The following is a 57,349-nucleotide window of genomic DNA, read 5'->3' as shown; positions in this document are numbered from 1 at the left end:
ACCCAGGCGGCGGCCAGCGCCACCTTCGGCTCCAGCGCCTTCGGCAGCGTGGCGCCGGGCGCCAGCTCGTACGGCGCCTCCGCTTTGGGCGCGTCGTCGGCGAACACGGCCGCCCAGCCGTCGTCCTGCTTCACGGTTTCGAGCACGTGGTGGATCACCAGCCGGCGCAGGCCGCGCACGCCCTGCAGCTCGCGCATCAGGCTGCCGAGCGCCGTCTCTGAGGGCAGCGCCGCCTGGAAGCCCAGCTCGAACTCGCCCGTCACGCGGTCGGCCCGCAGCACATACGGCGAGGTGCGCAGGATCGCCAGGATCTCGGGCAGCGCCCCAAGCTCGGTCTGCACGAAGCCGAAGACCTCGGTTGTGAGGCCGAGCTGCGCCAGGTTGGGCAGCGCCCGGCAGCGCAGCAGCTCCGTGTCGCGCAGGCGGTTGAGCCGCGTGGCCGCGGTCATGCCGGAGACGCCGAGCTGCTTGCCCAGCGCGGCGTAGGACACCCGCGGGTCGAGCTGCAATTCCTCGATAATGCGCCGGTCGAGATCGTCCATTCGCAACCCTGGCGGCCTGCCGGCTGGTGAATCTGAGCGTGGCCGCGAAAAAAGTCTAGCATGGGCCGTCGATCGCCAGCCTGCCGCCTTGCTTCTTGACATCCCGCACAGCCACGGCGCAGCGTACGCGCCAGACGAGCGGCGAGGAGGACGCGATGAACGTGCGGCGCGTGGTGACCAGGCGGACGGCGGAGGGCAAATCCGTGTTCGTCAGCGACGAGCCGCTGCCGCCGGTCACCGTCGGCCTCGTGCCCGGCGGCGAGTTCCACATCATCTGGGGCGCCGACCAGACGGTGCAACTACCCAGCGACGGCAGCGCCCCACCGATGCAGGGCTGGTTTCCGCTCGCCGGCGGCTTCCGCTTCGCCTTCGTCACTCTTGGTCCGGCGACCATCACCATGCCGGCGGACCTGGACATGGCCGCGGCCTTCGCCGAGCTGAACCAGAAGCTGCCCGGTCTGGCCGAGGTGATAGAGCCGGAGCATCCCGGCATGCACACCACGGACACGATCGATATCGACCTCGTCATCTCCGGCGAGGTCTGGCTGGAGCTGGACGACGGCGCCGAGCGGCTGCTGCGGGCAGGCGACTGCGTGGTGCAGAACGGCACCCGCCACGCCTGGCGCAACAAGTCATCGGACCCGTGCGTGCTGGCCGTGGCATTGATCGGCGCGCGGGGAGGGTAACGCGGCCGGCGCACGGAGTTGGTCGAAATGCGGCAGCGCCGGAACCTCGGCTGTCGGATGCGCGCACCCGTCGGCGCGGCCCTGCCCTGCGAACTTGCAACGAATTTGCGCCTCCTTCCTCGGACGATTCGGCCGCCAGGCGCCGTTTATGGTGATTAGGACGAATCTGCACGCGGACTGAACCGGTTACGAGGCGTCCGGGGTGGCAAACACGCTTCTGGCCACACCGTTTGTCGGCCGCCGGCTGGAGCGCACGCTGCTGCGGGAGGCGCTGCAGGGCGTGCGGCGCGGCGAAGGACGCGTCGTGCTGATCGACGGCGACGCCGGCATGGGCAAGTCGCGCTTGCTGGAAGCCGCCGCGGCAGATGCGCTGGGCCAGGAGGTCGCCGTTCTCTGGGGACGCTGCTCGGAGGACGGCGGCGCACCGCCGTACTGGCCCTGGCGGCAGGTGCTGCGGGGCTGGCTCGATGCCGCGCGGACCGAGGCGCTGCCCGGACTGCGCGAGCTGCTGGCAGCGGTGGCCCCGGCCTGCCCGGAGGTCCTTGCAGCGTGTCCCGAGCCGCCGGCATTGCCGGTGCTTGAGCCGGCGCAGGAGCGCTTCCGCCTGTTCGACGGCGTGGCCCTGCTACTGAGGGCCGCGGCCACGGAGCATCCGCTCTGCATCCTGCTTGACGATCTGCACCGGGCCGACATGGCTTCACTGCAGCTGCTGCAGTTCCTGCTCGCCTCGATCGCGGAGAGCCGGATCATGCTCGCGGGCGCCTACCGCGGCTCGGAGCTTGCGCCGGGGCATCCACTCCTGCACGTCATCGCCGATCTCCCGCGCCACAGCGCCGGCACGGTCGTCCGTCTGGGTGGGTTGAGTGAGACGGACGTCGATACGTTCACCGCCAGGCTCATGCCGCAGCCGTTGTCAGACCGCGTACGCGCCGAGCTGTTCCAGCGGTCGGAAGGCAACCCGTTCTTCCTGAGCGAGCTCGCGCGCGTGCTGCTCGATCAGGGGCCTGTGGCAGGCGCCGGACCGCTTCCCGTGCCGGCCACGGTGCGGGACACCATCCGTTTCCGGCTCGGCCGCCTCTCCGCTGCCTCCAACGAGACGTTGCTGCATGCCGCCGTACTCGGTCGCGACTTCACGATCGCGGCGCTGGAGGCGGTTGGACCGCTCGCCGGCGACGCGCTGCTCACCGCACTGGAGGAGGCGGAACGCGCCGGCATCGTCGCGGGCGCCGCCGGCACGCCGGGGCGGATGCGCTTCGCGCACGTGCTGATCCGCGACACCATCTACTACGGCACCCCGGCGGCGCAGCGGGCGCGGCTGCACCACGCCGTCGGTGATGCCCTGGAGGGCCTCTGGCGGCTGGAAGTGGACGCGCACCTGGCGGAGCTGGCCGCGCACTTCCACCACGCGGGCATCAGCGCCGCCGCGCCGCGCGCCGTCGCCTACCTGCGGCGGGCCGGCGACCAGGCGATGCAGAACCTGGCGTACGAAGAGGCCGCCGCCTGCTACGAGCAGGCGCTGCAGACGCTGCCGGCCACGGGCACGCCGACCGGTCGCCAGCGCTGCGAGCGGCTGCTCGCGCTGGGCGAGGCGCTGCGCCAGTCCGGCGACTTCACGGCCGCCGATACCCGGTTCATGGAGGCGGCGGTGAGGGCCCGTGAGTTCCGCGGCGCCGTCGAGTTCGCGGCCGCGGCGCTGGGGCTGACGAGTGGCGCCAACATGAGCTTCCTCGACGACGCGCGGCTCGCCCTGTTGCAGGAGGCCGCCGCGGCGCTGCCGCCGGAGGCAGCCTCGCTGCGCGTGCGTGCCCGGGCGCGCCTGGCCCGCGTGCAGATCTTCCGGCCGGGTTGGGCGCAGGCCGAAACACTGAGCCGCGACGCGGTGCAGGAGGCACGGCAGCTTGGCGACGCGGCGGCGCTTGGCATCGCGCTCGACGGGCTGAAGCTCTCGCTCTACCCGGCGCCGGCCCTCGCCGAGCGCCTGGCGATCGCGAGCGAGATGCTGGCGATCGCCCGCAGGCAGAACAACGCGGCGCTGGAGATGCAGGCCCGCTCAAACTACGCCGAAGACCTCGTCGCGATCGGCGACATTCCGGCCGCGCTCGCCGCGGTCGACGAGTACACGCGGCGGGCGGAGGCGCTGCGCCAGCCACAGTACCGCTGGTACGCCCGCTGCGTGGAGACGGCGAGTGCCTTGTTCGCGGGCCGCTTCGCCGATGCCGGCCGCCTCATGCAGGAGGTGAGCGCCATCGGCACCGAGATCTCCGCTGACGCCGTGATCACCGCGGCCGCCCACCAGATCGTGCTGGTGCGGGCGCTGGGCCAGCAGGAAGCAGCGCTCGCCGCCCTCGGCGCGATGGTCGCGCGCTATCCGCATCTGCCCATTCACCTGCCGATCGCCGTGATGCACAGCGACCTCGGCCACGAGACCGAGGCGCGGCTTTCGTTCGAGCAGTTGGCCGCCGATCGCTTCAGCAGCATCGCCCGCACACCGGCCGCCTGCGGCTCGCTGGCAATGGCGGCCGAGGTGTGCGCGTTCGTCGGCGATCGGCAGCGCGCCGAGGTGCTGTACGAGTACCTGCTGCCGCATGGCGACAGCAACGCCCTCGTCGGTCTTTCACACGCCTGGCTTGGCTCCGTGCAGCGCTATCTTGCCCTGCTTGCCGCGACGCTCGCTCGCTGGGAGGCGGCCGAGCAGCACTTCGAGCAGGCCCTGGCGCTGAACCGGCGGATGGGCGGCCGGCCCGGGGAGGCCGCGACGCTCCACGACTTCGCGGCCATGCTGATCCGTCGCGGCCGGCGCGACGACCAGGCCCGTGCGCGGGAGCTCGCCGCGGCGGCGCAGCAAATCGCGGCAGAGCTGGGCATGGCGCGGCTGGCGGAGCAGGCCGCCGCCGTGCTCGCGGCGGCGGAAGGCGAGCAAGAACGTGCTCGCCGGCCTGCTCTGCCCGCCGGCCTCAGCGAGCGGGAGATCGAGGTGCTGCGCCTGGTCGCCGCGGGCAAGAGCAACCGCGAGATCGGTGAGACGCTGGTGCTGAGCATCAACACCGTGAACCGGCACGTCAGCCACATCTTCGAGAAGACCGGCGCCCAGAACCGCGCCGAGGCCACCGCCTTCGCCCTGCGTCACGCCCTCGCGTAAAGCGCCCGCCGACCCCCTGTGATCATTCCTTGCTATCGACACCGCCGCGACGGCCGCGGCAAGAATCCCCAGTTCCTTCGATGGCAGCCTGCTGCCGCAGCGGCAGACTGCAGACAGGAACGGTGGAGTTCAGCCGCGCGACGACCGCCGCGCGCAGGAGCCAGACATGATCAGCGCAGCCCAGGACTTCGAGGCAGCGTACCTGCACCGCATTCGCAACGATGTGATCTTGCCGGCGGCAGAACGCCGCCAGCGCCTTGCGGACGAGCTGGAACGGCTGGGCCCGCCCGAGCCAGGCGCCGGCCGGCCGCGGAGCTGGCCGGCGCGGCTGCTTGCCGCGCTGCGGACGCGGCGGGCGCGAGCCACGAAAACGCCCGCCTTGCCCGTGTAGCTGGCGGCTTCACGAAGAATCACGCCATCCGACGCGCGAGTTGAACGCACGGCGTCTCGGCCCCGCCCCTCTCCTTCTCCCGAGAGCACCCCGCGTTCCGCGTGATACGGAGCATCAGAGGCAGGAGAGGACCCTTCCGGCGTCGAGCAATCCGTCGGGAGCCAGCGAAACACGGCCTTGTGGGGCGAGTTCGGCCGGCGCGAAGCGGCCATGGCATGGCACCCGCGCGCGCCGTGACGTGAGCTGCCACCGATGGCGCGGCGATCAGACAGTCGGGGGGATGGCGGCTGCGCGGCGCAGCGCGGTATCGGCGAAGGCGCGCAGGCGGGCGCGCATCGCGTCTGCCGTGACATCGTGGCGGGCGAAATCGTGGTAGCCCGGCAGCCAGCGGGCGGGGTCCGGCAGCGGCGCCGTGATTGCCGCGAGATCCCACCAGTCCAGCCCGGACACGCGCCGACCCGCGGCGGCTTCATAGGCGGCGAGAAAGGCATCGGCCGCGGCCGGGCCTTCGAGCAGCGCCAGGTCCAGCCGGCAGGTAGCCACGTCGAGGGCCGGGTCGTCCACGCCGGCATGGTCCCAGTCCACCACGCCGCAGAGCCGGCCGCGGCGCCAGAGCGTGTTGCCGGCCCAGTAATCGCCGTGCACGAGCGCGGCCGGCGCCGCGGGCGGGGTGCCCTGCGCCAGCGCCGCGGCCAGGGCGGGGCCGTCGACGTACGGCGTGGCCAGCACATCCGGCTGCCGGCTGTGCTTCAGCGCCATCGCGCGGTGGTGGCCGGGGCCGGGCAGGCCGTCGAGGTTCAGGCCGGCGAGCGGCGCCCGGTGCAGCGCGGCCAGCGCCCCGGCCAGCTCGCGCAGCCAGGCGGCATAATCGCGCGGGTGCAGCTGCGTGCGGCCCGGCAATCGCGTCATCGCCAGCGCGGGCGTGCCGAACAGCTCGCCCGCGGGGTCGAACCAGACGGGGCGCGGCGCCGGGTAGCTCACCTGTCCCAGCAGGCGCAGGGCGTGCCAGCCCCGCTCCGGCATGCCCGCGTGGTCTGCTTCCAGCTCCGCCACGTAGCGACGCAGCACCAGCCGCAGCCGCTCGCCGGAGGGCAGCAGCAGATCGAGCGCGTGCATGGCGGCATCGAGGCCGCCGCCGAGCCGGCGCACACTGACCGCGCGGCTGTCCGGCGCCACGCGATCGGCGAAGCGCTGCAACGCCGCTCGCGGCAGCGGCCAGGGGCGACGATCCGGAACAGTCATTGGCGCAGCGTAGCATGTCGCCGCCGGCACGGCCGTGCGTTGCGCCCGGCGCGGCGAAGCCGCAGACTCATGAGTAGCTTCGGCAGATTTGACAGGGTCGCGCGCTCGCCCGCCGCGCTCGGCGGGGCGCGGCGCGGGAGGGCGCGTGGTCGCGATCAAGCGGCAGCCGCTGGCAATCGATCGCGACGGCGCCGGCGGCGCCCCGGCGGGACCGCGCCCGCCGCTGAAGTGGGCCGGCGGCAAGCGCTGGCTGGTGCCGCACCTGCGCCCACTGTGGCAGGCGCACCGGCAGCGGCGGCTGGTCGAGCCGCTCTGCGGCGGACTGGCCGTCACGCTCGGCCTCTTGCCCGAGCGAGCGCTGCTCAACGACATCAACCCGCACGCGGTCAACTTCTACCGCTGGCTGAAGCGCGGCCTGCTCGCCACGACGCCGATGGCGAACGATGAGGCGCTGTATTACACCCAGCGCGATCGCTTCAACGCGCTGATCGCCGGCGGCCAGGCGGAGAGCGCCGAGGCCGCCGAGATCTTCTATTACCTGAACCGCACCGGCTACAACGGCCTCTGCCGCTTCAACCGCCAGGGCGAGTTCAATGTGCCCTTCGGCCGCTACAAGCGCATCGCCTACACGCGCGACTTCGGCGCCTACCGCACCGCCTTCGCCGGCTGGGAATTCTCGCACGGCGATTTCGCCGCCGTGCCCATCGAACCGGGCGACCTGATCTACGCCGATCCGCCCTACGACGTCGAGTTCACGCGCTACTCAAAAGAGGGCTTCGGCTGGACAGACCAGGAGCGGCTGGCGCACTGGCTTGCCGAGCACACGGGGCCGGTGATCCTCTCCAACCAGGCGACGCGGCGCATTGAGCGGCTCTACCTGCGGCTCGGCTTCACGCTCGAGTTCCTTGAAGCGCCGCGCAAGATCAGCTGCACCGGCGACCGCACGCCCGCGCGCGAGGTGCTGGCGTTGAAAGGGGTCTGACGCCGTGCAGCCGCGCGACACGCGCACCGGGTCCGTGCTGGAGCAGATGATCGTGCCGGCGCTGCGCGGCGGCGGCTATCTCTGCAGCCAGCAGGTGCACGTCGGTCCGCGGCTGGGCGGCGGCAAGCACCTGGTCGACTTCGTGGCGACCGATCGCGCCGGCGTTTCGTACCTCGTCTCGGTGAAGTGGCAGCAGGTCGCGGGCACGGCCGAGCAGAAGGTGCCGTACGAGGCGATGTGCCTGGCCGAGGCGGTGCTGGCCAGCCGCGGCGAGTACGCGAAGGCGTACCTGGTGCTGGGTGGCGACGGCTGGAAGCTGCGCGAGTTTTACACCGGCGGCGGCCTGCACGAGCACCTGCGCCACGGCGACCTGGTCACCATTCTCTCCTTCGAGAGCTTCGTCGCCCGCGCCAACCGCGGCCAACTGTAAGGGCGTGGCGTCGCCGCAGCCGGGCATCCGCTTTCACCTTGACGAGCATCTCTCACCACGCATCGCCACGATTGGGCGGAGGCAACACGTCGATATCACGACATCGCAGCAGTTCGGCCGGTTGGGCATGAGCGACGAGCAGCAACTGCTGCTTGCGGCCGAGGATGGGCGCTGCTTCGTCACCCGCAACTATGACGATTTCGACGACCTGACCAGGCGCTTCGCCGCTGAAGGACGACCGCACGCGGGCGTTTTACTCGTGCCGCCGTCGCTGATGCTGTCGGACTTCGCCGGCATCGCCGCGGCGATCGGGCAATACGCGCGGGAACATTCCGACGGAATGCCGCCGTACATGATCGACTACTTGCGAACGGCAAGGAGCTAATCGAGGCGTTGCGAGTACCGCGTCGCGATGTACTCCGGCGTGATCGCCGCCTGCCGCGCGAGGCGCGCCCCGATCTCCTCGGGATACGCCGCCGCATACGCCAGCGCCGCCCGCAGCTGCGCTTCGGTGAGCCAGTGAAACGCCTCACGCAGCGCATCCCAGCTCTCGCCCATCTGACGGTGTGGGCCGATCACCTCGAAGACCTCGATCCCCGTACCGGCGATCCGGGCGCGACGCCCCGTCGGCCCGTCGGCAAAGACGATCCCCGGCACGCGGCGCATCTTCTCGGCCTCGGTGTCCGTCTCCAGTGTCATGCGTGCCTCTTCACGAGGTAGCCACCCCCGATTGCCGTTCCAGTGTAGCGCACACGTGCTGGCGCCCGCGGCAGACCCGCGATCGCCGGTCAGACCAGTGCCGTCCGAATCGGCGTACGCGAGAACGTAACGGGGCGGAAATCCGCACGACGCGCGGGCTACTTGACGCCCCAAGGGACGCGAACTAGACTCGGCGCACGCTGGGACAAGTACGGTGGAGGACTAGCGGAGGAGGCACTGACCGATGTCTGATTGGACCGTGGCCGAACTCGCCGAGCAGTTCAAGGCGGGCCATATCTCGCGACGACACTTCATCGCGAAGATGTTCGCCGCCGGCCTGACCATGCCGGTGATCGCAAGTGTGCTCGCCGCGTGCGGTTCGAGCAACAACGGCAAGAGTGCCGCAAAAACCGGCGCCGGCGCCGCTACGCAGGCGGCCAGCGCCGCGACGCAGGCGGCGGGCGGCGGCTCTGCCGCGGCCAACGCCGCGACTGCTGCGGCCAGTGCCGCCGCGAACGCCTTCACCCCGACCAAGCGCGGCGGCGGCGGCACGCTCAAGCTCCTGTGGTGGCAGGGGCCGACGCTGCCGCAACCGCACATCAACAACGGCACCAAGGACTTCGACGCCTCGCGCATCTTCTATGAGCCGCTGGCCGAGTTCGACGCGGACGCCAACCTCGTGCCCGTGCTCGCGGCCGAGATCCCGACCGTCGAAAACGGCGCCGTAGCCAAGGACGGCACCTCGGTCACCTGGAAGCTGAAGCAGGGCGTCACCTGGCACGACGGCCAGCCCTTCACGGCCGACGACGTCGCCTTCACCTACCAGTTCATTGCCGACCCGGCCACGGCGGCGAACACCGCCGGTCAGTACGTGACGGTCAAGTCGGTCGAGGCCGTCGATCCGCAGACGGTCAAGGTCACCTTCAAGAGCCCGGTGCCCTACTGGCAGACGGCGTTTGTCGGCGCCAACGGCATGATCATCCCCAAGCACATCTTCGGCCCCTATATCGGCAAGGAGTCGCACAACGCGCCCAACAACCTGAAGCCGCTGGGCACCGGCCCCTACAAGTACGTCGATTTCCGCCCCGGCGACAGTCTCGAGGCCGACATTAACCCGAACTACCACGTCGCCAACCGGCCCTTCTTCGATCACATCTCGCTGAAGGGCGGCGGCGACGCGCCCTCGGCCGCCCGCGCCGTGCTGCAAACCGGCGACTACGACTACGCCTGGAACATGCAGGTCACCTACGACGAGCTGCAGGGCATTCAGAAGGGCGGCACCGGTCAGATCGTGATCTTTCCCGGTTCCGGCGCCGAGTCGATGTACTTCAACTTCACCGACCCGAACAAGGAGGTCGGCGGCGAAGCCTCCAGCCTGCAGACCAAGCATCCTTTCTTCGCGGACGTCAAGGTCCGCCAGGCGTTTAACCTGATGTTCGACCGCAAGACGGTCGTCGATCAGCTCTACGGCAAGGAAGGGCAGATCGTCAACTACCTGGTCTACAACCCGAGCAAGTTCGCCCCGACGCAACAGACCCAGCTCACTTTCGACCCGGCGAAGGCCGGGCAGATGCTGGATGACGCCGGCTGGAAGAAGGGTTCCGACGGCGTGCGCGCCAACAATGGCGTGAAGATGAAGATCGTCTACGCCACGTCGATCAACAGTCTGCGCCAGAACGAGCAGGCGATCATCAAGAAGACGCTGGAATCGCAGGGCATCCAGGTCGAGCTGAAGTCGGTCGACGCCAACATCTTCTTCGGCGACGCCACCAACCCCGACAACCTGGCACAAATGCATTTTGACCTCGGCATGTGGACGAACAGCCCCGGCATCGATCCGCAGAACTATTTCCGCGCCTTCGTCAGCCAGACGCACGGCCAGCCCAACGACAACATCGCGCAGAAGTCGAACAACTGGTCGGGCACCAACGTGATGCGCTACATCAACCCGGCGTTCGACCAGATCTGGGAGCAGGCCGCCACGGAGCTCGACGCGATCAAGCGCGCCGACCTGTTCAAGAAGATGAACGAGATGATCGCCGCCGACGCGCCCAAGCTGCCGCTCGCCGCCCGCAACGGCGTCTCCGTCGCCAAGGGCAACCTGCAGGGCATGGACTTGCAGCCCTGGGCGTCGTCCGACCTCTGGCGCCTCGCCTACTGGTACCGCAAGACGTAGCCGGGGGGTAGTGCTCGGCACGGCGGTAGAGCCGGCCGGTTGGCGGTCTTTCTGCCGGGGAGCACCGCCAACCGGCCGCTTTCGCAGCAATGTGCAGACCGGGGCGGGAGGCGGCGCCGGCGCGCCGCCCGGGGGAGCTGCAGGTGACGACGTTCATCTTCCGGCGCGTGCTGATCGCGATCCCCACGCTGATCGCGATCAGCGTCATCCTCTTCACGATCCTGCACCTCGCCCCGGGCGACCCCTTCGCCGAGCTCGCCCTCAACCCCGACATTCCGCCGGAGGTGCGCCTCAACCTGCGCAAGCAGCTCGGCATCGACGACCCGCTGCCGGTGCAGTACGTGCGCTGGGCAACACAGGTGGTCAAGGGCAACTGGGGCTACTCGTTTGTCAGCCGCGTGAACGTGTTGACGCTGATCCGGCAGCGCCTGCCGACGACGCTGTTCATCGTGGGCACGGCCTACCTGGTCGCGATTCCGTTCGCCATCCTGATCGGCGTGGTTTCCGCCGTCAAACAGTACTCCTGGATCGACAACGTGGCGACGACGTTCGCCTTTCTGGGCATCTCGTTGCCCAGCTTCTTCACGGGACTGGTTTTCATTCTCATTTTCAGCATCTGGCTGCGCTGGCTGCCCTTCATCTACTCCACGCACTTACCCGGCAGCGGTCTGACCTACCTCTGGGAGCTGTTTAAACACGCGGTCATGCCGATCACGGTGCTGGCGCTGATCCAGATGGCCTCGCTCACGCGCTACGTGCGCGGCGCGATGCTGGATGTGATCGGCCAGGACTACGTGCGCACGGCGCGGGCCAAGGGGCTGGCAGAGCTGAGCGTGGTGATGAAGCACGCCTTCCGCAACGCCCTGATTCCCGTGGTCACGATCCTGGCGCTCGATCTGCCGGCGATCATCACCGGCGCGCTGATCACCGAGCAGATCTTCCGCGTGCCCGGCATGGGCTCGCTGCTGATCAACTCGCTGGAGGCCAAGGACACGCCGGTGGTGATGTTCATCGTCTTCACCTACGCGATCCTGGTCGTGCTGTTCACGCTGATCGCCGACATCCTCTACGGCTTTCTCGATCCACGCATTAAGCTCGCCTAGGCGGAGGAGGGCGAATGGCCGCCGGAACGGGCACTACAGCCGAACTGGCCGCGCGCGCGGAGCCGCTCTTTCAAGGCCGGCGGCAGCGCACGCTCTGGGGCGACGCCTTCCGCCAGTTTCGCCGCCACCGCATGGCCATGCTCGGCCTGATCGTCTTCAGCTTCCTGGTGGTGGCAACCCTGATCGGCCCGGCGATCTATCCGAAGCCGATCAACGACATCGACCTCGCGCAGAAGCTGCACGGGCCGAGCCTCTCGCATCCCTTCGGCACGGATGACCTCGGCCAGGACATCCTTGCGCGCGTGCTCTTCGGCGGCCGCGTCTCGATCGCGGTGGGGCTGGTGGCGATGCTGATCTCGGTCACGATCGGCACGCTGCTCGGCGCCCTGGCCGGCTTCTTCGGCGGCTTCACCGACGTGGTGATCATGCGGATCACGGAGGTGATGCTCAGCCTGCCGCAACTGCCGCTGCTGCTGCTGGTGATCTACCTCTTCCGCGACAAGCTGCGCCACGCCATCGGCCCCGAGCTGGGTACGTTCACCATGATCGTCGTGATCATCGGCGCCCTGGCCTGGATGCGCGTGGCGCGCCTGGTGCGCGCCTCCTTCCTCAGCATCAAGGAGAAGGAGTACATCGAGGCGGCGCGCTCGGTGGGCGTGCCTTCGGGCCGGCTGATGATCGTGCACATGCTGCCCAACGCGCTCAGCCCCGTGATCGTGGCCGCCTCGCTCGGCGTGGCCGCCGCCATCCTCACCGAGTCGGCGCTCTCCTTCCTCGGCCTGGGCTTCCCGCCCGACCTGCCGACCTGGGGCCGCATCCTCTACGACGCCAAGGACCGGCTGGACACGGCGCCCTACTGGGCGATGGCCCCCGGCATCTGCATCTTTTTAGCCATCCTCTCGATCAATTTCATCGGCGACGGCCTGCGCGACGCGCTCGACCCGCGCCGCACCTCGCAGTAGGCCGGCCAGGGCAACAGGCGTTTGCTCGCGCCGAGCGCAGGTTGCCCCGCTCCGGCGCATTTGCACTCTGGCCCGCCGCGCCGTACGCTTGCGGTCTCATTCCTCCGCATGCAGGCAGGCGCGGCGGCGTGGCCCGTACGTTCCCGCAACCCGGCCGGCCGCGATGTTCGCCGCTGGTCGCCCGTCTCGCCGGATCGTGCGGCGCGGTTGCCGATGAATCTGCCGTTTGGAGATCAGGTCGCCCGGCTGGCGCTGGCGCTGGTGCTCGGCGCCGCGATCGGCTTTGAGCGCGAGCGGCGCGACTACGCGGCCGGCTTCCGCACTCATGCCCTCGTCTCCGTCGGCGCCGCGCTGTTCATCCTCGTCTCGACCTACGGCTTCGACGACATCCTCGGCAGCCAGGGCGTCGCGCTCGACCCCTCGCGCGTGGCCGCGCAGGTGGTAACCGGTATCGGCTTCCTCGGCGGCGGCGCGATCATCGTGCAGCGGGGCACCGTGCACGGTCTCACCAGCGCTGCCGGCATCTGGTTCGTGGCCGCGATCGGGCTTGCCTGCGGCGCCGGCCTCTTCTCGCTGGCGCTGGCGGGCACCGTGATCGCGCTGCTGGTGCTGGTGCCCTTCAAGATCCTCGAACGCCGCGTCTTCCAGCGCGCCCATGTGCTGCTCGACATCCGCGTCGACCATGCCGAGGGATTGGTGAGCGCGGTGTACGCGTACGCGGAGGCGGCGGGCGCCACGGTGCGCACGCTGCGCATCAGCGGTGACGAGAAGCGGGGCGCCCGCTTGCTGCTCGAGCTGGATGCGCCGCAGGGTCGGGCGCTTGCAGGAGATCGAGGGCATCAACCGCACCACGCTGCGCAGCCTCTAGGCGCGTCGCGCGGCACCGCTCAGCGGATTGAAACGAAAGTCACACGCCGCGGGCGGGACCGCATGGTCCCGCCCGCGGCGTGCTCAGGCTGCGCTGCCGCCGTTCGCTCCTCAGTTGAACGGCAAGTAATGGTCGTTGGGGTCGTGCAGCAACGGCCAGAAGTGCCACGGGTTGTTGTCGATATAGTCCGCGTGGCCGAGGAAGTTGAGGAAGCCCCCTCCCAGATCCCAGTAGTCGAAGTCGAAGCTGCCGAGCAGGTCGGTGTCGATGTTGATGAACGGTTGCGGCACCAACGTCGGGCAGATGCCCACCAGGCAGATTTCGACGCCGGCCGAGGCCTTGAAGTGGGTGAAATCGTTGGCGATGACCGATACGCGCGGCACGTACTCGTTGGCGTTGGGCGCCGGGCCGGCCGGATTGAGACTCGCCGGGCTGCCGATGAAGTCGTAGCTGGTCAGGAACCCGTCGATCGGCGAGGCCGCCTCGAAGTCGAAGAACGCCGTGGCGACGATGTAGAAGACGCCGCACTCCGGCGGGATCCCCTGGCACTTCGTGTCGGTGTCGCCCGTGCTGAAGCCCCAGTTGGCCGACATGGACGGCGCCACGAAGTCGGCGACGAAGCGGCCGCCGTTGTCCTGCGTGAGCAGCGCGATCTCCACCGGGTTCGAGGTTGTGAGCGCGATGTTGCCCGGGAAGCCGATGTTGTAGCTGGCGTGCACCGAGGTCGGCGTGTTGGTGAGGATGACCTTCAGTGCCTTCTGGCCGTCGCTCGCGCCCGGCAGCGGCCCCTGGTAGATGGTGATCGTGCCGGGGCTGGCGCTGAAGTCGACGTTCGCATGGCCGCTGCTGGTGCTACCGAGGTCCACGTCGGCGTCCATCGTCGAGGGGATGTTGGGCACGTTCACCGTCAGGAAGGTGCCCGCCGTGTTCTCCAGCGCCAGGTAGAACGGGTGCGCCGCCGCCGACGGGATCTCCACGTGCGCCAGCGCCTTGAGGTTGACGGGGTCCACGCTCAGCGACGCGGCCTTGAAGCCGGTGAAGCGCACGCTGAGGAAGTCGAGCTGCCCCGCGCCGTTGCGGCGGTAGATCAGGTGGTCCTCGTTGGGCGCGAGCTGCGTCGTGCTGTTGTACAGGTTGTCCAGCCGGCCCATGAAGATCGGATCGCGCACCGCCGCGCCGCCGACGCCCTGGTCGAAGTAGCGCTGGTCGATCGTGCGGGCGAAGGCGCTGTACTGGATGCTGCCGCCCGCGGCCGTGAACGGGCTGTAGTTGGACGGCGTGTTGCTCTTCACATCGCGCGAGACGATGATCGCGACCGTGCCCAGCGCCGCCCCGGCCGTCAGCGTGGCGTGCGGGCTGGGCGCGATGCCCCAGGCCGCGTTCCAGTTGGCCGGGATGTTCTGCACGTCCAGCAGGATGTGCTTGTACTCGCCCTTAAGGATGCCCTGGTTGCTCGTCAGCTCCACCATCACGTGCGTGATCGGGTTGCTGAGCGTGAGCGAGGCCGAGCCTTCCACCGCGGGCGTGAAGCTGTAGGTCACGCTGGTCGGCACGCCGGTGATCTGTCCGACCACGTGCGTCACAAAGCCGCCGGTCTGGGTGATGTCGGCCGTTACGTCGATCTCGTTCAGCCCGCCGCTGGCCGTGAGGCTGAGCTGCGTGCTGAAGTCGCTGGAGAAGTTCACCGAAGCCGGCAGGTTCAGCAGCGACAACGTGGCGTTCAGGCCGAGGTTCGGGCCGGTGAGCGTCGAGGTGATGTCGGTGTTCCAGACGGCGTAGAGCGGGTGCGCCGCGGCCGTCTGGTAGTTGAAGCTGACGCCGCCGCTGTTGCCGTCGCTGAAGCTCAGCTTGCCCAGGTCCAGCACGCGGAAGCCGAACTTCTTCTCCGGCCCGCTGGTGCCCTGGTCCACCAGGTTGGCGTAGTCGCTGCCCGCCGTGGCGATCGCCGGCGGCGAGATGTCCACCAGGGCGCCGGCCGCCTCGATCGAGCCGATCGTGCTGCCCAGCGCGTCGACGTTGATCGCGTAGGCGGAGCCGTACGACCAACTGCTGGTCAGGCTCGGCGCCTGTTCGACGCGCACCCTGGCGTGCTTCAACCTCACGCCGAAGAAGCCGTCGGTGCCGGCCAGGCCGTTCGTCGTGTCGTCGCAGATCAACTGATAGAGGCCGAGCTTGCCGCCCACCGGGTCGGTGATCGTGAGGTTGAAGTGCCCGGCCGCCGCGTAGTCGATCTTCATCGCCTTCGGCAGGCTGCCGATGGCGAGACTGCAGGTCAGCGTGCCGATCTGGATGCTGCAGGTGATCGAGGCGATCGGGTCGCTGGCCGTGTACTGCCACTGATCGCGGAAGTTCGTGCCGGTCAGGTTCATGGAGCGCGGTACGTCGTGGATCTGGCAGTTGATGTTCACGTCGCCCATGCTGTGCGGCAGCACCGTGGCGCCCGCGTTGATCGCCAGCCGCAGTGTCATGTGGTTCGCCGCCGCCAGGCCGATCTGGAACGCCGTGGTCGGGTCGGCGGTGTTCAGGTTCAAGGTGACGCTCTGCAGCTTCGCGAAGCCGAGCGCCCAGCGGAAGCCGGCGGTGTCGTCCTCGAAGGCCACGACGTGGTCGAGCGTGGTCGGCCCGTCGGACATCGGATTCGCCGTCCAGATCGCCGGGAAGGTGTCCTTCGCGGCCATCGCCACGCCGACGAAGCCGATGAAGTCGCCGGGCTTGGTCACGCCCGCCGACACGGTCGGCAGCGTGGTCGAGTTGTTCCAGTTGATCGAGAAGTCCGGCACGCTGAGCAGCTTCGCCTCGGCCCGCTTCATGTTCAGACCGAAGAGGCCGCCCGGGCTGCCGTCGATCAGATCGATCACGGCGGAGCCGAGCGTGGGCGTGTTCTGCGCGCCGGAGGCCGGGCCGAAGGTGGCGCTGAGCTTGTTCGCCTGCAGCGCCAGGTCGGCCGTCAGCGGCACGCCGGTGAAGGTGAACTTCTGCTCGCGCGTGCCGGTGGATTCCGTACGATCCACCACCACGCTGTTGATCACGCTGTTGCCGGCGTGATGCACGCTGAAGGTGGGCGGCGAGGCGCCGAGGTTGAGGTTGATGCTCAGCGCCTCCGACGTCGGCATCTGGTCCACCGTGATCGTGTCGGTGAACGTCGCCGAGGGCGAGCCGCTCGCCCCGACCCCCTCGTCGAAGGTCAGCTCCGCCTTCGTCGGGCTGCTGGCTGCCCAGGTCAGCGCGACCTGCGAGGCGTTCGCCGGCGCGCCCAGCAGCTCGGAGGTATCGAGGGTCAGGCTGGCCGTCGCCGGCACGGGCGTCAGCCGCAGCCCGCTGTCGTTGAGGTCGAGGATCGAGGCGCCGGGCGGCGGCGGGTTCAAGGCGAGCTGGTTCTGGTACAGCCCGCCCAGGAACTTCACCGAATCCGGCGTGCCGCTGGAGGTGAGCGCCATGCCCAGGCTGTGCACGGTGCCGCCGAAGACGTTCGGCGTGAAGACCAGTTGCTCGCTGGCGGGGATGAACTTCGACTCCGGCGCCGGGTTGGCGCGCGTGTCGTAGCCCCAGAACAGGTAGGGCGGCGCCGCCAGGCTCTCGCTGTTGAAGGGGTCCATGGGGAAGGCGATGATCGCCGTCAGGTCGGGGGCGATGTTCCCCTTCGAGTCCGGCAGGGCGGTGATCGTCAGGCGGAGCTGGAAGGGCGGGCCGAGCAGTTGCTCGACCAGCACCTGGATGTCGTGGCCGCCCTGGCCGGTGGCGCCGTTGTTGTCGACATCGATCTGCTTGGGCGAGCCGGCTTTAAACGCCGTGATCTGCTCCACCACGCCGCCGGGTGCGCTGGGATTGCTGGAGCGCGTGATGATCGCGAAGGGCACCGGGTACTGCGCCAAGGCCTGCTGAATGCTGCTCGCCGAGAGCTTGTTCAGCACGTCCAGCAGATTGAAGTCGCCGGGGCTTGGCGGCGAGATCTGCGCGTGGCCGAGAGTCGCGGGCCGCGCCGCCGAACCGAGCGCCAGCGCCAGCAGCAGCGCTGCAAGCCAGATCAGACGAGGGAGCGATCGGGGCCGAGCCGGGTGGAGGAGACGGTGCGGGTGCGGGTTCACGATGCGTCCTCCTGCTGGCGGGGCGCCTGCCGCTGCACGGCTCACCGGCGCGGGTGGCCGGCGAACCGAGTCGCACCGCGGCGACGCTCCCGGCTGTGGCATCGGGCAGCGCGATGGCCACGGGCCATCTCCGGCGTACGCCTGCGGACGATAGACCTCCTGTGGTGGTGCGGGCGGGACACCAAATACGGTTTAGGACAAATCGTTCAGGGAATCCCAACAACGTTACCGTGCCCCCGGTCCGCCTGTCGCGCTTCTCGCGAACCACTTTTGTGAACGGAATCGGACAATTTTGCGAATCTGCGGGAGTGCCCGACCGCGCGAACGCGCCGGCCGGCCTCATGCACAGAAACGGCCGCGTGCGCACGCGGCGCCGCCAGATCGGGCAGGCGTGAGAGGAGTGACGGCGGGGCCAGCGCCGCGGCGCTAGATGCCCTTGCCGCCGGCGAAGTGCCGCTGCACCACGTCGCGCACCCGCCGCTCGTCGAGATCGTGGGCGGCCATGCAGGGCGCCATCTCGGCCAATACCGCGTCCGTGTCGCCCAGCTTGAGGTAGCGCTTGTACTGGTCCTCGTGCTCGATGCCGAGGGCGCGGCCGAAGACGGTGAGGTAGTGCTCGATCGTCAGCGGAGAGTCGGCCTCGTAGCCGCAGAGCAACCGCTGGCAGCCGTGATACAGCGTCGCCAGCGTCTGCGCGCCCTGCGTCACCGCCGCCTCGAGCTGCCGCGCCACCCGCGCCCGCCAGACCGCCTGGGCCGCGGGTGTGGCCGGCCAGGTGCAACTGCGCCCCCAGCCGTCTTCGCAGCCGGGGTCCAACAGCTCGATGCCGGGCACGGCCGCGAGCAGGCCGCGTACGGCGTCGCGCTCGCGGCGGCGTGGCTCGCTGTCGTTGTGATAGTGCAGCGCCACGCGGCCCGCCCGTGGCCGGCGCTCCGGCAGCAGCTCAAGGTGCTCCAGCAGGTACTCGGAGACGTGCTGGACCTTGTAGGGCACATCGGCCTGCACCACTTCGTCGTAGAAGTAGATGCAGGAGGGGCACCACATCACCACGCGCTCCGGCTGAAACTGCTCGAAGTAGCGCAGTGTGTTGGCGCTGATGTTGCCGGCCAGGTCGGCGTCGCCCTCGCGGTGATGCACGATGCCGCAACAGTAGGCCGGGCCGCCCACCATCTCGAATGGCTGCCCCGTGGCCCGGCTCACCAGGCCGAACACGTCGCTGACCGTGCGCACCAGGTGGCCGGTGCGCAGGATGTTGCAACCGAGATACAGCAGCACGGGCACGCGCCGCGGCGCCCGCGGCGGGCGGCTGTGCCAGGTCTGCTCGGATGGCAGCATCTGCAATTTGTTGAGCAGCAGGCCATCGCCGAAGTAGCCGGCGTAGTCAAATCCGCTGCGGATGTTCGTCTTGCCGGCCATCGTCACGCTCCCCGCGGGCGCGGCCGCCGCAACGGCGCGGCGCAGGCCCGCGCTTAGTATAGCGGGCCGCCGGACGCCGCCGATGGCCCGGCTGGATCCGTCACGCGGCCGCCAACGATAGGGGTTTCCCCTACTGCGCCGGTCGCCGCGCGCATAACCAGAACCAGCACCGCATAGACAGAGAGCCGATCGGCTATGATCACGCAGTACACACACGGATAACACGTTCAAAATCGTGTCGTCTGCCGCGGGCAATGGCAGCGTGCCGGTTTGCCACCCGCGTGCGCCGGCCGGCAGGCGACCAAGGGCTCGACCATGTCCTTCCCACCGGGCCGCTCCCGGCCGCTGGCCCCCTCCCGCACCACCGCGCTCGCCACACCCGCGTTTGCACAGGCGCTGGCCGCGGGCGATGCGGCGCGCGTGGCCGCGCTGCTGCGGCGCGATCCGGCGCTGGCCGCCGCGCTGCTGCCCGATCCCCGCGATCCTGCCCGGCCGCAGTCGGAGCGGCTCGCGCCCATGCACGCCGCCGCCCGCGCCGGCGATACGGCACTGCTCACGGCGCTGCTGGCCGCCGGCGCGCGGCCGGACGCCCGCGACGCCGCCGGCTACACGCCGCTGCACCATGCGGCGCTGCGCGGCCATGCGGCCGTGCTGCAGCAACTGCTGGACGCGGGCGCGGACCCGGCGGCGCTCGCGAGCTGGGAGGGAACGCCCCTGCACCTGGCGTCGGCGGCGGGCCGAGCCGGCTGCGTGCGCCGGCTGCTGAAGGCGGGCGCCCCTCCCAACGCGCGCGACGCCTCCGGCTGCACCCCCCTGCAACTTGCCGCGAGCGCCGGGCATGCCGCGGCCGCACAGTCCCTGCTCGCCGCCGGCGCCGACGCCGGGGCGAGAGACGCCGACGGCAGCACGCCCCTGCACCATGCCGCGCGTGAACATGCCGACGCCGTTGTGCGCCTGCTGGTCGCGCGCGGCGGCCGTCCCGACAGCTTCAACCGCCTCGCCGAAACGCCGGGCGATCTGGCCGTCGCGGACCCCGCTCCGGGCGCGCCGTAGCCGGCGCCCGCCGCTCACCCGGCCCCGCGGCGCCCGCGCCACGCTTGAGCCGGGTTCGCTGCCGGCGGCCCCAGCAGCCCGGAATCCGGGCGTTGTGCTCCGCTTTGCCGCCGCCGCAGGCACCGCTTCATCTGCGCCTCCATGCCGCGGGCTGCACTTTGAGGAGAGCGGCAAGCGCATGTGCTGAGCCCAGGCAATCCGAAGGAGGAGGTGTACCGATGTGTGGAGGCCCTGGAGATGTCACGATACTGCCCGACGACAGCCTCTGGTCGATCGCGCAGCGCGTCTACGGCAACGGCGCCATGTGGAACGCAACTCTTCGCGCTCAACGCCGGCCAGATGCTGCGGATCGCGTAGCGTCTGTCCGGAGCGGCAACGTCAGTGGGCCGGAGCCGTGCGCTTCGGCCCACTGACGTTGCTTCACGCCGATCGCGGTGGTCGGGCATCTGCGTCGCGCGGGTGGCTCGGCGGGGCGCAGCGGCCGTCCTCCGGCGGCAGGCGCACGCTCAAGTCGAACAGGCGCTCAAGCTCCGCCCGCGGGTCGCGGCAGAGACCGGCGTGCACGGGTGAGGTCTGCACCAGCGTGCTGCGCGGCGTCACCAGCCAGTCGAAACGCCGGGCAAGGGGCAGGCCGCCGATCTCGCCGGCTTCCGCCGCGCCCGCGCAGACCAGCGCGATCAGGTCCAGGTGCTGCTGCACCGCATCGAGGTCATCCGCGCTGAGCCAGGGCGCGAACACGGCCAGCCGTGCCCGCTCGAGCGCGAGGCGCGCGGCGAGGAAGCGCTGTTCCAGGCAGCAGAGCACGACGCCCGCGTTGAGGAACTCCTCACGCTCGACGCGGGGCACCACGCGCACGACGGCGTACTCAAAAACGCTCGCTGCGGGCACGCATCGCCTCTTCCGCGAACGCGCGCGGCGCGCGCAAGCGCTCGATCAGGTACTCGGCGTAGGCCCGTCGCTGCGCCGCTGCGTCGGTGAACGCTTCATCCTCTTCCAGCCAGGCGTCGGGGATCTGCTCGACGATGCCCTGCAACAGGGCGGGGGTGAGCAGTTCGCCGAGCCGCATGTCGGCCTCGGCCAGCGCCGTGGCGAAGCGCAGCAGCACATGCTCGCGGATCTGCGGAAACGGCCGCCGCGCCCGCTCAAGGTAGCCGGGCCAGTCGTAGTGGAAGAAGAAGGAGGCGCCGTTGTCGATCAGATATACCTGCTTGTGCCAGACGAGCAGGTTGGGATTGCGCGGCGTGCGATCGACGTTGCTGACCAACGCGTCGAACCAGACGACGGCCGAGGCCAGCTCCGCAGTGGGCCGCGGCGGCACGGCCGGATCAAAGGCGAACGCGCCGGGCAAAAAGTCCATTGCCAGGTTGAGGCCGGCACTCGCCTCGATCAGCGCCTTGATCTCCGGGTCGCGCTCGGAGCGGCCCAACACGGGGTCCAGCTCGGCGAAGACGACTTCGGGCACGGGCAGCGCGAGGGCGCGCCCAAGCTCGGCGGCCAGCAGCTCGGCGATCAGCACCTTCGGCCCCTGGCCGGCGCCGCGGAACTTGAGCACATAGGTGCCCAGGTCGTCCGCCTCGACCACGGCGGGTAGCGAGCCGCCCTCGCGCAACGGCGTGACGTAGCGCGTGACTGTGACCGTGCGCACGACGGGCAGCGTGGCCCTCATCCTCACTTCGTTTCTGTGGCCCCGCTCCTTCTCCCAATACTGGAGAGAAGGAGCGGAGCGATCCAGTGGCGAAAGTTCCCAGGTTAGCGGAGCGCTGCCGGGGCACGCGGTGCGCCTCTTCGCGGCCCGCTTCGCTCTACGACGGATCGCCCCTCTCTTCCATACGCTCGCAGCGCGTGGCGGATCTCGCGCCGCCTGAGTACGGGAGAGAGGTGGTCAGGATGAGTGAGGGCCAACGCGCTCGCCCACCACCAGCACGTGCGAGCTGAGGCCCATCAGCGTCGGCTCGCGCTCCACGGCGCGGATCGCTTCCAGCAGCAGCTCGCGCCGGCGTGCATCGTCCCACCAGGCGGCCAGATCGCGCACGACGAACTGCGGTCCTTCGACGGCGACGCGATCGACGATAACAAAGCCGGCCTCCGCGACCTCGTCGCGCAGATCGTCCGGATGGTGGAAGTAGGCCGTGGTCCAATATTGTTTCTCGGTGGGATTGCGGTGCTGGCCGTCGCGCAGGCCGCCCCACATCAGCGTCAGAAACTCCGGATCGTCCATCGACTCGAAGTAGAGGCCGGTGAGCAGACCGGCAAAGCGCGAGACGCCGACGGCGAAGACGCGCCCGCCCGGCCGCAGCACGCGGCGGGCCTCCCGCAGCGCCCGTACGCGGTCTTCTCGTTCGGTCAGGTGATAGAGCGGACCGAGCAGCAGCGCCACGTCGGCGCGCGCCTCCGCGAGCGGCAGCGAGCGCGCATCGCCCTGGATGATGCCGTCCAGCGGCGCTTCCGGCGGCTGGTCGGCCGCCGCACGTACGAGCCGGGTGTGCGCGGATACCAGGTCGAGCAGAATCACCCTGTAGCCGGCAGCCGCCAGCCAGCGGGCGTACAGCCCCGTGCCGCCGCCGATATCCAGCACCGTTGCAGGCGGCCGCGGCAGGTGGCGCCGCAGCAGCTCCTGCGTGCGTGCGAACTCCAGCGCACCGCCGGCGTCCTTCGACAGCCGCACCGTCTCCGGCTCGCGCGTGTAATAGGCGACGACCTCGGCCAGTTCCGGCGTCAGCGCCATCGCCGCTTCACTCCCAATTGCCTCGTTCGCTTCCGCCAGAGCAGGATACACGAGGCGCGGCGCCCGCGATGGCGCTACCATGCAAACCGGCGGCGATTCCATCTGCTCGTCTGTCTGCCCGAGGAGGCGATGCGCCATGCCCGACATCCGCGACCTGTCCGAGCAGCTCTGGAACGGCACGCTGAGCACGGCGGAGATGCACCCGGTGCACGGCCGCGTGCCGGAGGGCCAGGAGCTGGCCGAGGGGCTGCTCTACTACAAAGGCGTCGCCAGCGCCAACACGCTGGACACGGGCGACGGCCTGGTGATGCTCGATACCGGCGCCGTCAACGATCGCCGCCGCCTGCACGAAGCGGTGCGCGCCTGGCGGCCGGCGGCGCCGCTCGTCGCCGCCGTCTTCTCGCACCATCACGTGGACCACATCTTCGGCGTCGGGCCGTTCGAAGAGGAGGCGCAGGCGCGCGGCTGGGCGGCGCCGCGCGTCTACGCCCACGCGCTGATTCCCGCCAACTTCGACCGCTACCGCAAGACGCAGGGCTGGAACACGGCGATCAACCTGCGCCAGTTCGAGCTGCCGCCCGACCGCTTCCGCTGGCCGGCCGAGTACCGCTACCCCGACGTGACCTATCAGCAGGCGCTCACCTTCACCACCGCCAACCTGACCTTCGCCCTGCATCATGCCCGCGGCGAAACCGAAGACGCCACCTGGACCTGGGTGCCAGAGCGGAGACTGCTGGCGCCCGGCGACCTGTTCATCTGGGCGGTGCCGAACGCGGGCAACCCGCAGAAGGTGCAGCGCTACGCGGGCGAGTGGGCGGCGGCGCTGCGCGAGATGGCGGCGCTGGGCGCCGAGATCATGCTGCCCGGCCACGGCCTGCCGATCTTCGGCGCCGTCCGCATCCGCCAGGCGCTGCTGGACACGGCCGAGCTGCTCGACTCGCTCGAAGCGCAGGTGCTGTCGCTGATGAACGTGGGCGCCACGCTGGACCGCGTGCTGCACGAGGTCAAAGCGCCCGCGCACCTGCTGGAGAAGCCGTATCTGCGGCCGGTGTACGACGACCCGCAGTTCCTGCTGCGCAACATCTGGCGGCTTTACGGCGGCTGGTGGGACGGGGAGCCGGACAACCTGCTGCCCGCGCCCCGCGCCGAACAGGCGCGCGAGTGGCTGCAACTGGCCGACGGCCTGGCGAATGTGCTGGCGCGGGCGGCAGTGCTGAAAGCAGCGGGCAACCTGCGCCTCGCCTGCCATCTGGTCGAGGTCGCCGTGATCGCGGAGCCGGCCTCGCGCGAGGCGCACGAGCTGCGCCGCGAGATCTATGCGCAGCGCGCCGCCGGAGAGCCCTCCAGCATGGCCCGCAACATCCTCAACCACGCCGCGCTGGCCAGTGCCCAGGGCAAACGCGACCTCGCCGGCCAGGCGTGAACGGAGCACGATCCCATGTCCTCATCGCCGCTCACCGCTGCCTTTGAGCAGCGCCGCGAGGCGCTGGTCGCCCGGCTCGAACGGCTGACGCGGGAGGACGAGCGCATCGCCGCGCTCTGGTTGCAGGGCAGCCTTGCCGCCGGCACGGCCGACGCGCTCTCCGATGTCGATGCCTACCTCGCCGTCGTCGACGAGCAGTTCGATGCCGTCTACGGGGCCCGCAGAGAACTCGCCGAGTCGCTGGGTGCGCTGCTGTTCAGCGTCGACTCGCTGATTCCGGGATTGCTCGCGCTCCACTGCGTGGTCGAAGGGCCGGTGAAACTGAACCTGTTCTTCGAGCGGGCGAGCCAGGCGCCGAACGTCGATCGGCCCGCCGTGCGCCTGCTGGTGGACAAGACCGGGCTGGAGCCACGGCTGAAGCGCGGCTGGCGGCCGTCGGTGCAGAGCGCGGCGCAGCGCCTGCAGGCGGTCTTCAGCGGTACACGGCAGGGCTGCACCTGGCCGGTGCGCCTCTTGCTGCGCGGGCAATGGTGCGTCTTCACGATGGTCGAGCTGGAGGTGATCAACGACAACCTGGCGCTGCTCATGGCGGTGCAGACCGACCCGGCGCTGCTCTTTCACAACCGGCTCTCGTATCCGCGCCTGCTGCGGCCGGAGCAACGGGACAAACTGGACCGCCTGACGCAGGCGCTGCTGGCAGCGGTTGTCCGCCGCGATCTCGGGGCGATCCGCGACGTGCACCTGCGCATCAATGCGGCGATCGTGCGCGAGGGCCGCGCCGCCTACGCCGCACTCGACCTGACCTATCCCGGCAGCGAAGCGGGCGATGCGGCGATCCACGCCTTCTACGCGCGCCTGGCCGCTGGAGGATGCCGGCCAGCTCCCGGACCACTGATCGGGTTGGGCGGAGGCGACGCGGCCGCCCCGCTCAGGCGCGCGGCCGGGCTGGCTCGACGCCGTTGCCGTAAAACGCCGTCTGGCAGGCCGGGCCGCAGAAGTGGGCGCGCAGATCGGCAAGCGTGCTGTGGCAGTGGGCGCAGCAGCGCGGCATGGAACCGTGCTCGCGGTAGAAGGCGAGCTGGCGTTCCAGGTCGGCGACGATCGCGCTCACGCTGCTCCGCGGCAACAGGCGGCGCAAATCGGTAGCAAACGAGATCAGCTGCAGATCTTCCGGCCAGTCGGTCAGCAGCAGCGGCGGCGCCTCGGGGTACTTCAGGCGGTGAAGCAAATACGCCAGGCGATCGGCTTCACGGCCCAGGTAGGCGGCTGGCATCCGGCCGAAACCTTTCCTCTATGCGGGCACACACGGTGCATTCCCACCATAGAGGGCCGATCTCGGGCTGACGAGTCCCCCCGCGCGGTTATGGTCCACTGTCAGGAAACTGGCAGCATACCCCGCACAAAGGCTCCGGCTGCGATCTGAACCGGCTCAGCCGGCGACGGCGGTGTGCGCGAAGATCGCCTGCAGGCGCTCCTGCCGGCGCCGAGCCTCGCTCCACCACACCCAGCAGCGGGCATGGAACGCCTGCCGCTCTCCGGGGAGCGATCCCTCCGTCCGCACCATCAACGCTTCGTCGATCGGGGCGATCACCTGGTTGCAGCCAGCGCAGGTCGGTTGCATCTCATCCTCCGTCAGACTGCGACGCGTCGCAGCCCAGATACGCCGGTTTCTCGGTCGCGAAGACGGCACGGCCAGTTCCTTCCTCAGACTCTTCCCTTCCCCTCTGTCGAGGCGTCTCTCTATCTGAATTCGTGAGAAGACGGCCCGCGCTTAACCACGCGGCGGCATCAGCGCCCGGCACGGCGCCGGCCATGTAGCGGCGCGGCCGCCGATCGTGTCTCCTACTCGTATGAACGGTGTGGCGGGGCAAATTGGTCCACGGACGGGGGAACCCGGTGTTGTGCCGAACTGCCCGGCCCGCACACTCGTTCCCGCTTCGGCTGGGCGGCGTCCGCCGCCCGATCGTTCGGCGCATGCCGCCTTCAACATTGACGCGCACGTTAATGTCGGTCTACGCTGCCGGCAGTGCCCTGACGGGAAGGAGCTGCGTGATGGCCGGTCCAATCGTGCAAACCGCGGCGGGCGCCCTGCAGGGCGATAGCGAGGCGAACGGCGTGCTCGTCTTCCGTGGCGTGCCCTACGGCGCGCCGACGGGCGGCGCCCGCCGCTTCCTGCCGCCGCTGCCGGCGGAGCCATGGCGCGGCGTGCGCGACGCCACGGCCTTCGGCCCGATCTGCCCGCAGGGCGGCGCCGTGGCCACGGGCTCGCTCGCCGACCAGCGCACGATCGGCTTCCTGCCCGACCTGCCGCAGAGCGAGGACTGCCTGGTGCTCAACGTCTGGACGCCGGGCACGGATACCGCGGCCCGCCGGCCGGTAATGCTCTGGCTGCACGGCCGCGGCTACGCCGAGGGCGCCGGCAGTGAAGGCTGGTACAACGGCGCCGCGCTGGCCCGCCGCGGCGATGTCGTCGTCGTCACGATCAACCACCGCCTCAACGTCTTCGGCTACCTGCACCTCGCGGATCTCGACCCCGCCTTTGCCGGCTCCGGCGTGGCCGGGTTGCTCGACGTGGTACTGGCCCTCCAATGGCTGCGCGAGAACATCGCGGCCTTCGGCGGCGACGCCAGCAACGTCACGATCTTCGGCGAGTCGGGCGGCGGCGCCAAGGTCAGCACGCTGCTCGCCATGCCCGCGGCGGAAGGGCTGTTTCACCGCGCGATCGTGCAGAGCGGCCCCAGCCTGCGCGGCACCGAGGCGGCCGAGGGCACCGCCTTCGCCGAGCGCTTGCTCGCGCATCTCGGCCTCAGAGCGAACGAGGCGGCAAAGCTGCAGACCCTGCCGCACGCGCAGCTGACCGCGGCGCTGGCGAGCCTGCCGGCGCCCAGCGACGGCGGCATGAACATGGCCGGCGCCCCGCGCCGCGCCGCGCTCTGGCTGCGGCCGGTCGTCGATGGCGCCTATCTGCCGCAGCATCCCTTCGATCCGGTGGCCGCGCCGACGGCGGTGCCGGTGCCGCTGCTGATCGGCACGAACAAGGATGAGGCCGCGCTCTTCCTTGCCGGCGACCCGCGCCGGCGGCGGCTCGAAGAGCACGAGCTGCTGGAGCGGCTGACGCGACTACTGGGCGATCGGCGCGACGAGATCCTCGCCGTCTACCGCCGCACCCGGCCAGAGGCCACCCCCTGGGATCTGCTGATCGGCATCTCCAGCGAGCCCACGCGCCTCTCCTCGATCCAGCTCGCGGAGCGCAAGGCCGCGGGCGGCCCGGCGCCGGTCTTCATGTATCTCTTCACCTGGGAGAGCGACGCGCTGGGCGGGCTGTTCAAGTCCTGCCACGCGCTGGAGATCCCGTTCGTCTTCAACCAGCCGGCCGCCGCGCCGTTCACGGGCAGCAAGCCCAACCGCGCCGAGCTGGCCGCCTCGATGAGCGACGCCTGGGCGGCCTTCGCCCGCAACGGCGACCCAAACGGCGCGGGCCTGCCGCACTGGCCGGCCTATTCCGCGGAGCGGCGCGCCACCATGCTCTGCGACGTGCCCTGCCGCGTCGAAGAGGACCCGCGCCGCGAAGAGCGGCTGGTCTGGGCCGGCATGGCGCTGCGACGGTAACCGGCGGTCGCGGGCGGTTGCCGGCGCTACGTCGTCATCAGCGTGGGCGAGCGGCGCTCGGGCGCGATCGCGTCGGGGCCGAGCACGTACGCTTCCTTCTGGTAGACCTGGATGCGGTGGCAGCCGTGGTCGCAGATGAAGAGGCGGCCCTCGGTGTCCACGCGCACCGAGCCGGGGCCTTTGAGCCGTTTCTGCGGCTCCAGCCGCGCCATCTCGCGCAGGCGCAGCGGCTTCGGGTTGGCCAGCAGGTAGTCGCGGGCCACGCGCGAGAGGGTGGCGTCGCCCACGAACTGCTCGACGTAGCGGCCCTCCGGGCTGAAGAGCTGCACGCGGTTGTTGCCCCAATCGGCCACGTAGATGTCGCCGTCGCGGTCGACCGCAAGACCAGCCGGGCGGTTGAACTGGCCCTCCTCCGCGCCAGAGCTGCCGAAGGCGCTCACAAACTCGCCGCCGGCGTCGAAGATCTGCACGCGGTCGTTGCGCCAGTCGCTGACGTAGATGCGGCCCTCATCGTCCACGGCGATGCCCCAGGGCATGTTGAACTCGCCGGGGCCAGTGCCGAAGCGGCCGAACGCGGAGATAAAGCGCCCATCGCGGGAAAACCTCTGCACGCGGTGGTTCATCGTGTCCACCACGAGCAGGTTTTCATCGCTGCCTCCATCTGAATTCTCGAAGGCGATGCCGGAAGGGCGGTTGAGCTGGCCCTCGCCGCTGCCCGCCTCGCCCCACGTGCCGAGGCATTTGCCCTCGCCGTCCATGATCGTGATACGGTTCAGCGCCTCATCGGAGATGAAGAGCCGCTCCTCGCGATCGCGGATCAGCGCCGCGGGCCAGATGAACTTGCCCTCGGCCGTGCCGGCACCGCCGATCGTGTCGCGGTCGTCGTCGTCCCAGCTGTAGCGGCGGATCTCCGTGCCCAGCTCGCCGCGGCAGAGCACGTAGATGCGGCCCTCCTCGCCCAGGGCGATGTCCACCGGGTTGGTGGTCAGGCGGCGCATGCCCAGCGTCTTGATGTAGGGGAAGCCCGCCCGCAGCAGGGCGTGTGCTCGTGGCATTGGTGGTTTGCCTCCCTGTACTTGGTCCCTGCACTGCACCGGCCGTTGATCGGCCCGCACGCCGCGTTCGGCCCTCACCCCCGGTCGATCTCACGGTCCCAATCCTGGGAGAGGGGAGCTTCGGCACGAACTGAGAAGAAGACTCCCCTTCCCCTGGCATTGGCGGCAACAGGCATGAACCGGGTGATGAGGGCCACGCGCCCTAATTGCGGAACGGCCGGATCTGCTCGTAGCTGCCGCCGACGATCGGGTTGGCGTCCAGCCCCAGCCACTGCTCGAGCACCGTGGCGTAGACGCCGCGGAAGTCGATGTGGTGGCGCAGGTCTTCGCCATTGAGCTGCTGGCTCGGCTCCAGCGAGGGGTACTGGCCGTAGAGGCCGCCCTGCACCGGCTTGCCGATCAGGTAGGCGCCGCCACCGGAGCCGTGGTCGGTGCCGCTGCCGTTGTCCTTGATGCGCCGGCCGAACTCGGTGAAGACCAGCATCACCACATTGTCCGCGGCGTTGTGCTCGTCGAGGTCCTGGAAGAAGTCGGCGACGGCGCCGGACAGCTCGCCCAGCAACTTCGGGTGCGTGGCCAACTGCGTGGCGTGGCTGTCGTAGCCACCGTGCTGCGTGTAGAAGACGCGCGTGCCCAGGCCGGCCAGGTGCACGCGCGCCACGTCGCGCAGGCTCTTCGCCAGCGGGTTGTCGGCGTACTGCACCGTCGATTGATACTTCTCCGGCGCCTGCTTGAGCAGGTCGGCGCCGGTGAGCACGTCGACACCCGTGTGGCTCAAGTAGTCCTTGACGATGCCGGCGCCGACGGCGGGCGTGTACATCTCGCGGAAGATGTCCAGCGCCTCGTCGCGCTGCGCTTGCGCCTTGATCCCGCTCATCAGGCCGTAGGAGTCGAGATCGCCGACGGACGTCACCGGCACCTCCGGCGCCGCCAGCGCCCGCGGCAGCCCGCGCCCGAAGCTGATGCCGGTGAGCACGTTCTCGTGGCGCGGGTCCAGGTCGCGGATCGCCTTGCCCAGCCAGCCCTCCGTCGCCACCTTCTCCGGCTCGCAGGTGTGCCAGATATCCATGCCGCGGAAGTGCGAGCGGTTGTGGTTCGGATAGCCGATGCCCTGGACCACGGCCACCGTGCCCTGGTTGTACAACTCGTTGAAGCGCGCGAGCTGCGGGTGGAAGGCCAGCGTCTTGTCGATCGGGATCACCTGCTCCTCGGCCACGCGCACCGTCGGCCGCGAGTCGTGGTAGATGCCGTCTTCGTAGGGAATGACAGTGTTGAGGAAGTCGTTGCCGCCGCTGAGCTGCAGCACCACCAGCACCGGTTCACGTTCGGCAGCCGCCATCTCGAATTCCCTCTCTTGTCTGAATCTGCGCCCCGCCCCGCACGGCGCTAGGCGAACTGGTACTCGGGCGAGGCCACGATCAGCTGCAGCATCCGCGCCACGCGGCCGCGGCTCTCTTCCTGCTCCGCCTCGGAGCCGAAGCGCAGCTCGCCGCCGGACTCGGCGAAGCGCAAGAGCGCCGCGCGCGTGGTCGAGCTGGCGTCCAGCGGCCCAGCCAGCTCCAGGCAGCGATCGACGAAGGCCGCGGGGGTGAGCGGCGCGCCGCTGCTCTTCAGCTCCGCGGCGATCGCCTGCACGCCGGGCTTGCGCACGTCGCCGATTTCGTTGGCGGCGAAGTTGACGCGCTCGTTCAGCGTGCCGCCGTCGATCCACTCCTTGCCCGTGTGCCAGCCCTCGACCGTGGGTGGATTCATCAGCCGCTGGCCCATCAGCCCCGCGGCGCCGGGCAGCGCCAAGAGGCCAGGCTCAGGCTGGCGATGCGCGCCGGAGAGCTTGACGGTACCCACCACCAGCTCGATTGGGCTCTTCACGCGGCGGAAGCGCGCCTCTTTGAAGAAGTCGGAGTTGAACAGCACGCGCAGGATCGAGCGGATGTCGCCGCCGGTGGCGTTGTACGCCGCGATCAGCGCCTCGATCGCCTCCGGGTCGGCGGGCGGCGTCTGCTGCCAGGCGGGCACCTGCGGCTCGTCGGCCACGAAGAAATTATAGAGGTGGCGGGCGATGAAGCGGGCGGTGGCCGGCTGCTTGACGATGATCGCGACGATGTCTTCGCCGTTGAAGCGGCCCGTCTCGCCCAAAAAGGTCTTCTCGCTGTCGTCGTGGTCCTCGGCCCGGTAGACGAAGTGCGAGGGATAGTAGCCGTAAGGGTAGATGGGGATCGGCTGCGTGACCGTCCAGCCGGTGAAGGCCCGCGCCGCCATCTTCACGTCCTGCTCGGAGTAGTTTCCCAGGCCCATGGAGAACAGCTCCATCAGCTCGCGGCCGTAGTTCTCGTTGGGCGCGTCGCGGTGGTTCTCGGAGTTGTCCAGCCAGTAGATCATCGCCGGGTCGCGCGAGAGCTCGAGCAGGATGGTTTGCAACGGCTGCAGGCCGACGCGGCGAAACAGCTCGATCTGGCTGAGCGACGACGGTGTGTGCTCGCTCTTATCCCAGCCGGTGGCGAAGAGGCCGTGCCAGAACAGCGCCAGCTTCTCTTCCAGTGGCCGGCGGGAGTTGACCATGCGGTAGATCCAGCGGGCGTTCCACGTGCCCGGCGAATCCTGGTGCACGAGACCGGGAAAGTAGCGGCGCAGGATGTCGTCGTCGACGTCGGGCTGATCTTCGGGGTGCAGCAGCTCTTCGACCACGGACTCGTAGCTGCGCCCGGCGTAGGCATCGAGCTCGGCGCGGCTGGCGCCGAAGCCGGCGCGGCGCATGAGATGGGCGAGCAAGGCCACATCGCTCTCGGCCACGATTCCCTCCTCAGATCGGTTGTTGCCTTCGTGATCGCAGGCGATGGCAGGCGGCGAGGCAGATAGCCGCGGCGCTGCCCGCGTGGCCCTCGCCGGACTCCTTCGTAATACACCAGGCGCGGCAGCGCGACAACCAGGGCATGCCATCGGCGGACGGGGCGGCGCGTTCGAGCAGTGATCGGCACGGCGGCGAAGCGGGGCAGCGCCGGCGGCACCGCGCGTGCTGCAGGCGGCAGGCCAGCCATGAGCGCGCGACGTGGCGGCCGCAGCGTGGCGACGCTCTGCTGTTCCCGCTCACACGCGCACGGCTCTATGCTGCAGAGGCCCGCGGCGCAGGCCGCCCGCCGGCGCGGCGCCAGAGCTATGAGACATGCCAGAGGAGCAATGACGATGCCGCGTCTCCGCCAGGTGCCCCGCGCCGAGGCCACGCCCGCGGTGCTGCCCATGTACGACCGCCTCTTCGGTCAGCGCGACCCGGTGGCCGAGCCCGGCACGGCCACCGGCACGCCCGGCAACTGGTGGACGGTGATGGCGCAGTCGCCGGAGATCTTCCAGTCGTTCGTCGGCCAGTTCGGGCTGATCGGCAGCAAGAGCCGGGTGCTGCCGCCGCGCTTCCGCGAGCTGGGCATCACACGCACCGGCTTCGCCGCCGGCAGCCGCTTCGTCTTCTCCCAGCACTGTAAGGCCTGCCGCTCGGTCGGCATCACGGAGGAACAGATCGCGGACCTGCCGGTCTGGGCGTCCTCCGCGCAGTTCGACGCGGCCGACCGCGCCGTGCTCGCTTACACCGACGAGCTGGTGCTGGCCGACGGCCGCGTGCAGGACGCAACCTTCGCCCGGCTCAAGGCGCTGCTCTCCGACGAAGCGATCCTGGAGCTGACCTTCATCGTCTGCACCTACCGCCTGCACGCGACGATGTGCCGCGCCCTGCGCCTGGAGTACGACGACGTGCCCGAGCGCGTCGCCGAGATCCCGGCGCCGGCGCCGGGCGCCGCCGCGGCCGACATCATGCGGCAAATCAGCCGCGAGTGAAGGCGCGGCGGCCGTAACGTGCATCGGCCGAGGCGCTCCCGCAAGCCAATGTCACCCGCGCAGAGCCGCCTGATCGACATGCCATCTCGTGGCTACGCGGCACCGGCTCCGGCCTCCGCGCAGTGAACGCCTGGTGTCGAACGTCACCGCATTCATAGGAACATCGGAGGAACATCGGAGACACATCGGAACATCCAGCAGCCAAGGGAGACGGCGCGGCGCGGCGCCTGCAGAACAGCAACGGACCTGAGAGGTGGATGATCCGGCTGGGGACCGCGTCCCTAGGCGACCGGTTGGCCCTCCTCCAGCGGATAGCCGCGCTCCTTCCAGCCGCCGGAGCCGCCGACGAGGTTGACGGCATTGGCGAAGCCCTGCTGGCGCAGGAAGCGCGTGGCCCGTTCGGAGCGCGCGCCGCTCTGGCAGACGATCAGTAACTCGCCGTCGCGCGGCAGCTCGGCCAGGCGGTCGGCAAGCTCGCACTGCGGGATCGAAACGGCGCCGGGAAGGTGGAACGCCGCGTACTCGTGGGGCTCGCGCACGTCGACGATGAACGGCCGTTTTTCGGCGATGAAGGCGGGCGCCGCCTCCAGCGCCAGCTCCGGCACAGGATCCATGCCGTGCGGCGAGGCCCAGCCGGCCGCCATCTGGCCGACATTCGTGGCGATGATCGCGTCCATGTTCAGCGGCTTCGCCGGCACCGTGCCGGAGATCAGCTGCACAAACGCCTGCTCCGCGCCATCCGGCTGCTCGCGCAACGGCTCCAGCACGGGATTGTAGCGCCGCTCGAAACCGATCGTCGTGCTCGGCCGGCCGCACATGCCCTTGCCGCAGGGGCCGTCGAAGTGGCCGGGGAAGACCTCCACCCAGTCCGGCAGCTCCAGCAGGCGGTTCACACTCTGGAAGAGCGAGCGGGCGCCCGCTTCACCGCCGAAGTCGGGCCGGCCCACGTCGCCCACCAGCAGCGTGTCGCCGGTGAGCACCATCGAGGGCTCGTGGCTGCGCGCGTCGTTGATCACCAGCAGCGAGATCGCCTCGGGCCGGTGGCCGGGCGTGTGCAGCACACGCAGCCGCACCTGGCCGGCGTGCAGCTCGTCGCCGTCGTCCAGCGGGCGGAAGGGAAAGCCGACCTCGGCCGAGCGGTGCAGGCAGAGCTCGGCGCCGGTGGCGGCCGCCAGCGCCCGTGCGCCGGAGACGTGATCGGCGTGGATGTGCGTGTCGATCACCGAGAGAATGCGGAAGCCGTGCTGGCGCGTCAGCTCCAAATAGGGCTCGATCTCCACCGCCGGATCCACCACCATCACCTCGCGCGCCGGGCGCGAGCCGACGATGTAGGCGGAGCACCCGCAGTCTTCGTGCAACTCCTGGTGGAAGTACATGTCCGGCATGGTGCACTCCTTCAGCGTGCGAATTGGTCCGGCGCGGCGGGAATGTACGCAATTCTTTCATACACTGTAATGCGCTGCGACGGCCGCGCCAATCGGATCGGCAGAAAAATTCCCCCCTCCGCACCGCCCGTGTGAGCGCCGGCCGCCGTGCAGCGTGCCATGATCGGGGGCGCGGGCGCCTGCTGAACCCGCCCGCCGAGGAGCCGGCGATGTTTGCCCAGGTGATCGAGTCGCCCGCGCCCGCCGAGTCGCAGCCGCTGCGGCAGCGCGCACTGCCGCGGCCCGTGCCCGGCCCCGGCGAGCTGCTGATCCGCGTGCGCGCCTGCGGCGTCTGCCGCACCGACCTGCACGTGGCCGAGGGCGACCTGCCGCCGCACAAGCGCCCCGTCGTGCCCGGCCACCAAATCGTCGGCATCGTGGAAGCCTTCGGCGCCGTGCCGCCACCTGCTTCGGCCGCACCCGGAGGCGCACACCCTGCGCCTCAAGCCCAGATCGCCCTCGGCGAACGCGTCGGCGTCGCCTGGCTGCACCGCACGGACGGCGCCTGCCGCTTCTGCCGCGGCGGGCGCGAGAACCTCTGCGAACACCCGCTGTTCACCGGTTGGGACGTGGACGGCGGCTTCGCCGAGTACGTCGTCGCGCCGGCGGCGTTCATCTATCCGCTGCCGCCGGGCTTCTCCGACGAGCAGGCGGCGCCGCTGCTCTGCGCGGGCATCATCGGCTACCGCTCGCTGCGCCTGGCGGGGGTGGAGCGTGGCGGGCGGCTGGGCCTGTACGGCTTCGGCAGCGCCGCGCACGTGATCATCCAGGTCGCCGTGGCGCGCGGGCTGGAGGTCTACGTCTGCACGCGCGACGCGCCGCATCGGGCGCTGGCAGAAGAGCTGGGCGCCCGCTGGGCGGGCAACACCTTCGACCGGCCGCCGGCGCTGCTGGACGCGGCGATCATCTTCGCGCCGGCGGGGGAGATCGTGCCGGCGGCGCTGAAGGCCGTGGACCGCGGCGGGCGCGTGGTCTGCGCCGGCATCCACATGAGCCCGATCCCCTCGTTCTCGTACGACGACCTCTACTGGGAACGGCAGATCCTCAGCGTGGCGAACAACACGCGCGAGGACGGCCGCGCCTTCCTGGCGGAGGCGGCGCGCGCGCCGGTGCGCTCGCGCGTGCAGACCTTCCCGCTGGCCGCCGCCGGCGAGGCGCTGCTGGCGCTCAAGCACGACCAGATTCAGGGCGGCTCGGCGGTGCTGCTGGCGCCATGAGCGGCGCGGCACAAGCGTGGCGCGCATGGTAGACTGTGAGTAGAGTCCGCATCGATTTTTGGTCGATTCCTGCTGGAGGTCCGACGATGGCGACGCCGATTACCGCGCCCATGCTCGAGCTGCGCAACCCCGATACCGGCCGCCTGGATGCGCGGCGTATCGCAGGCTACCTGGCGATCCCGCTGTCGCGGCTGGCGCCCGCGCTCGGCCGCAAGTACGGCACGCTGCACAAGGCCCCCGATGCGCCGGCCGTGCAGGAGCAGCTGGCGCCGATCGCGCACAGCATCGAGATGCTGCTTGAAGTGCTCGACGACCGCGCTGCCGTGCTTGCCTGGATGAACGCGCCTCACCCTGACCTCGGCGGCCGCACCCCGCTCGCCGTGATCGAGATGGGGCTGACCAACGCCGTTGAAGGGATGTTGCAAGCCGCCTTGTGGGGGATTCCGACGTAATGCTGCCGGAGCCCGCCCTCCGTGCTCTCTTGCCCGAGCTTCCTCGGATCAGCCTTGCTGGCCCCTGGTGGCGAGCCGTCGCGTTCCGCCATTTGCAAGGCCCCCCTCCGGAAAAGTCAGCAAGCGGTTGGGCACAGCCCCTATGGCCGGGCGGACCCCGTATTGTTGGCGGCAGGTATACTCCGCAGCATCGCTTTGATGCTTTGTATCTTGCTTCGCATCCGGAGACGGCTCTCGCAGAGGTGGGCGCCGTTTTTCACGAGCCGGGAGGACGGTCCGTACCGCTGGCGAGCGAACCCTGGGTGCTAATCTCCATCAATGGCGTGCTAACGGACGTATTGGATGTCACGAGCGAAGCAATACTCGAACAGCTTGAAACGACGTTGCAGGAGTTGACCGGTGATTGGCGATACATGCAGTCGCTTGGCCAGGAGCCGCCGACGCAGCGGCTCGGGCGGCTGGCGCACGAGAGTGGCGTGATTGCAGCGCTGCGCTACGTCTCGGCCAAAAACCCGGCGACCGGCGCCGGGCTGGCAATCTTCACCGACCGTCTGCTACCGGGCGGCTCGGCCTTCCTGGAGGCGCTCGATCCGCAGGGCCGGCTTACGCAGCGGCTGCCTCCGGGCTGAACGCCAGCGATCCCCACCGGTGGCTCGACGCCGCCATCCCCCAAAAGTGGCTGCTTCCCCGTTGATCCATTTGAATGTTGATGAATGTTGAACGGTTGACGGCCCGGCGCCGCGCCCCGGATACTGGACGCGGCCGGTTCGGCGGCAAACGCCGCGGTCCGGCCCCGGGCGGCGGATCGAAAGGAGCGTTCACGATGACACCCGTTGTGGGAGCCAGCGCGTGCCTGCGCGCCGATCGATCGCGTTCTCGGAGGCAACGGGAGTAGCCGGCCGCCGGCTTCGGCCGCATGCCTGTCTTTCCGCCGCGGACGCACACCGTCCGCGGTTTTTTCATGCCCGCAAGACAGCGCCGCCCGCGCCCATGACCGCGCCGGCGGCAACGAAGAAGGAGGCGTTCTGTGCAACAGCACGTCACTGCCCGCCACGAGGGCACTGCACTACCCATGGACTACAACCACAACCGGCGATGGAGACGACAGAAATGTCCAGGGAACTGCTTCCCGACGAACACGTAGCCACGTTCTACGACAACGGCTGGATTACCGACGTGCTCTATCCCGTGAAGAGCGGCAAGGAGGCGACGGTCTACTGCTGCCGGGCACACCCGCGCACGGGTCAGCGGCTGCTCGCGCTCAAGGTCTACCGCGAGCTGCGTTCGCGCAGCTTCCGCAACGACGCGGTCTACACCGAGGGCCGCTTCCGGCGCGAGACGCACGAGCTGCGCGCCATGCGCAAGAAGACGGCGAAGGGCCGCGAGTTCCAGTTCGGCGCCTGGCTCGGCCACGAGTATGAGACCATGCGCACGCTGCACGCGGCCGGCGCCAACGTGCCTCGTCCGATCACCGCGGGCGAGAACGCGATCCTGATGGAGTACGTCGGCGATGTTGAAAGCGCGGCGCCGCCGCTGCAGAGTGTCGTGCTCCTGCCGAACGAGGCCGAGCAGCTCTTCACGGTAGCGATGCGCAACGTCGAGCTGATGCTCGGCTGCAACCTGATCCACGGCGACCTGTCGGCCTACAACCTGCTCTACTGGCAGGGACGGCTGACGATGATCGACTTCCCGCAGGCGATCGACCCACGCTTCAACAACGGCGCCTACAGCCTGTTGCAGCGCGACGTGGAGAACCTGTACCGCTACTTCCGCCGCTGCGGCGTGCAGGCCGACCCGGTGCGCCTCGCCGGGCGGCTGTGGGACCGCTTCGTGCGCTCGCAGCTGTGACGGCGGCCGGCGGTGGGACGATCTCGCGGCGAGCCGAGCGCAATCACGCGTTCGGCTCTGCCGCGGGGCCGCCCAGCGGGTGGCGGCTCACGATCTCCTGCCGGCCCTCGGTCTCGCCGATGAAGGCGATGCTCTCGACCGCGATCTCCCAGTTGAGCGGCCGCTCCGCGAGGCGCCGCACAATCGCCGCCGCGCCTTCGGCCCCGACATCGTCGAAGCCGATCGTGATGTGCGGCACCCAGCTATCCGGGTGGTAGTAGGCCTGCACAGCGAAGCCGGCGCCGGCGATCGCCTGCCAGAGCGCCTGGTGGAAGCGGCTCAGCGCCGCCGTGCGCACCACCGGCAGGTAGACGACGGGGCGCGGACCGGTGAATAGGCCCAGCCCCGTGGTGGTTACCACGAACGGCGGTTGCTCGCTGGCGAAGCCGTTTAGCGCGGCGCCCAGGGCCGTGCGATCGTACCGCTCCGCCACCTGGTACGAGAAGTGCGGGAAGGGTGTGGCGGCAACCCCGTGCAGGCCGCACGCACGCTCCAGCTCGGCCCAGAGCGCCTCGGCCAGCGCGGTGTGGCGCTCGTCCAGCAGGGAAACGACGCCCTCCACTGCCGGCTCCAGTCGGCGGCGGCCTGCCGGCTCCGCCCAGCCGCCATCGTAGCATCCACGCGCCGGGCGCTCCGGCTAGAATTGACCGGCGAGTCCTGCGCCGCCGGAGGGGAGAACGATGGCCGCCTGGGCGCCGCGCAGGCAGCACCGAGCGAGCCGAGCGGCCAGGGCGATCACGGAACCGCTGCTGCTCTGGGCGTTGCTCACCGCCGCCGCGGGCATTGCCTGGCCGCGGGCCGGCAGCGCGGGCGCCGGGTTGCTGCCATGGCTGCTGGGCGCAATCGTCTTCGCCACGGGCGTCACCGTGCCGCCGGCGCGGCTCGCCGCGGCGCTGCGCCGGCCGGGACGGCTGCTACTCGCGCTCATCGTGCAGTTCGGCCCGCTCTCGCTGCTCGCCTACGTGCTCTCACGCCTGCCCCTGAGCACGCCGCTGAGCGTCGGCATTCTTTGTATCGGCGTAGCGCCGTCGGAGATCAGCGCCGGTGCGATCACGCTGCTTGCTGGTGGCGACGCGGCGCTGGGCACGGCGCTGATGGCGGCATCGTTGTTCTGCGCCACGATCGTCACACCCGGCCTGCTGGCCGGTTACGCGGGCAATGCGGTGCCAGTAGACCGGGCGGCGCTGGGGCAGGAGCTGGCGCTGTCCGTCGGCGCGCCGTTGGCCGCGGCGCTGCTGCTGCGCTGGCTGTTCGCCGGCTTGCTGGTGCGGCAGCGGACGGAGGAGGCGTTGACCCTGTTCGGTGAGCCACCGTCCCTGCCCATGCCGCTCCCGCGCGCTGACATCGCTCCGGCGCTGGAGCTGGTCGATGCGGTCGCGCCGGCCGTTGCCGCGCTGGCCGTGCTGGGCCTGCTCTTCCTCGTCGCGGGGGCCGCGCGGCCGGTACTGCTCGGCGCAGACATCTTCGCCGCGGCTGCCTTCAGCCTGGGGCTGAACCTCGCCGGCTACCTCGCCGGCCTGGCGCTGTTTCGCCTGCTGCGTGAGCCGGAGCTGGCGGTGCGCGCCGCCGTCTTCGGCCTGGGCATGCGCGAGTTCGGGGTGGCGGCGGCGCTGGCGGCCGCCGTGCTGCCCGCGGCCGGCGCCGTCGTCGCGGTCTACGGCATCGTCATCCTCGTCACGGCGCCGTTGCTGGTGCGCTGGTATCGGCGGGAGTGACCCGCGGAACTCTCGGTCCCGCTCACCCGGAGGCGGACATGCCGGCGAGCCGCGGCGTGCGACGAGCGCATGGGAGCGCCGGGCGGCTCAGCCGCCGACCGTCACGCTGATCATCGTGGTGCTGCCGTTGGGGATGTAGCACTTGATCTGCTGCGTGCCGTTCTGTTTCGGCGCGGTGTAGTCGACGCTACGCGTGCGGCCCGCGGGCACTTCAACCTCCGGCACCTTGGCGCCGTTGACGCCCTCGAACTCGTGGTCCTTCTTGCCCTGGTTCTGGATCTTGAACGTCAGCTTCTCGCCCCTGGCGGCCTGCACCGTCTGCGGCGTGCAGCCCTCGTCCGTCTGGGCAATGGCGACCTGCCGGCCTTTGCCGCCGCCGCCGCAGGCGGTCCCCAGCAGCATGAAAACGGCGACAAGGAACAAGACTCCCGCGATGACACGGCTCATACGTTTCTACCTCTGGCTCAGCATGAGTATCGAGGAATCCTTGCGATCCTTCAGGACCGACCCGGTGAAGAGATCGCCGGCTGGACCGCACGCTGCGGCGGCCGCGCCGCCGCGGGCAACCAGAGGAACGCCGCCGCCACGCCGAGCAGGTAGAGCCAGTAGAGCACGATCTGCGAGAGCGCCGGCGCCGAGTCGTAGCCCAGCAACGTGTTGAGGAACTGGCCCAGCGTGGAGGTGCTGGCGATCAGCGCATCCGTGTCCCAGGGCCGCACGCCGATGTTGGACAACAGCCCCGATTCGTGCAGGTGGGCGACGCCGTTGGAGACGAGCCCCGCCGCCAGCACGATCACCACCACACCGGAGATGGTGAAGAACGGCTTGAGCGGCATGCGCGAGCTGCCGTGATAGAGGCCCACGCCGATGAACGCCGCCAGGACGAAGCCGAGCAGCCCGCCGATCACGAAGCTCAGGCCCGCGCCGGCCGTGGCCGAGCCGGCGAAGAGAAAGAGCGTGGTCTCCAGCCCCTCGCGGCCCACGGACGAGGCAGCGAGCAGCACCAGCGTCGCCATCGAGCCCGCGCCCAACGCCTGGTCCACGTGCGCCCGCAGCTCGCTGGAGATGCCGCTCGCCTGGCGCTTCATCCAGAAGGCCATCGCCGTGAGCAGCGCCACGGCGAAGAGCATGGTGAAGCCTTCGAAGCCCTCAACGAGCTGCGAATCCAGCTCGCGCGAGGCAAGCTCCAGCCCCGCGCCGACCGCGAGGCAGACCGCCGCGGCCACGCCGGCGCCCAGCCAGATCTCGCGGAAGTGGCGACGCTGCCCGGTGGAGCGCAAGTACCCGAGCAGGATCGTGATCACCAGCGCGATCTCGACGCCTTCGCGCAAGGTGACAAGGAAGGAGAACAGCATCGCTCGCTCCGCCGCACGCCCGGTCTGCCTTACGTGAAGTGAGTATGCCCTAACTTCACGAGTTAGGCAACCCTCTTTGGCGAGCAATCGATGGATGGATGCGACGCGTCTTCGCCGGGCCTCGCCGGCGAGCGCGGCCACGGGGCGCGGCAAAATAACGCAACCGATCGCGGTCGTCGCTGCCCCCGGCTGGTGTCTGCCGGGGTATAGTGTGCGCACGGTGCGGCAGTGCGGCAATGTGAAGGAGCAACGCCATGACGGCAGGCGCCTGGGCTTCTGCGAGATACCCGGTTTCCTACGACGTGCCGCGCCCGCAGCGCTACAACCGCTGGACGGTGGGCTTCCGCTGGATCCTCGCCATCCCGCAGCTCATCCTCTTCGGCGGCACCGGCTTCAGTTACTTCTTCACGCGCTTCGGCGGGCGCAGCGGCACGTTCGGCGGCTACTTCTTCGGCGGCGGCGTCCTCTCCGCGGTGCTGGGCATCCTGGTCTTCCTCGCCTGGTGGGCGATCGTCTTTACGGCGGTCTTCCCGGCCGGCATGCAGGGCTTCTGCCTGAAGCTGTTCCGCTGGGAGCAGAACGTGCACGCCTACATGGCGCTGCAGACCGATCCCTACCCGCCCTTCAGCGGCGACGAGCCCTACCCGCTGCGGCTCGGCGTGGAGCCGATCGCGCGGCACAACCGTCTTACGGTCGGCTTCCGCCTGATCCTGGCGATCCCGCATTTCATCGTGCTGTTCTTCCTCGGCATCGCGCAGGCGATCGTCACCGTCATCGCCTGGTTTGCCATCCTCTTCACCGGCCAGTATCCCGAGGGCATGTTCACCTTCAGCGTGGGCGTGTCGCGCTGGTCGGCGCGCGTGCGGGCCTACACGCTGCTGTTCGTGGACGAGTATCCGCCCTTCAGCCTGGAGGCCCAGCCGAACCGGGGCATGGCGTAGCGACGAGCGCGGGCGGCGGCTCTTCGCCGCTCAGGCCTCTTCCGGCGGCACGAACGGGTTTTCACGCACGTCCAGCTCCTGCTTCACCACGATCAGCCGGCGTGGCTCCACGTCCGCGGTGACCACCACCCCCGGCCCGATGTAGGCGCCGTAGCCGATCTTGACGCCGGGATAGAGCAGGGCGCCGATGCCCGTGCGCACGCGGGCGCCGATGATCGCGCCGAACTTCTCCCGCCCTGTCCGCAGCCGCTCGCCGCCGACCGTGGAGCGCACGGGCGCCGGGTAGAAGGGAAAGTTGCCGGTCACCGTGCCGAAGCCGAAGTTGCCGCCGTCATCGACCACGCTGTCGCCGAGATAGGTGTGGTGCAGGTGCACGCCGCTGCCCACCCAGGAGCGGGCGATCTCGCAGCCGTAGCCGATCTCCGTGCCGGCGCCAATCATGCTCTCGCGCACCAGGCTGTTGTTGCCGATCACGCAGCCCGGCCCCACATACGCCGGCCCGACGATCTTCGCGCCGGGGAAGAGGCGCACGTCAGGCGTGACCTGGCCGCCCGCGCCGGTGCCGCGCAGGTAGAACTGCATCACGTCCAGCACCTGCCAGGGGTACTTGATCGGAAACCAGTCGCCGTCGTAGCGCAGCAGCTCGTAGCGCTTTGCGCCGAAGAGCGCGGCCAGCGCCCGCTCGTAGTGGTCGTCGGTGGCGGCTTCGCCCGCGTACTGCTCGCGCAGCGCGGCGAACAAGGCGGCGGCGTTACGGTGCCAGTGCAGCACGAAGTTGATCAGATCGCTCGGCTCGTTGCCGGCGCCCGGCTTCTCCACGATGCCGCGCAACCGCCCGCCCTTCGCAACCGAGAGATAGCCCATCGGCTGGTACTCGCTCACCTGCCGGCCGGTGATGAAGCCGTCGATTCCTGCCGGCGCCGCCATCACCTGCTCCGCCACGTGCCCGAACAGCGCTGGCTCGACCACGTCGTGCGCCTGGGTAATCAGCAGCGGCCGTTGCGCCGCCCCGCCAAGCCGCCGCGCCACGGTCTGCACCGCGTCGCCCATGCCGGCGGCGCGCTCCTGCACCACGCACTCGGCCAGTCCGCCGGCCGCGTACGGCGCCAGCAGCTCGCGGATGCGGTCTTCCGTGCGCGCATTGGCGACGACCACGACATCACGGAAGCCGGCAGCGGCCAGTGCGTCCAGGTGATGCGCCAGCAGCGGACGGCCGAGCATCGAGAGCAGCGTCTTGTCGCGCAGCGGCTGGAAGCGGCTGTTGCTGCCGCCGGCCAGCACGACGACGAGCGTATTGGCGGGCGGCGTGGAAGAATCCACCGTGGCTCCTTCTGCGGGCGCGGGGCGGCGTGGCCCTACGCCGTCTCCACCAGCCGTTCGGCCAGGGGCCGCGCCTCGGCCACCAGCGGCGCGATCCAGTCGCGGAACGCCTGTGCCGGCGTGCTGCCGTTGAGGAACGCCGCGGGCAGCGGCCGCTCGCTGCGGGCGATGCGCTCCAGTGGGGCGCTGCTGAGCGTGATGCGGTAGGGCGCGTCCGGCTCGCGGTTGAGCGTCACGCAGGCGCCGCTCTCGCCGGCCAGCGCCAGTTCAACGGCATGGCGGCCGCAGGCGAACGCCTCATCGCGGTCCAGCGCGATCTGCGGCAGCAGCGCAACCTTCTGCATCGCCCCCAGCACCTCCAGCCGGCAGCGCGTCTTCAGGTCGGTTTGCAGCAGGCTTTGCAGGAAGGCGCCGGGGCCGTGCGAGTCGTCGTGGCCGAACGCGTCGCGCTGCACGTTGCGGCCTTCGCCCACCGGCCGGCCGGCCGCGTCTTCCGCGTGCTCGGAGACCACCAGCAGCGCGTGGCCACAGCGCGAGAGCGCGGTGTCGACCTCGCGCAGAACGCGCTCGCTCTCCAGCGGCTGCTCCGGTGCGTAGATCAGCAGCGGCCACGCGCTGCCCGGCTCCGCGAACGCGGCGGCGGCGGCGGTGAGCCAGCCGCTGTGCCGGCCCTTCACCTCGACCACGCGCAGCGGCTCTTCGCGCCGCATCGCCCGCGTATCCAGCAGCAAGAGCCGCGTGCAAAGCGCCACGTAGGCGGCGGCCGTGGCGTAGCCGGGGCAGTGGTCCATCTCCGGCAGGTCGTTGTCGATCGTCTTGGGCACGTTCAGCACGTGCAGCCCGCGCCCTCGATACCGGGCCAGCCGTGCCAGCCGGGCGCTGGTGTCGGCCGAATCGTTGCCGCCGATATAGATGTAATAGCGCACGTCCAGCTCGGCCAGCGTGTCGAGCAGCGGCTGCAGCTCGGCCTCTTCCGGCGCATAGCGGCAGGAGCCGAGCCAGGCGCCCGGCGTGCCGCGCAGCCGTTGCAAGAACGCCTCGTCCAGGCCGTCGAGCCGGATCAGGTCGCGTTCGAGCAGGCCGCGCACGCCGTGGCGCATGCCGTAGACCGGGCCGATCGCGGTTTCGGCGAGGGCCTGGGCGATCACCCCCGCCAGGCTGGCGTTGATCACGGGCGTCACGCCGCCCGACTGCCCGACGACGAGCCCGCTCGCCATCAGTGGCCCGTTCCCGCCGGGGGCGCCGCCGTCAGCGATGAATGGTCGGAGATGTTGAACGAGCGCCGCGGCAGTTCGATCACCGCCTCGTTGCCGACGATGCTGCGCCGCAGCACCGCGCCCTCGATGCGCGTCCCCTCGCCGATGATCGCGTCGCTGAGCACGCTGTCGACGATCTCGACCCGCGGGCCGATCGAGACGTACGGCCCGACCACGCAGCGCTCCAGCTTCGCCGTCGGATCGATCCAGCATGGCTCGACGATCGCGGCCACGGGTGTGAACTGCGGCCGGCGCCGGTGCTGCTCCACCAGGTAACGGTGCGTCTCCAGCACAGCGTCGATCGTGCCGGTATCGTGCCAGCCGTCCGCTCGCACCGGGCGGAAGCGGCCGCCGGCATCGAGCAGGCGCTGCAGGGCGCCGGCAAGATAGAATTCGCCCTTGAGCGCGTCCGCTTCGGCGATCTGCGCGTCGATCGCGTGGAGCAGACCCTGGTGATCGTTGAACATCCAGACGCCGATCGAGGCGAGGTTGCTCGGCGGATGTTGCGGCTTTTCGATGAAGCGGGTAATGAAGCCGTCCGCGTTCAGCTCCACCACGCCGAAGCGCGCCGGATCGGGCACCGGCTGCACCACCACGGCGCCGTCGACGCTGCTGTCGGTCACCAGTTCCAGCGGCGCTTCGAACAGCGTGTCGCCGAAAACGATCAGTAACGGTTCGTGAATCAGGTCCGCCGCCATCTTGATCGCGTGCGACTGCCCCTTCAGCTCGGTTTGCGTACGAAAACAGGGATGCATCGCGGCGTAGTTGGCGTGGACGTACTCCTCGACCTGATCGCCGCGCTCACCCACGATGATGATCGTGCTGCTTGGTCCCAGCGGGCGCAGATAGTCGAGCAGGTGCCCGAGCACGGGCTTGCCGGCGAGCGAGAGCATCGGCTTGGGGCGGGCGTGCGTGTGCGGGCGCACGCGCGTGCCCGCGCCGGCGATCGGCAGCAGGATCTGCATAACGGCTCCCCGGACAGAGTGCTGCGCCCATCATAGTAGGGGGCGGAGAGTAGGGAACAGGGAAGAGCGGACGTAGGGCGGGGGCCCAGGGCGTAGCTGCGATGCAAAACCGTCCTCCGCAACCCCCTCCTGATGCAAAATCGCGCGCCGCGCGACGGCTGCCCCGGAGAGGGGTCCAGGGGTGAGGCCCCAGCTGAAGGTGCTACCATGAACGGCAACACGGCGTGCGCCGCGGGCGCGTGGGAGGCGTTCCATGGCTGAGGAGCAACAGTCCTCGCAGAGCGGCTGGCACGCGGCCGCCTACCAGGTGCGCGGTCCCGGCGCACGCCGCGGCGGCCCCTCCCAGTTCGGCGATGCGCACGGGGAATCGTTCAACGCGCCGGGGAGACGAGCGGGCGCCGCCGCCATGCCCGGCGACGAGGGTGAGCTGTGGATCGCCGGCGACGCGCTCTGCTTCGCCGGCCGACACGAGACCTGGAGTGTGCCGCTCAACTGGCTGGCCGACCCCGAAACGGACCTCGCCGGCCTGACGGAGATCCGCCTGCACACCGCCGACCACGGCCGGGCGATCACCCTGGCGCTGGCCGGCGGCGTCGAGCCGGAGCGTGACCTGGCCGCGGCGATCAAGGCGGCGCGCACGGCCGCGCCGGCCGAGCGCGACCGCCGCGCCCTGGCCGATCTGACCGCGCTGCTGGCGCCCGCGCTGGCCGAGCTTGGACGGCTGGTACCGGAAGGCGAGCCGGGCGCCGCCCCGCTCGACCCGGCCTACGCCTCGCGGGCGCTGGCGCTGGCCGCCCGATTGCGCGGCGCCTGGCTGCCCTACTGGGGCACGCCCGCCAGCCGCCTGCGCGATGCCACGCTCGGCGCGCTGCTGGCCAGCGGCACGGCCGCGCTCGCGGCCGGCGATGCGGCGCTGCTCGATCGGGCCGAGCAGGCCGCGCAGCGCTGGCACAACGCCTGCGACGATCTGCAGCAGTGGTGCGGCCTGCCCGAGGGGACGCTGCCCGCGGCGCGCTGGCCGCGGCGCGAGCAGCTCGTCGCGGCCCCTGCCGCCGCGGCGCACGTTGCTCCGCCGGTCGCGCCCCCTGCCGCCGAGCCCGCCTTTGAACCGGCCCCGCCGTCGGTCGCCGAGACCCCGCAGCCGGCGCCGCCCGCGGGCCAGCCGCAAGCCGCACCGCCAACACCGCCGACGCCTCCAGCGCCGCCGGTCCACGCGGAACAGCCCGTGCCCGTGCCCGTGCCGCCTGCCGCGCCGCCCGCGATGCAGGAAGAGCAAGGCACGATCATCATCCCCGCGCCCAACCTGCCGCATCCGCCCGAGCCCGAAGCGGAGGGGGGCAACACGCTCGTGATCGCCACGCCGGGCCAGCGTCCGGCGCAGCCGGTGTCGCCGTTGCCGCAGCCCGTCGCCCCGCCCGTGGCGCCCCCCGCCGGCCCCTACGACGACCGCACGATCATCGCCACGCAGGGCCGCGCGGCTGAGGACGCGACGCCGCCGCTGCCTCCAGCGGCCGCCCCGCCTTCCGCGACGCCGCCAGGCGCGGAGAGCGCGCCCGCGGCGCCCGCGGCCGTGGTGACGGGGCCTGGGCGGCGCGGGTCCGGCGGCATGACCATGCTCTACCGGCACAGCGGCCCCGATGGCCCCATCGCCCGCAAGGAGCTGCAGCCGGATGACGCGGCGCGGCCGGATGTCGTGGAGACGTTCCTCAACATCGGCCGGCGCTTTCAGGCGGTGCAACAGCCCGGCTTCGTGCGCATCCTCGGCGCCGGCCACGACGGCCCGACACCGTACATTGACATGGAGTTCGTCGAAGGCGAGAGCATGAGCGCCCGCTTCGGCCGCATGGCCGTGCCGGCGCCCCAGGCGTTGGAGATCGCGGGCCAGATCGCCGCCGCCGTGGATGCCGTGCACCAGGCGGGGGTGGTGCATGGCGATCTGCGTCCGCAAAACGTGCTGATCGAGCCCGGCGGGCGGGTGGTGCTGCTCGAGCCGAGCGTCGCCTGCGACTTCGCGTTGGAGCACGCGCGCGGCACCGTCTACGGCGACCTCGCCTACCTCACGCCCGAACGCGCCCGCGGCGATGCGCAGAGTGCGCCGTCCGACATCTACGCGCTGGCCACGCTCACCTACGCCCTGCTGGCGGGCCGGCCGCCCTTCCTCTTCGAGAACGATCCCGGACAGATCTTCACGGCGCACGCGGAGGAGCCGCCGCCGCCGCTGGACAGCCTGCTGCCCGGGGCGCCGCCCGCGGCCTCGGCCGTGCTGGCCCGCGCCCTGGCGAAGCGGCCGAACGAGCGGCCGGTCGGCGGCGCCGCCTTCGTCGCCGATCTGCGCCGCGCCTTCGGCATGGGCGGCGCCGTGCAGCCACCGGCGACGATACAGGTCGGCGCCGCGCCGCCGCCCGGCCCTGCCCCGTCGCCTGCACCGCCGCCACAGGCCGGCCCCGTGCCTGCTCCCGTGCCGCCGCCCTCGCCGCCTGCCGCGCCGCCCGCGCCGCGTCCCGGCGCCTCGCCGCTGGGCAACCGGGGCGTTTCACCATTGGGCAACCGCGGCGCCTCGCCCCTCGGCCAGCAGCACACGCCGCCGCCTGTACCGCCGCCGGCGCCGCCCCGCAACGACGACCCGCCGGACGACGATTTCGACAAGACCGTGATCGTGCGTCCGCGCTGACGCCGTGCCCTGCCCCTCGCAGCCGCTGCCTGCCGCGCGTGCGGCGGGAGAGAGGGAGTGTCCATGCTGGAGACGATGATCACGGGCAGCCTGCCGAAGCCGTCCTGGCTCGCCGAGCCGAACGTGCTCTTCGCCCCCTGGCGAATCGATGCGGCGTTGCTGGCCGAGGCACAGGACGACGCCGTGCGCCTGGCGCTGGCGGACCAGCACGAGGCGGGCATCGACATCGTTACCGACGGCGAGCAACGCCGCCGCCACTACATCTGGGGCTTTCTCGACGGCCTCACGGGCATCGACACCGAGCAACTGGGCACGAAGCTGGCGCGCGGCGGCCGCTACGCGCGGCAGACGCGCGTGGCCCGCATCGTCGGCGAGGTGACGCGGCCGCGCCCGGTGCTGGTCGACGCCGTGCGCTTCGCTCGGGCGCACAGCGACCGCCCGATCAAGGTCACGCTGCCCGGACCGATGACGAGCGTGGACAGCCTGCTGGACGAGCACTACGGCGCCAGTGAAGAGGCGCTGGCGTTGCGCTTCGCCGCGCTGCTCAACGCCGAGGCGCGCGAGTTGGCCGAGGCCGGCGCCGCGATCGTGCAGTTCGACGAGCCCTGCTTCAATATCTACCTGGAGAAGGTCGCGGACTGGGGCATCGCCGCGCTGGAACGCTGCATCGACAGCGTCGCCGCGAAGACCGCCGTGCACATCTGCTACGGCTACGGTGTGCCCGGCGTGCTGGCCTGGAAGACGAAGAACACCGAGTGGGGCCAGTACGGTGTGACCCTGCCGCTGCTGGCGAAGTCCGGAATCGACGCGGTTTCCGTGGAGTGCGCGGCTTCCGGCGTCGATCCGGCCGTGCTGGCCGAGCTGCCTGGCAAGGATGTGCTGGTCGGCGTGATCGACGTGGGCATGGAGGAGGTCGAGACAGCGGAGGCGGTGGCGGCGCGCATCCGCCGGGTGCTGCCCTATGTGCCGGCCGAACGGCTCTTCCCCTGCACCGACTGCGGCCTGGTGCCGCGCAGCCGTGCCGCCTCCCGCGGCAAGATGCAGGCGCTGGCGGCCGGCGCGGCGCTGGTGCGGCAGGAGCTGGCGGCGCCGGCCGCCGTCGTCCGCGGCGCCTGAGCAGCAGGCGCACCGCGGCCGTCCGCGTCCTGGCGGCGCACGAGCGGATGAACCCGGCGGCAGCGGCAGGTACGATGCGACCAACGGAACGGACGCCGGCGATCCGGGCGGAAGGAGCGGCGTGAACGGCGCAAGCAGAAACGGCCGCGCGGCGGCGATCCGCCCCCTGGGCGAGCGCGTGCGTATCGTGCACGAGTGGCTGGTGCGCGTGGCCGGCTCGGAGCGCATCCTCGACGCGCTGCTCGACATGCAGCCCGGCATGCCGGTCTCGGCGCTCGTCTACGACCCGCGGCCCTTCCGCGGCAGCGCGATCGCGCGGGCGCAGGTCTCCAGCTCGTTCCTGCAGCGGCTGCCCGGCGCCACGCGGCGGTATCAGAGCTACCTGCCGCTGATGCCGCTGGCCGTGGAGCAGCTCGACCTCGGCGACGCCGACACGATCATCTCCATTCATCACGCCGTCGCCAAAGGGGCGTTGACGCGCGCCGATCAGCTGCACGTCTCGTATGTGCAGTCGCCGATGCGCTACGCCTGGGATCTCTATCAGGGCTACGTGGACGGACTCGGCTCACCGCGTGGCCTGCTCGTACGCTTCACCTTGCACCGGCTGCGCCAATGGGACGTGACGGCGGCGAACCGCGTGGACCTCTTTCTGGCCAACAGCCAGAACGCGGCGCGGCGCATCTGGCGTGCCTACCGCCGGCGGGCGCGGGTGCTCTATCCGCCGGTGGATGTGGCCGTCTTCGACCCCTGCCAGCCGCGCGAGGAGTACTATCTCGCCTTCTCCCGCCTGGTGCCGTACAAGCGCATCGACCTCGCGGTCGAGGCGCTGAGCGCGCTGCGCCGGCCGTTAGTCGTGATCGGCGACGGGCCGGAGCGTGCCCGCCTGGAGCGGCTGGCCGGGCCGAACGTGCGCTTCCTCGGCTGGCAGCCCGACAGCGCGGTGCGCCGGCACCTGCAGCGGGCACGGGCGCTGATCTTCCCCGGCGAAGAGGACTTCGGCATCGTGCCGGTCGAAGCGCAGGCCGCCGGCTGCCCGGTGATCGCCTACGCGCGCGGCGGCGCCCTGGAGACAGTGGTCGAGGGCGTGACGGGCAGCTTCTTCGCCGAGCAGGCGCCCGCCGCCGTGAGCGCCGCGATCGAGGCGTTTGAGCGTGGCCCGCGGCTTGAGCCGGAGGCGCTGCGCGCCAACGCGGAGCGCTTCTCGCGCGAGCGCTTCCAGGTTGAATTCGCAGAGGTCATGGCCCGCGCCCAGGCGCTGCGTGCCTCACCCATCGCGCTGGAGCGCGAGCTGGCGGCCGCGGCGCCGCTGCTCCCCACTCCAGCCTAAGCGGCGCGACGAACGCCGGCACGGGCAGGCGGCGCCGCGAGGTACCGCCGCCCGCGGCCAGCACGCCCGCTCGCCGCGCTGACTCAGAGCCAGGTCACGTCGCCGGCCAGGTCGGGCGGCATCGGCTTGCTCTTGAACACGGCGTACTCGCGCTTCGACGCGCCGATCTGCGTGGCGTCGCCGTGGCCGGGCCAGACGGTGACGTCTTCCGGCAGCACGTGCAGGCGGTTGACGATCGACTCCAGTTCCTGCAGCAGGTCGTTATGCTGGGCGGTGCGGCCGGGACCACCGTTGAACAGCGTGTCGCCGGTGAGCAGCAGCTTGCCCAGCAGCAGGCTGATACTGCCGGGCGTGTGGCCGGGCGTGTGGATCACGCGCAGGCGGGCGCTGCCGCAGCTGATCTCTTCGCCGTCGCGCAGCCTGCGGTCGATGCGCTCGGCGGGCACCTTGATCTCCTCGCCGTAGACGGCGACGGGCGCGCCGGTGGCGGAGCGGATCTGGTCGTAGCTCATCCAGTGGTCGGGGTGCCAGTGCGTGGCGACGATCGCGCGGACCTTCGCGCCCTTGAGCGCGGCGTCGGCGAAGGCCTCGATCACGCGGGCGCCGCGGTCGGCGTTGGTGCCGGTGTCATCGTCGGCATCGGCGGGCATATCGACGAGCAGCGCGTCTTTCGAGGCGGTATCGGCCACGATGTAGGCGTTGTTGTTGTACGGCTTCAGCGGCCCGACCTTGACGACGGTGATCGCGCCCTCGCGGTAGTACTCCATCGCGTCTGCGCCTCCTCTGCGGGTGACAGGTGACAGGGTACAGGGAACCGGCGACGGGGAACAGGGAACCGTACGGGCGGCGCCGGGCCGCGGCGTGATCGGCGGGCGGGCAGGCTGAATTTGCAAGAAAGAAGAGATAAAAGTCCGAATCGTTGTACCAGTCCCAGCGTTGACAGGCGCCGAAGCACGCACCCATACTACGGCGCAATGCGAATGCAATGAACGTTGCGATTGAGACGCGGGGGCTCACGCCGTGCGCACCGCCCTGGCCGGTGCGATGGAGAGATGTCGATGAAGCGTCTGCGCCTGCGCCCGCAGAAGATCGTCGTCGGACTTGTTTCGCTCGCCTTGCTGGCGGCCTGGCTGATCCCCGGCCGGCTGGCCCCTGCCATCGGCCAGACGGTGCCGCCGACACCGACACCGCAACCAACGACCGTGCCGCCGCGGGCGCCGGGTCCGGCCGGCGCCTTCCAGGCCGCCCTTGGCTGCGCCCCCGGCTTCTTTCCCCTGACGGACATCGCCTTCCCGGCGGTGAACGCGCGGCTCACAAGCACCTTCCAGGTGAGCAGCAACACCGATGGCCAGCCGCTGATCGCGGACACAGATCCGGTTCCCGCCTCGTTGATCCTGCCGGGCAACTTCGGAACTCCTGGGCCCGTCACCTGCGGTGCGGTGTTTGAGGGGAGTGGGGCGACGCCGGGCACGCTGAACGGCGGCGCCATCACCTACACGTTGGCGCCGAACAGCTATGCCGTGATCCAGGAGTCCGGCGGCCTGACCGCCCAGGTTTCCTGCGGCGACGCGACCAGCAACTCCTGTCTCGGCGCCAACTTCGTGCAGCAAACCGGTGTGGGCTCCGGCACGGGTTGGCTGGTTCCCACGCCGGAGAACGCCATCCACATCGTCGCGCTGCCGGGGGCGACGCCCGCACCGTTCGGCGCACCGCTGCCGGTGCTCAGCCTGCAAGCGGTGTTTACGCCGAACAAGGGATCCGGAACGCTGACCACGAACACGGCGATGATGTTCGTGATGCGGCCCTTCATCCTCTACAAGATCGGCATCACGGCCTCGCCCGTCAGCATTCCTGCGAAGGCGGGGCAGGGCAGTACGATCACGGTGACACTCAACCATTTCGACTTCAGCTTCAACGGCCCCGTGCTGACGGCCGGCGCCGAGTCGGGCACGGTGACGCTGACCACCGATATCGGCAACTTCGGCAGCCCGGGCCAGACGTCGATCACGCGGCGCTGCGGCAGCTCCACCAGCTTCGACGTGACGAGCTGCACCTCGGTTTCGGCCGTCCTCCTCAGCGACGGCACGGCAGGAACCGCGCAGGTGGCCGCGACGTTCGTGGGCGACTTCGCGAACCGGCAGATCTTTCCGTTCAACGGCTGCTGCTCGGGCGGCGTCGCCGGTCCAACCGCAACGCTGGTGACCTTCGCCAACGGCCGCCAGCGCTGAGGGCCGAGGCCGTTTCAGCAGGTCACCGGCATTGCGAGCCGCGGGTTTCGTCGATGCTGGGAGCATGGCTGTCCGGGCAGACGGCGGCAGTACGCGAAAAGGCCCCGTCCCGGCGGGCCGCTGGGGAAAGGCGGCACGCCGGGCGGGGCCGTTGGGCAGCGGGCGGGCCGCGGTGGGAGGCAACATCGCGAGCCGTCCGCCGGTGGGTTACCGATGGCTTCAAAACCGGCGTTCACGTGCGATCACACGCCTGCAAGCGGGAACTCGCGCCGGTTATGAAACCATGTCTTAATGGTTCGAGGGGTCCGGGGAAGGCCGCGCCCTGACCTCGTGAACTCATCATGCCGCGCGGCCCGGGCGGCTGCTTGATATACGGCTCACATGCGCCTTACCGCTTCCTTACACCCGACACCCGACACCCGACACCCGACACCCGACACCCGGTGCCTGGCCACCCCCCGCCCTTCCCGCGGCCGCCCAGATGCTAGACTGGTGCCATGCCGCGCCCCGCTCGCGGCGCCACCGACGTTCCGGCGCAGGAGCCCGCCCGTGACGCAGACCTCCGCGGCGGCGTTGCCGCTGCAGACCGTGCTACCCGTCTCCGCCGGCCTCAGCGCCGCCGGCAACCTCAGCCTCGGCGGCTGCGACACGCTCGACCTGCTGCGCGAGTTCGGCTCGCCGCTCTACGTCTTCGACGAGGAGACGCTGCGCGGCCAGTGCCGCGCCTACGCGCAGGAATTCCGTGCCCTGGCGCCGGAGACACGCGTGCGCTACGCCTCGAAGGCGTATCTGGGCAGGGCATTGGCAGCCATCGTCAAGGACGAGGGGCTGGGGCTGGACGTCGTCTCCGGCGGCGAGCTGGCCGTGGCACTCTCCGTCGGCTTCCCGCCGGCCGAGATCGACTTCCACGGCAATAACAAGTCCGAACAGGAATTGAGCGAGGCGGTGCAGGCCGGCATCGGCCACGTGGTGGTCGATAATTTCCATGAGCTGACGCTGCTTGATCGGGTGGCGCAGGCCGCGGGCCGCCGCCAGAGCGTGCTGCTGCGCCTCTCGCCCGGCGTCGATCCGCACACGCACCAGCACACGACCACGGGCATCGTGGACAGCAAGTTCGGCTTCACGATCCAGACCGGCGACGCGGCCGAGGCGGTGAAGCAGGCGCTGGCGGCGCCGGGCCTGGAGCTGCGCGGCTATCACTGCCACCTGGGCTCGCCGATCTTCGAGCTGGAGCCGTACGCGCAGGCCGCCGACGTGATGATGGCCTTCGCCGAGCAGATGGTGGAGCGGCACCGCTTCGTGCCGCAGGAGTTCAGCCCCGGCGGCGGCTTCGCCGTGCAGTACCTCGCCGCCGAGCCGGCGCCCAGCGTCGCCGACTACGCCCGCGTGGTGATCGATTCGATCCGCTCCGCCTGCCGAAACCACCATCTGCCGCTGCCGGCGATCTCGATCGAGCCGGGCCGCTCGATCGTCGGCCGCGCCGGCGTGGCGCTCTACACCGCCGGGGCGCGCAAGGCGATCCCCGGTGTGCGCACGTACGTCTCCGTCGACGGCGGCATGGCGGACAACATCCGCCCCGCGATCTACGGCTCGCAGTACGAGGCGATCGTGGCGAACAAGCCGCTAGCCGCGCCGCAGGAGACGGTGACGATCGCCGGCAAGTACTGCGAGTCGGGCGATGTCCTGATCAAGGACATCGAGCTGCCGCTGCTGGAAGCGGGCGATGTGATCGCCATCCCCGCCTCGGGCGCTTACTGCCTCTCCATGGCCTCGAACTACAACCTGGCGCAGCGCCCCGCGATCGTGCTGGTGAAGGACGGCAGCGCCCGCCTGATTCGCCGCCGCGAGACGTACGACGACCTGATGCGGATGGACGTGTGGTAGGGGACGGGTGACAGGGAACGTGGAACACGGAACGGGGAACAGGGCGGCGGTGCGTGAACCGCACGCCGTGGCGATGTCGCGATCCGCAGAGCGCCGCGGCGAAGACGCCATGCCCGGACCTGGCTTCAGCCACGCGATACCCTCCATCCCGAACCCGGAGCCGTCGTCCTGGGGCCTGCTCGGGCAGGACGCCGAGGTGCGGGCGCTGGCGCGCGGCGTGGCGGAGGGGCAGCCGGCGCACGCCTATCTGTTCTCCGGGCCGGCGCAGGCGGGCAAGGGCACGCTGGCGCAGCGGCTGGCGCAGGCGCTCAACTGCGACGATCCGCGGCCGCTGCCGCCGGACGGCACGGCGCCCTGCGGCGTCTGCCGCCAGTGCCGCCAGATCGAAGCCGGCACACACCCCGATGTCACGGTGGTGACGCTCGGCGGTCTCTGCGCCCGTTCGGAGCACGACCACGGCAAGGACGGTTCCAAGGACATCCGTGTCTGCCAGGTGCGGGCGCTGGAGGAACGGATCAACCGCAGTCCGTTCCAGGGCCGCTGGCGCGTCGAGATCGTCGATCCGGCCGACACGCTCAACGCCGTCGCCGCCGACGCCTTCTTGAAGACGCTGGAGGAGCCGCCGGCCCGCGTCGTGCTGCTGCTGCTCACGGCGCGGGAAGAGGCGCTGCCGGAGACGGTGCGTTCGCGCCTGCGGCGCGTGGCCGTCCAGCCCGTGCCGGCCGAACCGCTGGCGGCATTCCTGGTGGATCGCGGCACGGAGCCGGGCGAAGCGGCGCTGCTGGCGCGGCTCTCGCGCGGCTGCACCGGCTGGGCGATCGCCGCCGCGGCCAACCGCACGCTGCTGGAGGAGCGCGCCCGCCGGCTGGACGCGATCGCCGCCCTCAGCGACGCGGGGCTGGCCGATCGCTTCGCCGCGGCGGCCCAACTGGCGCAGCGCTGGAGCAAGGACCGCGCCGGCGTGCTGGCCGAGCTGGACCTGTGGACGGAGTGGTGGCGCGACATCGCGCTTGGCGCTGCGGGCGCCGAGCGCGGTATCCTGAATGTGGACCGTCTCGATCGGATACGCGCTCTGGCCGCCGGCACGACGCCCATGGCAGTGGCGCGTGCTGCAGAGGCGGTGCGTGCGTGCCGCACGCACCTGGAAGAGAATGCCAACGCTCGCCTCGCGCTCGAAGTCATGATGCTGCGCGTGGCGGGCAGGGAACAGGGAACAGGGAACAGGGAATAGAGGATGGGCACCATGGCGTAGCGGTGCCGGTGCACACGCCGCACGGGCGACGAACAGGCGCCGCTGTATGGCTCCGCCGCCCCGTCGGATCGTCGCGGCGCTACGGCAACCGTCCCGTTCACCATTGCTCACGACCAATTGCCCGCTGCCCTCGACCCAGGCCGGAGGCCTGGATGGAAACCGCAGTTGTTGGCGTCCGCTTTCAAGAGGCGGGCAAGATCTACTATTTCGAGCCGGGCGGCTATCCAGACCTGACCGCCGGCGAGTCGGTCGTCGTCGAAACCAGCCGCGGCATCGAGTTGGGGCGCGTGGTGATTCCGCCCGGCCAGGTGCTGAACACCGAACTGACGGAACCGCTCAAGCCGATCCTGCGGCCGGGCACGCCGGAGGACATCGACCGCGCTGACCGGCTCAAAGTGCAGGCGCGGGAAGCTACCCAGCTCGCCCGTGGCCGCGCCGCGGCGCTGGGGCTGCCGATGAAAGTCGTCGCGGCGCAGTACACGCTCGACGGCTCACGCCTCACCGTCTTTTTCACGGCGGAGGATCGCGTCGATTTCCGTGAGCTGGTGCGTGACCTGGCCCAGCACGTGCATGTGCAGGTGCAACTGCGCCAGGTCGGCCCGCGCGATCAGGCCAAGCTGATCGGCGGCTACGGACGCTGCGGCCGGCGGCTCTGTTGCACCTCCTGGCTCACCGCCTTCCCCACGATCTCGATCAAGATGGCGAAAGAGCAGAACCTGCCGCTCAACCCCTCCAAGATCTCGGGCCAGTGCGGCCGGCTGCTCTGCTGCCTCTCCTACGAGAACGACATCTACAAGCAACTGCGCACCGAGCTGCCGAAGCCGGAGAGCTGGCTGAGCACGCCCTCCGGCAACGCCCGCGTGATGGCGGTGAACGCGATCAAGCAGATCGTCGTCCTGCAGATGGAGAACGCTCAGATCATCGAGATGACCGTCGCCCAGCTCGGCTTCTCGCTCGGCGTCGCGCGGCCGATCGCGCCGCCGCCGCGGCCCACAGCGCCGCCCGACGGGCGTAGCTGGATTGCGGCGCCAGCGGATGCTGCGGTCGAGCCCGTCCTGCCCGCTGACGGTGACGAGCACGTTCCGGGCGTCAACGGCCGCAGCGCCCCGCGCGGCCAGCCGAATCGCGTCGCCGCGGCGCGGGCGCCGGCCTCGGCAGCCACCCCGCCGCCGGCGGCAGAGCCGGTTCAGCCGGATGCGCCCGCCACGCCGGCACCTGCGGACGATGCGATGGAAACGCCCGGCGATGGCGCCCGCAAACGCCGGCGACGGCGCCGCCGCGGCGGCGGACATGCGTCCGGCGGTTAGCGCCGCGCGGCGGCCGCGTACACGCCAAACGCAACGACAGATGGCATACAAGCGACGCGAGCCGCTGCTGCTCGCGGTCTGCTGACCGCTCCTGGTGGTGGGCGATGCAGGTGCTGGGACTCGACCACGTACAACTGGCGATGCCGGCCGGCGCCGAGGCCGAGGCGCGCCGCTTCTACACGGGCGTGCTTGGCCTGGGCGAAGTGGCCAAGCCCCCGGCTCTGGCCGCACGCGGCGGTTGCTGGTTCGAGGCGCCGGGCGCGGTGGTGCATCTCGGTGTGGAAACGCCGTTCGCGCCCGCGTACAAGGCGCACCCGGCCTTTCTCGTCGCCGATCTCGCCGCCGCCCGCCGCGCCCTCGCCGTGGCCGGCGCCCCGATCGTGCTCGACGACTCGTTGCCCGACGTACGCCGCCTCTACACGGCTGATCCCTTCGGCAACCGCATCGAGCTGATCCAGCAAGGCGACGGCTTTTCAGGGCGCAGGGCGTAGGGGTGGTTGCGGCCGCCGCGCACCGCGGTCCAACCCTAGTGCTGCGTTCCTCAACGGGAGTACCCAAAGCGAGGGCGGTACAGGCGTGGCGTGGGCGGCGGCCGTCCCCACACCCACGGCTTCGCACGGGCGT

The 57,349-nt window shown here is 70.4% G+C and carries 48 protein-coding genes and 1 pseudogene (1 of these 49 cut by a window edge); 29 read left to right on the top strand and 20 right to left on the bottom strand.

Translation table 11 applies throughout. From position 1 onward, the window contains the following. Window positions 1-542 carry the 5' portion of an AsnC family transcriptional regulator gene (locus tag VKV26_09815; protein HLZ70187.1) on the bottom strand. The gene continues 382 nt to the left of window position 1, outside the view, so only the first 542 of its 924 coding nucleotides appear in the window; the start codon lies at window positions 540-542; its stop codon lies beyond the left edge, outside the window. 155 nt (window positions 543-697) lie between these two features. On the opposite strand from VKV26_09815, the gene VKV26_09810 reads away from it, so the two are divergent. The 3 genes from VKV26_09810 (at window position 698) to VKV26_09800 (ending at window position 4,758) form a co-directional block, all read left to right on the top strand. Next, window positions 698-1,228 carry a cupin domain-containing protein gene (locus VKV26_09810; protein HLZ70186.1) on the top strand — a complete coding sequence of 177 codons (531 nt, stop codon included), beginning with the start codon at window positions 698-700 and terminating at the stop codon, window positions 1,226-1,228. 202 nt (window positions 1,229-1,430) lie between these two features. Then, entirely contained in the window at window positions 1,431-4,367 is a 2,937-nt protein-coding gene (locus VKV26_09805) for an AAA family ATPase (protein HLZ70185.1), read from the top strand. A 166-nt stretch (window positions 4,368-4,533) separates the two neighbouring features. Beyond that, complete coding sequence (locus VKV26_09800; protein ID HLZ70184.1) at window positions 4,534-4,758, top strand: hypothetical protein; 225 nt, start codon at window positions 4,534-4,536, stop codon at window positions 4,756-4,758. A 264-nt stretch (window positions 4,759-5,022) separates the two neighbouring features. Here the strand turns inward: VKV26_09800 and VKV26_09795 are convergent, their stop codons facing one another. Beyond that, window positions 5,023-6,000 (bottom strand): phosphotransferase, encoded by a 978-nt coding sequence (locus tag VKV26_09795; protein ID HLZ70183.1) that lies wholly within the window; start codon window positions 5,998-6,000, stop codon window positions 5,023-5,025. A gap of 154 nt (window positions 6,001-6,154) precedes the next feature. Here VKV26_09795 and VKV26_09790 point away from each other — a divergent pair, with 154 nt between their 5' ends. From VKV26_09790 to VKV26_09780, 3 genes are read left to right on the top strand one after another with little or no spacing between them, the layout of a single operon-like run. Next, complete coding sequence (locus VKV26_09790) at window positions 6,155-6,982, top strand: Dam family site-specific DNA-(adenine-N6)-methyltransferase (GenBank protein HLZ70182.1); 828 nt, start codon at window positions 6,155-6,157, stop codon at window positions 6,980-6,982. A gap of 4 nt (window positions 6,983-6,986) precedes the next feature. Next, on the top strand, window positions 6,987-7,412 hold the full coding sequence (locus VKV26_09785) for a PD-(D/E)XK nuclease superfamily protein (GenBank protein HLZ70181.1): 426 nt from the start codon (window positions 6,987-6,989) through the stop codon (window positions 7,410-7,412). A 4-nt stretch (window positions 7,413-7,416) separates the two neighbouring features. Next, window positions 7,417-7,797, top strand: a complete 381-nt coding sequence (locus VKV26_09780; protein ID HLZ70180.1) for a DUF5615 family PIN-like protein — start codon at window positions 7,417-7,419, stop codon at window positions 7,795-7,797. Here the strand turns inward: VKV26_09780 and VKV26_09775 are convergent. Beyond that, complete coding sequence (locus VKV26_09775) at window positions 7,794-8,111, bottom strand: DUF433 domain-containing protein (GenBank protein HLZ70179.1); 318 nt, start codon at window positions 8,109-8,111, stop codon at window positions 7,794-7,796. The genes VKV26_09780 and VKV26_09775 overlap by 4 nt on opposite strands. Window positions 8,112-8,355: 244 nt before the next feature. On the opposite strand from VKV26_09775, the gene VKV26_09770 reads away from it, so the two are divergent. The 4 genes and pseudogenes from VKV26_09770 (at window position 8,356) to VKV26_09755 (ending at window position 12,928) form a co-directional block, all read left to right on the top strand. Then, window positions 8,356-10,287, top strand: a complete 1,932-nt coding sequence (locus VKV26_09770; protein ID HLZ70178.1) for a peptide ABC transporter substrate-binding protein — start codon at window positions 8,356-8,358, stop codon at window positions 10,285-10,287. A 143-nt stretch (window positions 10,288-10,430) separates the two neighbouring features. Then, entirely contained in the window at window positions 10,431-11,390 is a 960-nt protein-coding gene (locus VKV26_09765; protein HLZ70177.1) for an ABC transporter permease, read from the top strand. Window positions 11,391-11,404: 14 nt separating this feature from the next. Beyond that, on the top strand, window positions 11,405-12,352 hold the full coding sequence (locus VKV26_09760) for an ABC transporter permease (protein HLZ70176.1): 948 nt from the start codon (window positions 11,405-11,407) through the stop codon (window positions 12,350-12,352). Between the two features lie 108 nt (window positions 12,353-12,460). Beyond that, window positions 12,461-12,928: pseudogene (locus tag VKV26_09755) on the top strand (MgtC/SapB family protein). A gap of 402 nt (window positions 12,929-13,330) precedes the next feature. Here VKV26_09755 and VKV26_09750 read toward each other — a convergent pair. Both VKV26_09750 and VKV26_09745 read right to left on the bottom strand, forming a co-directional pair. Beyond that, entirely contained in the window at window positions 13,331-17,305 is a 3,975-nt protein-coding gene (locus tag VKV26_09750) for a hypothetical protein (protein ID HLZ70175.1), read from the bottom strand. 426 nt (window positions 17,306-17,731) lie between these two features. Beyond that, the gene (locus tag VKV26_09745; protein HLZ70174.1) at window positions 17,732-18,721 is read right to left on the bottom strand and encodes a heterodisulfide reductase-related iron-sulfur binding cluster; all 990 of its coding nucleotides are present in this window, start codon (window positions 18,719-18,721) and stop codon (window positions 17,732-17,734) included. Between the two features lie 315 nt (window positions 18,722-19,036). Between VKV26_09745 and VKV26_09740 the strand changes: the two genes are divergently transcribed. Further along, on the top strand, window positions 19,037-19,774 hold the full coding sequence (locus tag VKV26_09740) for an ankyrin repeat domain-containing protein (protein HLZ70173.1): 738 nt from the start codon (window positions 19,037-19,039) through the stop codon (window positions 19,772-19,774). A 420-nt stretch (window positions 19,775-20,194) separates the two neighbouring features. Here the strand turns inward: VKV26_09740 and VKV26_09735 are convergent, their stop codons facing one another. The 3 genes from VKV26_09735 to VKV26_09725 form a co-directional block, all read right to left on the bottom strand. After that, entirely contained in the window at window positions 20,195-20,662 is a 468-nt protein-coding gene (locus VKV26_09735) for a DUF3037 domain-containing protein (protein ID HLZ70172.1), read from the bottom strand. Next, complete coding sequence (locus VKV26_09730) at window positions 20,640-21,440, bottom strand: HipA family kinase (protein HLZ70171.1); 801 nt, start codon at window positions 21,438-21,440, stop codon at window positions 20,640-20,642. The genes VKV26_09735 and VKV26_09730 overlap by 23 nt, the downstream gene beginning before the upstream one ends. Window positions 21,441-21,656: 216 nt before the next feature. After that, window positions 21,657-22,499, bottom strand: coding sequence for a class I SAM-dependent methyltransferase (locus tag VKV26_09725; protein ID HLZ70170.1), 843 nt, complete (start codon window positions 22,497-22,499; stop codon window positions 21,657-21,659). 136 nt (window positions 22,500-22,635) lie between these two features. Between VKV26_09725 and VKV26_09720 the strand changes: the two genes are divergently transcribed. Next, on the top strand, window positions 22,636-23,922 hold the full coding sequence (locus VKV26_09720) for an alkyl sulfatase dimerization domain-containing protein (protein HLZ70169.1): 1,287 nt from the start codon (window positions 22,636-22,638) through the stop codon (window positions 23,920-23,922). Window positions 23,923-23,937: 15 nt separating this feature from the next. After that, window positions 23,938-25,068, top strand: coding sequence for a nucleotidyltransferase domain-containing protein (locus tag VKV26_09715; protein HLZ70168.1), 1,131 nt, complete (start codon window positions 23,938-23,940; stop codon window positions 25,066-25,068). 283 nt (window positions 25,069-25,351) lie between these two features. Here the strand turns inward: VKV26_09715 and VKV26_09710 are convergent, their stop codons facing one another. Then, entirely contained in the window at window positions 25,352-25,543 is a 192-nt protein-coding gene (locus VKV26_09710) for a hypothetical protein (protein HLZ70167.1), read from the bottom strand. Between the two features lie 431 nt (window positions 25,544-25,974). Here VKV26_09710 and VKV26_09705 point away from each other — a divergent pair, with 431 nt between their 5' ends. Further along, the gene (locus VKV26_09705) at window positions 25,975-27,531 is read left to right on the top strand and encodes a carboxylesterase/lipase family protein (protein ID HLZ70166.1); all 1,557 of its coding nucleotides are present in this window, start codon (window positions 25,975-25,977) and stop codon (window positions 27,529-27,531) included. 26 nt (window positions 27,532-27,557) lie between these two features. Here the strand turns inward: VKV26_09705 and VKV26_09700 are convergent, their stop codons facing one another. From VKV26_09700 to VKV26_09690, 3 genes are all read right to left on the bottom strand, one after another. After that, on the bottom strand, window positions 27,558-28,586 hold the full coding sequence (locus VKV26_09700) for an NHL repeat-containing protein (GenBank protein HLZ70165.1): 1,029 nt from the start codon (window positions 28,584-28,586) through the stop codon (window positions 27,558-27,560). A 202-nt stretch (window positions 28,587-28,788) separates the two neighbouring features. Beyond that, window positions 28,789-29,925, bottom strand: coding sequence for a DUF1501 domain-containing protein (locus VKV26_09695; GenBank protein ID HLZ70164.1), 1,137 nt, complete (start codon window positions 29,923-29,925; stop codon window positions 28,789-28,791). 47 nt (window positions 29,926-29,972) lie between these two features. Beyond that, entirely contained in the window at window positions 29,973-31,376 is a 1,404-nt protein-coding gene (locus tag VKV26_09690) for a DUF1800 domain-containing protein (GenBank protein ID HLZ70163.1), read from the bottom strand. A gap of 390 nt (window positions 31,377-31,766) precedes the next feature. Here VKV26_09690 and VKV26_09685 point away from each other — a divergent pair, with 390 nt between their 5' ends. Further along, complete coding sequence (locus VKV26_09685) at window positions 31,767-32,408, top strand: carboxymuconolactone decarboxylase family protein (GenBank protein ID HLZ70162.1); 642 nt, start codon at window positions 31,767-31,769, stop codon at window positions 32,406-32,408. Between the two features lie 281 nt (window positions 32,409-32,689). Here VKV26_09685 and VKV26_09680 read toward each other — a convergent pair whose 3' ends face one another. Then, entirely contained in the window at window positions 32,690-33,793 is a 1,104-nt protein-coding gene (locus tag VKV26_09680) for an MBL fold metallo-hydrolase (GenBank protein HLZ70161.1), read from the bottom strand. A 209-nt stretch (window positions 33,794-34,002) separates the two neighbouring features. On the opposite strand from VKV26_09680, the gene VKV26_09675 reads away from it, so the two are divergent. The 4 genes from VKV26_09675 (at window position 34,003) to VKV26_09660 (ending at window position 37,349) form a co-directional block, all read left to right on the top strand. Continuing rightward, window positions 34,003-35,049 carry a zinc-dependent alcohol dehydrogenase family protein gene (locus tag VKV26_09675; protein HLZ70160.1) on the top strand — a complete coding sequence of 349 codons (1,047 nt, stop codon included), beginning with the start codon at window positions 34,003-34,005 and terminating at the stop codon, window positions 35,047-35,049. Between the two features lie 86 nt (window positions 35,050-35,135). Continuing rightward, window positions 35,136-35,501: an antitoxin Xre/MbcA/ParS toxin-binding domain-containing protein gene (locus VKV26_09670; protein HLZ70159.1), complete on the top strand. Its 366-nt coding sequence runs from the start codon at window positions 35,136-35,138 to the stop codon at window positions 35,499-35,501. Then, window positions 35,501-36,130, top strand: coding sequence for an RES family NAD+ phosphorylase (locus VKV26_09665; GenBank protein ID HLZ70158.1), 630 nt, complete (start codon window positions 35,501-35,503; stop codon window positions 36,128-36,130). The genes VKV26_09670 and VKV26_09665 overlap by 1 nt, the downstream gene beginning before the upstream one ends. A 481-nt stretch (window positions 36,131-36,611) precedes the next feature. Next, window positions 36,612-37,349 (top strand): RIO1 family regulatory kinase/ATPase, encoded by a 738-nt coding sequence (locus VKV26_09660; GenBank protein ID HLZ70157.1) that lies wholly within the window; start codon window positions 36,612-36,614, stop codon window positions 37,347-37,349. Window positions 37,350-37,392: 43 nt separating this feature from the next. On the opposite strand, the gene VKV26_09655 is transcribed toward VKV26_09660, so the two are convergent. Continuing rightward, complete coding sequence (locus VKV26_09655) at window positions 37,393-37,950, bottom strand: 2'-5' RNA ligase family protein (GenBank protein ID HLZ70156.1); 558 nt, start codon at window positions 37,948-37,950, stop codon at window positions 37,393-37,395. 118 nt (window positions 37,951-38,068) lie between these two features. Here VKV26_09655 and VKV26_09650 point away from each other — a divergent pair, with 118 nt between their 5' ends. Then, window positions 38,069-39,103 (top strand): hypothetical protein, encoded by a 1,035-nt coding sequence (locus VKV26_09650; GenBank protein ID HLZ70155.1) that lies wholly within the window; start codon window positions 38,069-38,071, stop codon window positions 39,101-39,103. Window positions 39,104-39,190: 87 nt separating this feature from the next. Here the strand turns inward: VKV26_09650 and VKV26_09645 are convergent, their stop codons facing one another. Together VKV26_09645 and VKV26_09640 are read right to left on the bottom strand one after the other, a co-directional pair. Continuing rightward, entirely contained in the window at window positions 39,191-39,550 is a 360-nt protein-coding gene (locus VKV26_09645; protein ID HLZ70154.1) for a cupredoxin domain-containing protein, read from the bottom strand. 50 nt (window positions 39,551-39,600) lie between these two features. Further along, complete coding sequence (locus VKV26_09640; GenBank protein HLZ70153.1) at window positions 39,601-40,458, bottom strand: FTR1 family protein; 858 nt, start codon at window positions 40,456-40,458, stop codon at window positions 39,601-39,603. 254 nt (window positions 40,459-40,712) lie between these two features. Between VKV26_09640 and VKV26_09635 the strand changes: the two genes are divergently transcribed. Continuing rightward, the gene (locus tag VKV26_09635; GenBank protein ID HLZ70152.1) at window positions 40,713-41,399 is read left to right on the top strand and encodes a DUF4389 domain-containing protein; all 687 of its coding nucleotides are present in this window, start codon (window positions 40,713-40,715) and stop codon (window positions 41,397-41,399) included. Between the two features lie 30 nt (window positions 41,400-41,429). On the opposite strand, the gene VKV26_09630 is transcribed toward VKV26_09635, so the two are convergent. Genes VKV26_09630 through VKV26_09620 form a run of 3 tightly spaced genes read right to left on the bottom strand, consistent with a single transcriptional unit; the run spans window position 41,430 to window position 44,940 of the window. Next, window positions 41,430-42,719: a sugar phosphate nucleotidyltransferase gene (locus VKV26_09630; protein HLZ70151.1), complete on the bottom strand. Its 1,290-nt coding sequence runs from the start codon at window positions 42,717-42,719 to the stop codon at window positions 41,430-41,432. A gap of 35 nt (window positions 42,720-42,754) precedes the next feature. Beyond that, a complete protein-coding gene (locus tag VKV26_09625; protein HLZ70150.1) occupies window positions 42,755-43,936 on the bottom strand; it encodes a diphosphate--fructose-6-phosphate 1-phosphotransferase in 1,182 nt (393 codons plus the stop codon). After that, window positions 43,936-44,940, bottom strand: coding sequence for a sugar phosphate nucleotidyltransferase (locus VKV26_09620; protein HLZ70149.1), 1,005 nt, complete (start codon window positions 44,938-44,940; stop codon window positions 43,936-43,938). Before VKV26_09620 ends, VKV26_09625 begins: the two co-directional genes overlap by 1 nt. Before the next feature lie 253 nt (window positions 44,941-45,193). Here VKV26_09620 and VKV26_09615 point away from each other — a divergent pair, with 253 nt between their 5' ends. The 3 genes from VKV26_09615 (at window position 45,194) to VKV26_09605 (ending at window position 50,054) form a co-directional block, all read left to right on the top strand. Then, entirely contained in the window at window positions 45,194-47,611 is a 2,418-nt protein-coding gene (locus tag VKV26_09615) for a serine/threonine-protein kinase (GenBank protein ID HLZ70148.1), read from the top strand. Window positions 47,612-47,674: 63 nt separating this feature from the next. Further along, on the top strand, window positions 47,675-48,727 hold the full coding sequence (locus tag VKV26_09610) for a methionine synthase (protein HLZ70147.1): 1,053 nt from the start codon (window positions 47,675-47,677) through the stop codon (window positions 48,725-48,727). A gap of 121 nt (window positions 48,728-48,848) precedes the next feature. Continuing rightward, window positions 48,849-50,054, top strand: a complete 1,206-nt coding sequence (locus VKV26_09605; protein ID HLZ70146.1) for a glycosyltransferase — start codon at window positions 48,849-48,851, stop codon at window positions 50,052-50,054. A gap of 83 nt (window positions 50,055-50,137) precedes the next feature. Here VKV26_09605 and VKV26_09600 read toward each other — a convergent pair whose 3' ends face one another. Next, window positions 50,138-50,821, bottom strand: a complete 684-nt coding sequence (locus VKV26_09600; protein HLZ70145.1) for an MBL fold metallo-hydrolase — start codon at window positions 50,819-50,821, stop codon at window positions 50,138-50,140. Between the two features lie 291 nt (window positions 50,822-51,112). Between VKV26_09600 and VKV26_09595 the strand changes: the two genes are divergently transcribed. The 5 genes from VKV26_09595 to VKV26_09575 all read left to right on the top strand — a co-directional run bounded on the left by VKV26_09595 (window position 51,113) and on the right by VKV26_09575 (window position 57,216). After that, entirely contained in the window at window positions 51,113-52,282 is a 1,170-nt protein-coding gene (locus tag VKV26_09595; protein HLZ70144.1) for a hypothetical protein, read from the top strand. A gap of 549 nt (window positions 52,283-52,831) precedes the next feature. Then, window positions 52,832-54,166, top strand: coding sequence for a diaminopimelate decarboxylase (gene lysA / locus VKV26_09590; protein ID HLZ70143.1), 1,335 nt, complete (start codon window positions 52,832-52,834; stop codon window positions 54,164-54,166). A 49-nt stretch (window positions 54,167-54,215) separates the two neighbouring features. Then, window positions 54,216-55,397 (top strand): DNA polymerase III subunit, encoded by a 1,182-nt coding sequence (locus VKV26_09585; protein ID HLZ70142.1) that lies wholly within the window; start codon window positions 54,216-54,218, stop codon window positions 55,395-55,397. 173 nt (window positions 55,398-55,570) lie between these two features. Beyond that, entirely contained in the window at window positions 55,571-56,725 is a 1,155-nt protein-coding gene (locus VKV26_09580; GenBank protein HLZ70141.1) for a stage 0 sporulation family protein, read from the top strand. 104 nt (window positions 56,726-56,829) lie between these two features. After that, window positions 56,830-57,216: a VOC family protein gene (locus tag VKV26_09575; GenBank protein ID HLZ70140.1), complete on the top strand. Its 387-nt coding sequence runs from the start codon at window positions 56,830-56,832 to the stop codon at window positions 57,214-57,216. Window positions 57,217-57,349 lie beyond the last annotated feature (133 nt).

It is taken from the genome of Dehalococcoidia bacterium (genome assembly GCA_035310145.1).
GTDB lineage: Bacteria > Chloroflexota > Dehalococcoidia > CAUJGQ01 > CAUJGQ01 > CALFMN01.
This window is presented reverse-complemented; position numbering and strand designations above follow the sequence as displayed.

Coding starts and splice junctions, on each gene's coding strand:
- VKV26_09810 (HLZ70186.1), top strand. CDS start 698: ATGAACGTGCGGCGCGTGGTGACCAGGCGGACGGCGGAGGGCAAATCC.
- VKV26_09800 (HLZ70184.1), top strand. CDS start 4,534: ATGATCAGCGCAGCCCAGGACTTCGAGGCAGCGTACCTGCACCGCATT.
- VKV26_09795 (HLZ70183.1), bottom strand. CDS start 6,000: ATGACTGTTCCGGATCGTCGCCCCTGGCCGCTGCCGCGAGCGGCGTTG.
- VKV26_09775 (HLZ70179.1), bottom strand. CDS start 8,111: ATGACACTGGAGACGGACACCGAGGCCGAGAAGATGCGCCGCGTGCCG.
- VKV26_09770 (HLZ70178.1), top strand. CDS start 8,356: ATGTCTGATTGGACCGTGGCCGAACTCGCCGAGCAGTTCAAGGCGGGC.
- VKV26_09760 (HLZ70176.1), top strand. CDS start 11,405: ATGGCCGCCGGAACGGGCACTACAGCCGAACTGGCCGCGCGCGCGGAG.
- VKV26_09745 (HLZ70174.1), bottom strand. CDS start 18,721: ATGGCCGGCAAGACGAACATCCGCAGCGGATTTGACTACGCCGGCTAC.
- VKV26_09740 (HLZ70173.1), top strand. CDS start 19,037: ATGTCCTTCCCACCGGGCCGCTCCCGGCCGCTGGCCCCCTCCCGCACC.
- VKV26_09730 (HLZ70171.1), bottom strand. CDS start 21,440: ATGAGGGCCACGCTGCCCGTCGTGCGCACGGTCACAGTCACGCGCTAC.
- VKV26_09725 (HLZ70170.1), bottom strand. CDS start 22,499: ATGGCGCTGACGCCGGAACTGGCCGAGGTCGTCGCCTATTACACGCGC.
- VKV26_09720 (HLZ70169.1), top strand. CDS start 22,636: ATGCCCGACATCCGCGACCTGTCCGAGCAGCTCTGGAACGGCACGCTG.
- VKV26_09715 (HLZ70168.1), top strand. CDS start 23,938: ATGTCCTCATCGCCGCTCACCGCTGCCTTTGAGCAGCGCCGCGAGGCG.
- VKV26_09710 (HLZ70167.1), bottom strand. CDS start 25,543: ATGCAACCGACCTGCGCTGGCTGCAACCAGGTGATCGCCCCGATCGAC.
- VKV26_09705 (HLZ70166.1), top strand. CDS start 25,975: ATGGCCGGTCCAATCGTGCAAACCGCGGCGGGCGCCCTGCAGGGCGAT.
- VKV26_09700 (HLZ70165.1), bottom strand. CDS start 28,586: ATGCCACGAGCACACGCCCTGCTGCGGGCGGGCTTCCCCTACATCAAG.
- VKV26_09695 (HLZ70164.1), bottom strand. CDS start 29,925: ATGGCGGCTGCCGAACGTGAACCGGTGCTGGTGGTGCTGCAGCTCAGC.
- VKV26_09685 (HLZ70162.1), top strand. CDS start 31,767: ATGCCGCGTCTCCGCCAGGTGCCCCGCGCCGAGGCCACGCCCGCGGTG.
- VKV26_09680 (HLZ70161.1), bottom strand. CDS start 33,793: ATGCCGGACATGTACTTCCACCAGGAGTTGCACGAAGACTGCGGGTGC.
- VKV26_09675 (HLZ70160.1), top strand. CDS start 34,003: ATGTTTGCCCAGGTGATCGAGTCGCCCGCGCCCGCCGAGTCGCAGCCG.
- VKV26_09670 (HLZ70159.1), top strand. CDS start 35,136: ATGGCGACGCCGATTACCGCGCCCATGCTCGAGCTGCGCAACCCCGAT.
- VKV26_09665 (HLZ70158.1), top strand. CDS start 35,501: ATGCTGCCGGAGCCCGCCCTCCGTGCTCTCTTGCCCGAGCTTCCTCGG.
- VKV26_09660 (HLZ70157.1), top strand. CDS start 36,612: ATGTCCAGGGAACTGCTTCCCGACGAACACGTAGCCACGTTCTACGAC.
- VKV26_09650 (HLZ70155.1), top strand. CDS start 38,069: ATGGCCGCCTGGGCGCCGCGCAGGCAGCACCGAGCGAGCCGAGCGGCC.
- VKV26_09645 (HLZ70154.1), bottom strand. CDS start 39,550: ATGAGCCGTGTCATCGCGGGAGTCTTGTTCCTTGTCGCCGTTTTCATG.
- VKV26_09640 (HLZ70153.1), bottom strand. CDS start 40,458: ATGCTGTTCTCCTTCCTTGTCACCTTGCGCGAAGGCGTCGAGATCGCG.
- VKV26_09635 (HLZ70152.1), top strand. CDS start 40,713: ATGACGGCAGGCGCCTGGGCTTCTGCGAGATACCCGGTTTCCTACGAC.
- VKV26_09625 (HLZ70150.1), bottom strand. CDS start 43,936: ATGGCGAGCGGGCTCGTCGTCGGGCAGTCGGGCGGCGTGACGCCCGTG.
- VKV26_09620 (HLZ70149.1), bottom strand. CDS start 44,940: ATGCAGATCCTGCTGCCGATCGCCGGCGCGGGCACGCGCGTGCGCCCG.
- VKV26_09615 (HLZ70148.1), top strand. CDS start 45,194: ATGGCTGAGGAGCAACAGTCCTCGCAGAGCGGCTGGCACGCGGCCGCC.
- VKV26_09610 (HLZ70147.1), top strand. CDS start 47,675: ATGCTGGAGACGATGATCACGGGCAGCCTGCCGAAGCCGTCCTGGCTC.
- VKV26_09600 (HLZ70145.1), bottom strand. CDS start 50,821: ATGGAGTACTACCGCGAGGGCGCGATCACCGTCGTCAAGGTCGGGCCG.
- VKV26_09595 (HLZ70144.1), top strand. CDS start 51,113: ATGAAGCGTCTGCGCCTGCGCCCGCAGAAGATCGTCGTCGGACTTGTT.
- VKV26_09580 (HLZ70141.1), top strand. CDS start 55,571: ATGGAAACCGCAGTTGTTGGCGTCCGCTTTCAAGAGGCGGGCAAGATC.
- VKV26_09575 (HLZ70140.1), top strand. CDS start 56,830: ATGCAGGTGCTGGGACTCGACCACGTACAACTGGCGATGCCGGCCGGC.